The 57,671-nt window shown below is 35.6% G+C and carries 43 protein-coding genes, 1 tRNA gene and 6 pseudogenes (1 of these 50 running past the window's edge); 32 read left to right on the top strand and 18 right to left on the bottom strand.

Features of this window, described 5'->3' with window-relative positions; all coding sequences use genetic code 11:
* Positions 1–818 (top strand): annotated as a pseudogene (locus tag WHA_RS07500) (IS3 family transposase) (it extends 268 nt beyond the left edge of the window).
* A 136-nt stretch (positions 819–954) separates the two neighbouring features.
* Here the strand turns inward: WHA_RS07500 and prfB are convergent.
* Positions 955–2,059 (bottom strand): peptide chain release factor 2 gene (prfB, locus tag WHA_RS02535; protein ID WP_141456981.1). Its coding sequence is split into 2 segments (ribosomal slippage): positions 955–1,983 and positions 1,985–2,059, totalling 1,104 coding nucleotides; the frame shifts between segments, so codons are not numbered across the junction.
* A 153-nt stretch (positions 2,060–2,212) separates the two neighbouring features.
* On the opposite strand from prfB, the gene mgtE reads away from it, so the two are divergent.
* Positions 2,213–3,583, top strand: a complete 1,371-nt coding sequence (gene mgtE / locus WHA_RS02530) for a magnesium transporter (protein ID WP_015589086.1) — start codon at positions 2,213–2,215, stop codon at positions 3,581–3,583.
* A 255-nt stretch (positions 3,584–3,838) separates the two neighbouring features.
* On the opposite strand, the gene WHA_RS02525 is transcribed toward mgtE, so the two are convergent.
* Positions 3,839–5,299 (bottom strand): TrkH family potassium uptake protein, encoded by a 1,461-nt coding sequence (locus WHA_RS02525; protein ID WP_015589085.1) that lies wholly within the window; start codon positions 5,297–5,299, stop codon positions 3,839–3,841.
* A gap of 141 nt (positions 5,300–5,440) precedes the next feature.
* Between WHA_RS02525 and WHA_RS06880 the strand changes: the two genes are divergently transcribed.
* Together WHA_RS06880 and WHA_RS02520 are read left to right on the top strand one after the other, a co-directional pair.
* Positions 5,441–5,611 carry a hypothetical protein gene (locus tag WHA_RS06880; RefSeq protein WP_167482803.1) on the top strand — a complete coding sequence of 57 codons (171 nt, stop codon included), beginning with the start codon at positions 5,441–5,443 and terminating at the stop codon, positions 5,609–5,611.
* A 95-nt stretch (positions 5,612–5,706) separates the two neighbouring features.
* Positions 5,707–6,693 (top strand): hypothetical protein, encoded by a 987-nt coding sequence (locus WHA_RS02520; protein ID WP_015589084.1) that lies wholly within the window; start codon positions 5,707–5,709, stop codon positions 6,691–6,693.
* Between the two features lie 79 nt (positions 6,694–6,772).
* Here the strand turns inward: WHA_RS02520 and WHA_RS02515 are convergent, their stop codons facing one another.
* The gene (locus tag WHA_RS02515) at positions 6,773–7,789 is read right to left on the bottom strand and encodes a substrate-binding domain-containing protein (RefSeq protein WP_015589083.1); all 1,017 of its coding nucleotides are present in this window, start codon (positions 7,787–7,789) and stop codon (positions 6,773–6,775) included.
* Between the two features lie 141 nt (positions 7,790–7,930).
* On the opposite strand from WHA_RS02515, the gene dcd reads away from it, so the two are divergent.
* Complete coding sequence (gene dcd / locus WHA_RS02510; protein WP_006280485.1) at positions 7,931–8,488, top strand: dCTP deaminase; 558 nt, start codon at positions 7,931–7,933, stop codon at positions 8,486–8,488.
* 5 nt (positions 8,489–8,493) lie between these two features.
* On the opposite strand, the gene WHA_RS02505 is transcribed toward dcd, so the two are convergent.
* The gene (locus WHA_RS02505; RefSeq protein ID WP_015589082.1) at positions 8,494–9,516 is read right to left on the bottom strand and encodes a hypothetical protein; all 1,023 of its coding nucleotides are present in this window, start codon (positions 9,514–9,516) and stop codon (positions 8,494–8,496) included.
* 438 nt (positions 9,517–9,954) lie between these two features.
* On the opposite strand from WHA_RS02505, the gene WHA_RS02500 reads away from it, so the two are divergent.
* The 4 genes from WHA_RS02500 to WHA_RS02485 all read left to right on the top strand — a co-directional run bounded on the left by WHA_RS02500 (position 9,955) and on the right by WHA_RS02485 (position 17,286).
* The gene (locus WHA_RS02500) at positions 9,955–13,281 is read left to right on the top strand and encodes a glycoside hydrolase/phage tail family protein (protein WP_015589081.1); all 3,327 of its coding nucleotides are present in this window, start codon (positions 9,955–9,957) and stop codon (positions 13,279–13,281) included.
* 57 nt (positions 13,282–13,338) lie between these two features.
* The gene (locus WHA_RS02495; RefSeq protein WP_015589080.1) at positions 13,339–14,205 is read left to right on the top strand and encodes a hypothetical protein; all 867 of its coding nucleotides are present in this window, start codon (positions 13,339–13,341) and stop codon (positions 14,203–14,205) included.
* 185 nt (positions 14,206–14,390) lie between these two features.
* Entirely contained in the window at positions 14,391–15,554 is a 1,164-nt protein-coding gene (locus tag WHA_RS02490) for a multidrug effflux MFS transporter (RefSeq protein WP_015589079.1), read from the top strand.
* A gap of 133 nt (positions 15,555–15,687) precedes the next feature.
* Entirely contained in the window at positions 15,688–17,286 is a 1,599-nt protein-coding gene (locus WHA_RS02485) for an ankyrin repeat domain-containing protein (RefSeq protein ID WP_015589078.1), read from the top strand.
* A gap of 55 nt (positions 17,287–17,341) precedes the next feature.
* On the opposite strand, the gene WHA_RS06875 is transcribed toward WHA_RS02485, so the two are convergent.
* Together WHA_RS06875 and tkt are read right to left on the bottom strand one after the other, a co-directional pair.
* Positions 17,342–17,596 carry a hypothetical protein gene (locus tag WHA_RS06875; RefSeq protein ID WP_167482804.1) on the bottom strand — a complete coding sequence of 85 codons (255 nt, stop codon included), beginning with the start codon at positions 17,594–17,596 and terminating at the stop codon, positions 17,342–17,344.
* Between the two features lie 17 nt (positions 17,597–17,613).
* Positions 17,614–19,602: a transketolase gene (gene tkt / locus WHA_RS02480; protein WP_015589077.1), complete on the bottom strand. Its 1,989-nt coding sequence runs from the start codon at positions 19,600–19,602 to the stop codon at positions 17,614–17,616.
* A 113-nt stretch (positions 19,603–19,715) separates the two neighbouring features.
* On the opposite strand from tkt, the gene rpsD reads away from it, so the two are divergent.
* The 8 genes from rpsD to WHA_RS02440 all read left to right on the top strand — a co-directional run bounded on the left by rpsD (position 19,716) and on the right by WHA_RS02440 (position 24,536).
* Complete coding sequence (gene rpsD, locus WHA_RS02475; protein ID WP_010962555.1) at positions 19,716–20,330, top strand: 30S ribosomal protein S4; 615 nt, start codon at positions 19,716–19,718, stop codon at positions 20,328–20,330.
* Positions 20,331–20,339: 9 nt separating this feature from the next.
* Positions 20,340–20,426 (top strand) — tRNA-Leu (locus WHA_RS02470).
* Positions 20,427–20,456: 30 nt separating this feature from the next.
* A complete protein-coding gene (gene iscX / locus WHA_RS02465) occupies positions 20,457–20,657 on the top strand; it encodes a Fe-S cluster assembly protein IscX (RefSeq protein ID WP_007552114.1) in 201 nt (66 codons plus the stop codon).
* Positions 20,658–21,104: 447 nt separating this feature from the next.
* Complete coding sequence (locus WHA_RS02460; RefSeq protein ID WP_010082513.1) at positions 21,105–21,446, top strand: DUF721 domain-containing protein; 342 nt, start codon at positions 21,105–21,107, stop codon at positions 21,444–21,446.
* Between the two features lie 37 nt (positions 21,447–21,483).
* Entirely contained in the window at positions 21,484–21,798 is a 315-nt protein-coding gene (rpmB, locus tag WHA_RS02455; protein WP_006279619.1) for a 50S ribosomal protein L28, read from the top strand.
* On the top strand, positions 21,791–22,654 hold the full coding sequence (gene lipA / locus WHA_RS02450; RefSeq protein ID WP_015589076.1) for a lipoyl synthase: 864 nt from the start codon (positions 21,791–21,793) through the stop codon (positions 22,652–22,654). The genes rpmB and lipA overlap by 8 nt, the downstream gene beginning before the upstream one ends.
* 53 nt (positions 22,655–22,707) lie before the next feature.
* Entirely contained in the window at positions 22,708–23,424 is a 717-nt protein-coding gene (gene ubiE, locus WHA_RS02445) for a bifunctional demethylmenaquinone methyltransferase/2-methoxy-6-polyprenyl-1,4-benzoquinol methylase UbiE (RefSeq protein WP_010962557.1), read from the top strand.
* Positions 23,421–24,536, top strand: a complete 1,116-nt coding sequence (locus tag WHA_RS02440; protein WP_015589075.1) for an FtsW/RodA/SpoVE family cell cycle protein — start codon at positions 23,421–23,423, stop codon at positions 24,534–24,536. Before ubiE ends, WHA_RS02440 begins: the two co-directional genes overlap by 4 nt.
* A 194-nt stretch (positions 24,537–24,730) precedes the next feature.
* On the opposite strand, the gene WHA_RS02435 is transcribed toward WHA_RS02440, so the two are convergent.
* A complete protein-coding gene (locus WHA_RS02435) occupies positions 24,731–25,594 on the bottom strand; it encodes an Rpn family recombination-promoting nuclease/putative transposase (protein ID WP_015589074.1) in 864 nt (287 codons plus the stop codon).
* Between the two features lie 1,003 nt (positions 25,595–26,597).
* Here WHA_RS02435 and WHA_RS02430 point away from each other — a divergent pair.
* On the top strand, positions 26,598–28,307 hold the full coding sequence (locus tag WHA_RS02430) for an ABC transporter ATP-binding protein (protein WP_015589073.1): 1,710 nt from the start codon (positions 26,598–26,600) through the stop codon (positions 28,305–28,307).
* A 226-nt stretch (positions 28,308–28,533) separates the two neighbouring features.
* Entirely contained in the window at positions 28,534–30,189 is a 1,656-nt protein-coding gene (locus tag WHA_RS02425; RefSeq protein WP_015589072.1) for a cell envelope integrity protein TolA, read from the top strand.
* 330 nt (positions 30,190–30,519) lie between these two features.
* Here the strand turns inward: WHA_RS02425 and WHA_RS07235 are convergent, their stop codons facing one another.
* Complete coding sequence (locus tag WHA_RS07235; protein ID WP_007549126.1) at positions 30,520–30,645, bottom strand: hypothetical protein; 126 nt, start codon at positions 30,643–30,645, stop codon at positions 30,520–30,522.
* Between the two features lie 442 nt (positions 30,646–31,087).
* Between WHA_RS07235 and WHA_RS02415 the strand changes: the two genes are divergently transcribed.
* The 3 genes from WHA_RS02415 to argS all read left to right on the top strand — a co-directional run bounded on the left by WHA_RS02415 (position 31,088) and on the right by argS (position 33,927).
* Complete coding sequence (locus WHA_RS02415) at positions 31,088–31,681, top strand: hypothetical protein (RefSeq protein ID WP_015589071.1); 594 nt, start codon at positions 31,088–31,090, stop codon at positions 31,679–31,681.
* A gap of 86 nt (positions 31,682–31,767) precedes the next feature.
* Positions 31,768–32,127: a hypothetical protein gene (locus WHA_RS05985; RefSeq protein ID WP_015589070.1), complete on the top strand. Its 360-nt coding sequence runs from the start codon at positions 31,768–31,770 to the stop codon at positions 32,125–32,127.
* A gap of 93 nt (positions 32,128–32,220) precedes the next feature.
* Positions 32,221–33,927 carry an arginine--tRNA ligase gene (argS, locus tag WHA_RS02405; protein ID WP_015589069.1) on the top strand — a complete coding sequence of 569 codons (1,707 nt, stop codon included), beginning with the start codon at positions 32,221–32,223 and terminating at the stop codon, positions 33,925–33,927.
* A gap of 115 nt (positions 33,928–34,042) precedes the next feature.
* Here argS and WHA_RS07495 read toward each other — a convergent pair.
* Together WHA_RS07495 and WHA_RS02390 are read right to left on the bottom strand one after the other, a co-directional pair.
* Positions 34,043–35,128: pseudogene (locus tag WHA_RS07495) on the bottom strand (IS3 family transposase).
* A gap of 369 nt (positions 35,129–35,497) precedes the next feature.
* On the bottom strand, positions 35,498–36,670 hold the full coding sequence (locus WHA_RS02390; RefSeq protein ID WP_010962676.1) for an NADH-quinone oxidoreductase subunit D: 1,173 nt from the start codon (positions 36,668–36,670) through the stop codon (positions 35,498–35,500).
* A 275-nt stretch (positions 36,671–36,945) separates the two neighbouring features.
* Between WHA_RS02390 and WHA_RS02385 the strand changes: the two genes are divergently transcribed.
* The 5 genes from WHA_RS02385 (at position 36,946) to folD (ending at position 41,215) form a co-directional block, all read left to right on the top strand.
* Positions 36,946–38,124, top strand: coding sequence for an aspartate aminotransferase family protein (locus WHA_RS02385; protein WP_015589068.1), 1,179 nt, complete (start codon positions 36,946–36,948; stop codon positions 38,122–38,124).
* Between the two features lie 88 nt (positions 38,125–38,212).
* A complete protein-coding gene (locus WHA_RS02380; RefSeq protein WP_015589067.1) occupies positions 38,213–39,496 on the top strand; it encodes an HlyC/CorC family transporter in 1,284 nt (427 codons plus the stop codon).
* 13 nt (positions 39,497–39,509) lie between these two features.
* Positions 39,510–39,776 carry a DUF2312 domain-containing protein gene (locus WHA_RS02375; protein ID WP_010082293.1) on the top strand — a complete coding sequence of 89 codons (267 nt, stop codon included), beginning with the start codon at positions 39,510–39,512 and terminating at the stop codon, positions 39,774–39,776.
* Positions 39,769–40,344 (top strand): UbiX family flavin prenyltransferase, encoded by a 576-nt coding sequence (locus tag WHA_RS02370; RefSeq protein WP_006280027.1) that lies wholly within the window; start codon positions 39,769–39,771, stop codon positions 40,342–40,344. The genes WHA_RS02375 and WHA_RS02370 overlap by 8 nt, the downstream gene beginning before the upstream one ends.
* Complete coding sequence (folD, locus tag WHA_RS02365) at positions 40,328–41,215, top strand: bifunctional methylenetetrahydrofolate dehydrogenase/methenyltetrahydrofolate cyclohydrolase FolD (protein ID WP_015589066.1); 888 nt, start codon at positions 40,328–40,330, stop codon at positions 41,213–41,215. Before WHA_RS02370 ends, folD begins: the two co-directional genes overlap by 17 nt.
* 375 nt (positions 41,216–41,590) lie before the next feature.
* Here the strand turns inward: folD and WHA_RS02360 are convergent, their stop codons facing one another.
* Complete coding sequence (locus tag WHA_RS02360) at positions 41,591–41,902, bottom strand: NUDIX domain-containing protein (protein ID WP_041573519.1); 312 nt, start codon at positions 41,900–41,902, stop codon at positions 41,591–41,593.
* Positions 41,903–43,121: 1,219 nt separating this feature from the next.
* Between WHA_RS02360 and WHA_RS02355 the strand changes: the two genes are divergently transcribed.
* Positions 43,122–44,210, top strand: a complete 1,089-nt coding sequence (locus WHA_RS02355) for an IS481-like element ISWpi2 family transposase (RefSeq protein ID WP_015588908.1) — start codon at positions 43,122–43,124, stop codon at positions 44,208–44,210.
* Between the two features lie 36 nt (positions 44,211–44,246).
* Here the strand turns inward: WHA_RS02355 and WHA_RS02350 are convergent.
* The 5 genes and pseudogenes from WHA_RS02350 to WHA_RS07490 all read right to left on the bottom strand — a co-directional run.
* A pseudogene (locus WHA_RS02350) lies at positions 44,247–44,807 on the bottom strand (IS4-like element ISWosp9 family transposase); the annotation flags it as partial.
* 106 nt (positions 44,808–44,913) lie between these two features.
* Positions 44,914–45,473 (bottom strand): annotated as a pseudogene (locus WHA_RS07280) (pyrimidine dimer DNA glycosylase/endonuclease V).
* Between the two features lie 20 nt (positions 45,474–45,493).
* Complete coding sequence (locus WHA_RS02340) at positions 45,494–46,378, bottom strand: Rpn family recombination-promoting nuclease/putative transposase (protein WP_015589065.1); 885 nt, start codon at positions 46,376–46,378, stop codon at positions 45,494–45,496.
* A 263-nt stretch (positions 46,379–46,641) separates the two neighbouring features.
* A pseudogene (locus WHA_RS06340) lies at positions 46,642–46,755 on the bottom strand (BRCT domain-containing protein); the annotation flags it as partial.
* A 56-nt stretch (positions 46,756–46,811) separates the two neighbouring features.
* Positions 46,812–47,896: pseudogene (locus WHA_RS07490) on the bottom strand (IS3 family transposase).
* A 365-nt stretch (positions 47,897–48,261) separates the two neighbouring features.
* Between WHA_RS07490 and WHA_RS02330 the strand changes: the two are divergent.
* From WHA_RS02330 to WHA_RS02320, 3 genes are all read left to right on the top strand, one after another.
* Positions 48,262–48,603, top strand: coding sequence for a hypothetical protein (locus WHA_RS02330; RefSeq protein WP_041573517.1), 342 nt, complete (start codon positions 48,262–48,264; stop codon positions 48,601–48,603).
* 39 nt (positions 48,604–48,642) lie between these two features.
* Complete coding sequence (gene fsa / locus WHA_RS02325; RefSeq protein ID WP_015589064.1) at positions 48,643–49,284, top strand: fructose-6-phosphate aldolase; 642 nt, start codon at positions 48,643–48,645, stop codon at positions 49,282–49,284.
* Positions 49,285–49,620: 336 nt separating this feature from the next.
* A complete protein-coding gene (locus WHA_RS02320) occupies positions 49,621–50,550 on the top strand; it encodes an ankyrin repeat domain-containing protein (RefSeq protein ID WP_015589063.1) in 930 nt (309 codons plus the stop codon).
* Between the two features lie 3 nt (positions 50,551–50,553).
* Here WHA_RS02320 and secA read toward each other — a convergent pair whose 3' ends face one another.
* A complete protein-coding gene (secA, locus tag WHA_RS02315) occupies positions 50,554–53,214 on the bottom strand; it encodes a preprotein translocase subunit SecA (RefSeq protein ID WP_015589062.1) in 2,661 nt (886 codons plus the stop codon).
* A gap of 219 nt (positions 53,215–53,433) precedes the next feature.
* On the opposite strand from secA, the gene WHA_RS02310 reads away from it, so the two are divergent.
* Positions 53,434–55,800 (top strand): tetratricopeptide repeat protein, encoded by a 2,367-nt coding sequence (locus WHA_RS02310; protein WP_015589061.1) that lies wholly within the window; start codon positions 53,434–53,436, stop codon positions 55,798–55,800.
* Positions 55,801–55,838: 38 nt separating this feature from the next.
* Here WHA_RS02310 and odhB read toward each other — a convergent pair whose 3' ends face one another.
* Entirely contained in the window at positions 55,839–57,011 is a 1,173-nt protein-coding gene (gene odhB, locus WHA_RS02305; RefSeq protein WP_015589060.1) for a 2-oxoglutarate dehydrogenase complex dihydrolipoyllysine-residue succinyltransferase, read from the bottom strand.
* Positions 57,012–57,671: the final 660 nt, after the last annotated feature.

Raw genomic sequence — 57,671 nt, 5'->3', positions numbered from 1 at the left:
CCAGTCAAAAAGAGTAAAATATTTTTTTATATAGTAACTGCTATAAAGTACAGGAATTATGTAGGATTTTCTGCTAGTGGCTACTATAAGTGGACCACAAGAAAAATAAGCAGTAGAGAATCAGCAAATAAAGAGTTATTAGCAGATATTCAAAAAATATATCAAGCTTCTAAATGTAGATATGGAGCTCCTAAAATTCATGCTGAATTGAAGGCTTTGGGTAAAAGTTGCAATTTGAAAACGGTGCAAAGTATTATGCAGAAAAATGACATCAGGGCTATACTGAGAAGAAAGTTTAAAATTAAAAAACAACAAACAGATAATAGAGCTGTAGCCCCCAATATACTAGATCAAAACTTTATTGTTGATCAACCAAATAAAGTATGGGATTACTTACATCAAAACCAAGTAGGGATGGCTATATTTGGCAGCAATAATTCTCACGTATGGTAGTTAATGAGTAGTGCAATAAATAAACAATTGGTTATGAACTCTTTATTAATGGCCATTAATAGGCGTAAACCTGTTAAAAATCTACTGCTGCACAGTGACCAAGGTTCACAATATACTGCGCAAGGGTATCAATATCTCTTAGCTGTAAAGAATATAGATGAGTAATAAAGGCTGTTGTTACGACAATTCTGTTGCAGAAAGCTTCTTTAGCTCATTGAAAAGAGAAATACTTATTGATACTTCACAACACTCTGCTCAACAAACTAGAACTGCAATATTTGAATACATAGAAATTTTTTATAACAAACAACGTCACTATTAACTATTGCATTCCAGAACAATTTGATGCATCATTCTTTTTGTAAAAAACATTCCACACTTTCTCTCCACTTTTTCTGGGTAAGGTCACTTTTCCACTGATCATATTTAATCGCCATAACTTTACTCCTACTTTAACAATATTTTAATTATCATATATTATGGCAAGAAAGTCAACCCTACCTAATTTTGCTTAGTAAGCACACTAACTATGAAACAATCTATATTACCATCAAAAACAGAATTTATATTGCCCACTTCATGTCCGGTTCTTAAATCCTTCACCATTTGATATGGATGCATAACGTACGATCTGATCTGATTACCCCAGCCTATATCGCATTTTTTACCATATTCTTCAGCCATTTTCTGTTCTTTTTTTTCCAGTTCAATTTGGTATAAACGTCCTTTAAGTAATTTCAATGCCTCATCTTTATTTCTGTGTTGAGAACGACCATTTTGGCATTGAACTACAACACCAGTTGGAATATGCGTAATGCGTACCGCACTTTCAGTTTTGTTCACATGCTGACCGCCTGCTCCAGAAGCTCGGTAGGTGTCGATCTTTAGATCCTTTTCATCCACAGCAATATCAATTGAATCTTCTATCACTGGAGTTACTCCTACACTTGCAAAACTGGTATGACGTTTACCATTTGCATCAAACGGCGATATTCTAACCAGCCTGTGAATTCCACTTTCACTTTTTGCCCACCCATAAGCTTTTTCTCCAACGATTTTTATCATTGCAGACTTTATACCAACTGACTCTCCTTCTAATTTTTCTACAACTTCAACTTTAAAGTTGTGATAAATTTCTGCCCACCTTATATACATGCGCATCAGCATTTCAGCCCAATCATTGCTCTCGGTTCCGCCAGCTCCTGAGTGGATTTCTAAAAAGCAGTTATTATTATCTGCTTCACCAGTAAATAAGGACTCTGTTTCTTTATACTTGATTAATTTCTCTAGCTTAGCTAATTCATTTTCAACTTCAGAGAAAAATTCTTCATCATTTTCATCAATAGCAGACTTCATTAAGCTGATGGCATCGTTGTAATCGCTTTCCAGCTTTAAAAACGACTCTACGTCATTCTTAATTTTAGAACGTTCTTTTAAAACTTCTTGTGCTTTTTGGTTATCTTGCCATAGGTCATCATTCGACGCTTGGGAGTCAAGCTCTTCAAGGCGCAACTTTAATTTTTCTATGTCAAAGACACCTCCTGATAAGAGAAATACTTTTATTTAAGCTTTGAAAGTGTTCAAGAATTTCTGGATAAGTTTTCATTATACTTTAGATTTTAATATATTTACTATCAATAACAATAACAGTAAACAAAATAGAAATTTAACCATATGATAGTTAATTTAAATAATTTCATTATACTTTAATGTTTAAGGAAATCAAGCGCGTATATTTATTAAAAAATAAGGTAAAGTAATGAATATTAAAATAAGTTCTCATTATGGTTTAGACAAAAAGGCTATTGATGACTTAATAGAGTCACTTGATAACGAGGAGCTAGAGAATGTTTGTAGTATTGTAAAAACGATAGATAGCGTTCAGTTAGCTTATTTTTTATCTACTTCAATCAGTGATCACAGGGAGAAATTAGTTAATATCCTCGATCAACATTTGTTAAGTGATGCCCTAGTGCATGTAGTGCCAGATTTACAAATAGAGATCATAGAAACATTGGGAATAGAAAATACAGCAAAGTTACTAATGCTCCTTGATGTAGAAGATATAGTAACCATAGTGAAAGATTTAGATAGAAAGTCTGTAGAAAATATACTTTACTATTTGCCCAGCAAAACTCAGAAATCGGTAGAGGAGTTGCTATCATATCCAGAAGAAAGTGCAGGAAGGTTAATACATAAAGATATGGTTATAGCTCCATATTATTGGACAATAAATCAACTGACAGAATTTGTGTGCAACTATAAAAAAATACCAGAAAAATTTCACCAGATATTCATTATCAACTCAAAATTAGAGCCTATAGGCAGTGTTAATTTAAATAAGGTAATATCTCACTCAGGAGACACAATAATAAAAGAGATAATGGATCATGACATAAAAATCATTAAAACTGGAGTAGACCAAGAGGAAGTAGCAAGAATATTTAAAGATTACTCTCTATTATCGGCTCCGGTAGTAAATAAGAATGGTAAAATTATTGGTGTGATCTTAATTGAAGATGTGATAAAAGTTGTTCAACAAGAAACAGAAGAGGATGTACTCAAAATAAGCGGTGTATCTTCTAAAGCCGATATAAATGCCCCTATACATAAAACTATAATTAAAAGGCTACCTTGGTTACTGTTTAACCTCTTAGCTGCAACAATGTGTTCCATAGTAGTTGGCTTTTTCGATGATGTAATAAAAAGTTTTATAGTGCTGCCAATAATCATGCCGATAATTGCATCAATGAGCGGAAATGCAGGATCCCAAACAGTAACGCTAACCATCCGGGCAATCGCAACAAAATATCTAACTGAGCAAAATGCAAAAAGAATACTGATGAAAGAATTTTTAATAGGTCTTATAAACGGGGTGATCTTATCTACTATTTCATTAGTAGTGTTAGCAATAAGGTTTCACAACTTCAAAGTGGAGATGATTTTTGTGGTCTCCATGATTATGATGTCAATTATTGCAACGTTCATCGGAACTTTCATTCCTATAATGCTTCATCGCTTAAAGTCTGACCCTGCCGTTTCTTCTTCAATCCTAACATCGGCAACAACTGATATTCTCTCAGCTTTTATATTTCTTGGTTTAGCTACGATCTTTTTATTAAATAGCTAATACTATCTATAGCTATACCGCCGCGAACCGTCATGCCGCGATTCATTCGCGGTATCTCTTAGCATAGATCCCGCTAACAAGTAGCGGGATGACGAGAAAGGGGCTACTTGGATGACATTCTTCCTGGTGTGCCCAAATCACAATGTTCGTACATCTGTGGATTTATTCGCGGTATAGATATCGCTAACGAGTAGCGGAATGACGGTTTTTCAAATTGTCGTAAGTCAGTTTAGCTATAATATCAAGTTTCACCAACTATTTCTCTCTATTAAATAAGAATAAATTACCTATACAAAAATAGATTGGCAATATTTCAAGTCTGCCAAGCAGCATTAAAAACGATAGAAATAATTTTACTTCATTACTGAAAGAGGAATAATTACCCGAAGGACCTATTAAATTACTAAATCCCGGGCCAGAGTTTGTAAGCGTTGCAGAGACTGAACTGATGCTAGTTATAAAGTCTGCATTGCTTAAGTAAGACATCACTATTGATGAAATGGTAAACGTTAACATGAAAATTGCAAAAAATATAAAGACAGAGTGAACTTCATCATTCTCCAGAATTTTTCCATTGAATTTTACTCCATTGTCTGCATCAGGGTTTAATAAAAGGTAAAAGTAATTTCTTATAGACCTTAAAAGAACAATCAAGCGGAAGATTTTGACACCACCACTTGAAGAACCGCTACATCCACCAACAAAGGTTAGAAAAAAAGCTAAGACTGAAATGAAACTCCAATCTATATGATTACAGATTGCATAACCAGTTGACGTAATCAAGGAAGTGATGGTAAATGTGCTGCATCTAAATGATAATGACACTCCTAAATCAACATTTTTATACAACCAAAAACAAGCAAATAAAGATGAGATAGTAGCTATCTTAACAAAGTAAGAGACCTGTTCATCATAGCAAATGTCTAACCGTCTTATAATTTTTAAATAGCTAAGAAAAGGCAGAGAACCCAAAATCATAAAAACGATCGTTATGGCTTCTAGTATGGGATTATTATAGTGCCCTATAGAATCATTATAGTTAGCAAATCCACCAGTTGATACAGCAGACATTCCGTGACATATTGCATCAAATAGTGGCATACCAGCTAGATAATAGGAAAATATGCATAACAAAATTAAGCCATAATATATTGCCGTAACATGAATCACTACGCTTCGCGTGTTCGGCAACTTCCTTTTGGTAGCATCTGAATATTCAGAATAAAGTAAATTATTTAGGCTGAGAACCTTAAACATAGGAAAAACTGCAATTCCTAAAGTGATTACACCAAAACCCCCCATGCCGTGTAGCATTGCTCTCCACAGCAGTATTCCTGGAGATTGTTTTTCAATATCATTAAATATAGTTGCCCCTGTGGTTGTGATGCCAGATATCGTTTCAAACAATGCATCAACATAGCTCAGATTATCAAAATAGAAAGGAATAGCTGCAAACAGAGACAAGGCAATCCAGGTGCAACTAGTAATCGCAAAAATTGCTGGCATTCCATGCAATCTACTTAATTTACCGAGTAAAATAAAAATTGCGCCAGATGTGCAGGTAATTATGAATCCAGCGAAAAAATTTTTCCATTCGTAGCTGAGATACTTATTGGTAATAGCAGGAATAAGCATTGCTAAGCTAAATAGCAATAGGAATATTCCCACAATAAATGCAATTGAACGTAAAGTTTGTAAACGTTGATGATTTTTCATAGAGTTACTTCCTCGCTATACAAAGCCATAAAAGCTACTCTAACGTCAAGCATTTTGTTGGCCTTTATTAACAGTTATTAACAATATACTTGATTTACTTGTAAATATGTATGATAATTAAATTTTTATTAGAGGTAAGATATGGTTGAATTAACTGATGCACAAGAAGAAATTCTAGGTTCATTAAGACAGGCAGTCAGGAATGACAATTTTCAAGAAGTCCAGAACGTACTCAACAATAAGGAACATAATGATATACAAGCAGTTTTGAGCCACGAGGGGACTCTGACTAGTGACAAAGGTACCATTTAAATGATGTTATTGGCTGTACTAAAACTAGCGTTAACACTAAAGTAGGGATCATTGAACTAATTTGGAAGGAAGCTGATCAAAAAACTCGTGATTTTTTGTGTGATTACAAGGTAACAAAATCTTTTGAAGATCAACCATATTTTACGGATACAATAGATGATCTTAAACGCTTTCAAGGAAAATTTGACCCTCATAGCACAGAATATTTTGCTCTTGTACAAGTTGTTCAAAAAATAGAAGATCACAAGTGGGTAATGGATCTTGATTCCAACTTACAAGAAGCAATAGAAAACCTTGATATTGATCAAGTTAAAGCAGCATTAGAGAATTGTGGTGAAGATGTAGAAAGGGTTTTAGAGCGAGAGGTATATTGGAGTAGTGGAAGAGTAGATGCCCTTTTAGTTTATCCTCTGAAAGTTGAATATAGTGAAGAATTGAACCAAGAAGATGTGGAAAAGATAAAAGAAAGCTTTAAATTAATGTTTGATGCTGCTTCTCCAGGGCTCCTTGGGTTCGAGCCCAATGGAAATAACTATGTAATGGATAAACTTACATGTGCACAAAAACGTTTTGCTAAAATACCTGGAGTAGGTGAGCAATGCTTTCAAGATTTGATTCAAGAATTTGAGGAAAAACTTAGTAAAAATGAACTAGATAATGCCAAGATTAATGATCAGATAGCATGGGATAAAGAGTATGCGACTCGATTTTCACAAGAAATCAATCAGGATCCGTCTGAGAATGATGATCTTAACTTTATAGATGACACTGATCTAGATCAAAACACCGTAAACTCTGCACCAACTGCAGACAACAAAACCCCAGAAAAAAACGATACAAACTTCTGGAGTGAACACAAAGGGAAGATCGCTCTGGGCGTTGTTGAACTATGCGTAGTTGGTGCTATTGCAGCCTATGTGCTGGCATATCCTGTAGTTGCATTAGTTTTAGAAGTTTTAGCAGTTTCAGCATTGGCTGTACTAGCTTATATTGGAGGAGTTTGTGAGAAATCAGAAAGCCCAAATACGAAAAGCTCGGACCCGGTTGTTTCTGGGGTGTTGCAACAACGCAGAACTGTCTAATTAGTAATCCATTGTCATCCCAGCGCGCCGCGCTGGGTCTGACTACGCTAGAACAAAGAATATAAAAGAAACGTTGCCGTCACGTTATATCATAAACCTTTGCTGAAGCTTTCTTTATATCTTCACTTGAAAGTGGAATTAGACCAAGCCTAGATAGGTACCCATCTTCAATGCCGATCGAATCTATAATTTCTTTTATGAATTCTCTTAATCCATCAACAGTATCCAGGTGTTCTTTCTTTATATAAAGGTATAGAGGTCTTGCTAATATATATTTTCCCGATGATATATTTTCGTAAGTTGGCTCAATTCCTGCAATTGTGCTCCCTTGTATTTTATCTTGATTCCTCATTAAAAAGCTAAAACTAAATATCCCTAAAGCGTTCTTGTTACTTTTCAATTTTTGTATTATTATGTTTTCATTAATTCCAACTTCTATATACCTTCCGTCATCCCTTATATTACCACATGCTTTCTTTCTTTCTTCCTGATCTTTATAATTCTCTTTGAAAATTCTCGAGTTCATGCATGAATATTGATCAAGCATAATAGAATTAACCAAAGTTTCGTATGTGCCTGTATTTTGATGTGGACCATAAATTTCAATTTCTGTTTTTGGTAAGGCTTGATTTACATCAGACCAAAACTTCTTATTATTTTTTACTAATTTATCATTTTCTTGAGAATATGCAGATAAAGTTTCAAATAAGTCCTTCTTTGTGAAATCAAATCTATGGCTTTGATTTGAATTTGCAATGACAATTCCATCATAGCCAATGATGATCTCTATCACTTCATTAATTTTATTTCTTTTACATAGTTCTCTTTCTACTTCCTTCATAGGGCGAGATGAAGTGGTGATGTCTGGCGTGTCTTCCCCTATTCCTGAGCAAAACATTTTGAACCCTGATCCACTTCCTATTGATTCCACAACTGGAGTCTTAAAAGGGAATACACGATTGAACTCCTCGGCTATAAACGAGATAAAAGGAAAAACAGTTGAAGATCCAACAATTCTGATGTATTTCCTGGCATCAGCATTTGACGGCGGCGTGAATAATACGAATACAAAAATCAGGAGAAAGTTTCTAAGCATTATTTTTAGTTAAGAACATAAATCTAATTATTGTAACAAAACATCAAACTGAAAAGCTTTAATTGCATGACAAAAGCTACAGTTTACATTTAAATTTTATTTTATATTATTGTAAGTATTACACAACTTTAAGGAACAGTTATGGCAGTTATGCCAGATAAATGGATAAGAGAAAAAGCTGAAAACTTTGGAATGATAGAGCCTTTTGTGAATCACAAAAGCAGCAAAGGTGTTATATCTTTCGGACTATCATCTTACGGTTACGATGCAAGAGTGGATAATAAATTTAAAATTTTTACTAACGTTAATTCAGCCATCGTGGACCCTAAAAATTTTTCTGAGAATAGTTTTATAGATAAAGAAACAGACGTATGCATAATTCCACCAAATAGCTTTGTGCTTGCAAGTACAGTGGAATATTTTCGTATACCAAGGAATGTACTGGTCATTTGTGTTGGTAAATCAACTTACGCAAGATGTGGAATTATAGTAAACGTTACTCCCTTAGAACCTGGATGGGAAGGTCATGTCACACTCGAATTCTCAAACACCACTCCACTTCCTGCAAAAATTTACGCTAATGAAGGCGCATGCCAATTCGTATTTTTAAGCGGCGAAAGTGAATGCGAGAAATCATATGATGATATGAAAGGAAAATACATGAATCAGCATGGTATCACTTTGCCGTTAGTTAAGTGATTACTTTAGGTAAAGCGTGATATTGTTTTATTGTACTGAAGATTACTAAAATGAGTTTTAACTAATTTGTCGCATTCTTTATCACCTAAAACTGCACGTGCAGAGTGGTTTTTAAATGACTCTACATAGCTTGAAAAGAAATTTGTAGAAGGATTACTTAAAGCTTCTGCAACTTCTTTTTTTTCTTTATCATTGGAAAGCTGATTAAATAGTTCTTCTCCCTTTTTTTGCAGCTCATTTTCAAATTCCTGCTTTATAGTATTCTTATCTGCTTTTTGCAAGAAGGAAAACTCTTCAAAAGTGTACAAGGAAGAGACAATACTGTTAAATGTGCCAGTAAAACATGCACTTGAACCACGACCACCACGCACTCCGTATTCTGTTTGCGATTCTACTAAATATTTAACTAGTTGATATTTTCTCTGTGATATGCGGGTATTAATAGCTATATTATTTGCTCTAGTTTGATCGTTGCAAGCCTTCCAAACTAAATTTAAAACTTGCTTCAATGTTAACCCGCTTCCACTATGTGTACCAGGGTTATTTTTTATACGCTTCAAGCACTCAAGTGCATGTTTTTTCTCATCTTCTGTAAGTTGATCTTTATCTGCAGCTTTTTGTGTGCCATTTGCTATGCACTCTAACTGATCAATAAATCCTTCTATTTCCTCTATAAACTTATCATCAATATCAGGCTCACCGTAGTTTTCTTTTAGCTTTTGAACGTTAATATTAATTGCATCATTTACATCAGTATCATGCGTTGTTTGTGGAATACGTGCTGCCTCCATAAATGCTTCAGCTCTTTGCTCTAACCATTCTGGTGCTTTGCCTCCTGCAAAAAGATATAGCTTACTCAATACATTGGCGATTGAGAGAAACACCAGGAAAGAAATAACAAATATTATCAAAAGTACTACAGATAAACCTATGATTAGCCACCTTACAGGAGCTAGCAGAATTTCTTTTGCTTTTTTTAATTTTGACGGTCTTTGTATGTTGTCTGGTGTATTTACTACTGCTGGCATAATTAGTTTAAGTTAATATCAATATTATTAATATACTATATTTTTTCTTATTTTGTCAACTCAAATTTCTACTTCCGCACTTTCTTATTGTTGCTTACAATGATTATAGCTACACCATGTGCTTTTCTTAATTACAAACTTCAACTATTCATTGTAAATTATTGAATTTGCTACTATTTAGTAGCAAATTGTCATCCAAGTGGCTGTAAAACGACAAATTCGTCATTCCGCTGCTTGTTAGCGGCTAAGAGATACCGCGAATGAATCGCGGTATGACGGTTAAGTACCCTGCTACGTGTTAGCAGGATCTAGAGATACCGTGACGGTATGACGGTTCGCGGCGGCATAACGATAAGCTCGTCATCCCGCTGCTTGTTAGCGGCGCGGCGGCATGACGTAGAGCCTACATTAACTATAGAAACAAAAAGGAGGATTACCATGTCTACAATAATTTTATCATCAATTTTTGGTCAAGCAGGCAGCATTTTTGGGCCAATTGGCCGGATTATCGGCTCAGAACTTGGTGCTCTTCTTGGTGCACAGCTAGATGGGGCAATGTTCGGCCTTGAAGCCGAGCAAAAAGTAACGCATGGGGCAAGGCTAAAAAATCTGCAAGTTCAAACCTCAACCTACGGCAGAACGATCCCAATTATCTATGGCACTGCTCGTGTTGCAGGGAATATTATTTGGGCACAGCCAATAAAAGAAGAGGCGATAACCACCAAAAGTAAAATTGGAAGAGGTATGAACGTTACATATAATTACTATGCAACGCTTGCAATTGCGATCTGCAAGGGGAAAGTAGAAAAATTAAACAGAATCTGGGCAGATACAACATCACTTAGCTTTGATGAAATAGATTATACTTTTTACAGCGGCAGAGAAGACCAAAATCCTGATCCATTTATGTCATCAATTGAAGGAGAGGGGAATGTGCCGGCTTATAGGGGAATATCTTACATAGTCATCAAGAATTTTCCTTTAGCAGACTATAATAATCATGTTCCGGTATTTACGTTTGAAGTGCAAACTGCAGTAAAGTCAAATGAATTTTCAGTAGCAAAAAATATTCGGAATATCAATATCATACCAGGTTCAGGTGAGTTTGTATATGATACAAAAATACAGAAGAAAATCGCGCAAGAGAAAATAAGCAGCAACCAATATATCCCATATGGGCTGGCGCAAAGGGTAAATCACAACAACCACACTAAAAAGAGCGATGCAATGCTTTCTTTGGATCAATTAAAAGAAGATTTGCCAAATGTTGAGTTGGTGTCGGTGGTAGTCAATTGGTTTGTGAATAATCTGAACATTAAAGATTGTAAAATATACCCTGCAGTTGAATTTCAAGATGATTCCGCGATATTACCTGATGATTGGCAAGTAGGGGGTGTAACCAGAGATAATGCTCAGCTAATTTCAAAAGATGCGAGTGGAAACCCAAGGTATGGTGGCACAGTTAGTGATGCAGCGTTAACTAGATATATAGAAGAGCTGCACAGCAGAGGTTATAAGGTGATGCTCTATCCAATGCCCTTACTTGATACAAAGAACAAAGAGTGGCGAGGAAGATTGAGTGGGGCTCCTGAAGATATAAGTGATTTTTTTAAGAATCAGTACAACAAATTTATAGAGCATTATGCAAGCATTGCCAAACAAACTAAAGTGGAAGGGTTTATCATTGGTTCTGAATTTGCGCAACTTACCAAAATCAGGGATGAACAAGGGAATTACCCTGCCGTTATAGAGCTGGTCAAGCTTGCAAAGCGAATAAAACTTAATCTTGGAAAAGAAGTAACAGTTACCTACGCTGCAGATTGGAGCGAATACCATTCATATGATGGTTGGTATAATATGGATGAACTGTGGTCTTCAGAGTACATCGACGTTGTTGGCATAGATGCTTATTTTCCACTGACTGATGGTCCAGAGCCTCCTTTTGGCTATTCTGCGGAAGATGTAATGGGTGGTTGGAGCAGTGGAGTGGGGTATGATTATTTCTATGATTACTCAAAGAGTGAGTCTGAAAAAGTAAAGTATAACGACAGCAGGTATGCGTGGAAAAATATAGAGAAATGGTGGAGTGAAACTCACATAAACCCCGGTGGTAGTAAAACAAAATGGCAACCAAAAATGAAAAAAATATGGTTTACTGAATATGGATTTCCCAGTATGAACGGCTGCACTAATGAGCCAAATGTGTTTGTTGACAAAGGCAGCATAGAGAGCAAATATCCACGATATTCAAACGGAGAGGTGAGCTTTCTTTCGCAAAAAATTGCAATTGAAGGAACGCTAAAAAAGTGGCAAAGTTCAGAAATGGTAGAAAAAATGTTTCTCTGGGCATGGGATGCAAGGCCATTTCCTTATTTCCCCAATTTGTGTGATATGTGGACTGACTGCCATAATTGGCAGACAGGACATTGGATTCAGGGAAAGCTTTCACAGCTTAATATTTCCGATGTTTTATCGGATCTGTTACAAAAAACAGGTTTAAAAAGCGATCAGTTCGATGCAAGCAACGTCAAAGGGTTATTGTCTGGGTATGTGATAAACGACCAGCAATCGGTACGTTCAATTATTAAAATGCTGCAAAGTTGCTATTTTTTTGATGTGGTTGAACAGGACTCTAAACTGAAATTTGTCCAAAAGGCCAGGGGAGTTACGACTGGAATACCAATTGGTGAAATGGTTTTCAGTAACAATTCAAAACTTGCTAATATCAGTCAATTAGATTTAAACAATAAAGTTAACGTCGTTTATTTTAATCGCAATTTTGGCTATCCAATTGATGTTAAATATGCTGAGTTGCCAAAGCAAGGCGCTGCTATAACAGTTGAAATACCGCTCATTATGGAGGAGGGAGAGGCGCAAAATATAGCTGAGGTTTTACTTTATTCTTCGTGGCAAGAGAGAAATATATACAATTTCAAGCTGCCGATAAAATATGCGTGGCTTGTGCCAAGTGATGTAATAACGATTTTAGACGGTGAGAAAAAGCATACGGTGAGAATTATAAAAACAAAATTCGAAAGCATGTCCATTCAAGTAATTGGCGTTGGTTATGATCACTCTATATATAAGCTTTCTTTTCCTTCAACAAGGTCACTTATGCTGAAGGAATACCCTCCCTCTCACATTAGCAAAACCATCGTAGAAATGATAGATTTACCGGATATTAAAGGTAATAGTGCAAGCTTTACTTTAATTAGTGAGGAAAAGAATTGGAAGGGAGCAACACTCTTTATTTCGTACAACGATAAGGATTATAAGCCTATTGCAAGCACAAACAAGCAGTCTACTTACGGATATGTAATGGAATCTACCGACGAGGGGCTTATAGTAGTGCTACGTTTTGGTATATTGAGTTCTTCATATAACCATTATTTAAGTGATGGTGTCATCCCAGCGCTTGACTATATTTCTCCTGGATCCCAGTGTCTGGGCACTGGGATGACGGAAGAGGGTTTTACAAGCACTAACGTTAGTACTATAAATGTAAGCAATTTAGCACTGGTTGGAAAAGAGGTGATAAAGTTCCAGAGTGCTGAACTAATAGATAAAAATAAATATAAGCTTAGCAACCTAATTAGAGGGCAAGAAGGCACCAAAGAGTATCAGCACACCACAGGTGAAAAATTTGTTCTACTTGATGATTCAATAATATCTTTTGAAGTGCAACCAGGAAAACGACTTTTCCTTAAAGCAGTGACTTATGGTGATTCATTGGATAATACGGAAGCGAAGGTCTTGAGTAATTGAAATTTAATAAAGTAAGTGCTAAAATTAATATACAGGTATTAATGGTAGAGATATAACATGTCAAAGGAAATGGTCAATGCGTTGAAAGCTGAAGTGAAGAAGCTCAAATATGCTGATTTCAAAGCTAACACTTGGGACGAAGTAATTTCTGGTGAGGGAACATATAAGGATCTTAATAGAACACACGGCCTTGCTATTAACGGACAAAAAATAACTAACGAATTTATTAACAATCTGTATTCAAACCATAAAAATCTAATTCTACGGGATGAAAACGGAAAAGGGAATTATCGTCCATTTCTCAGACAAATTTTTACAGAAATGTTTAAACACGTTGGTGCAACAATTCCCAATAACTCTATTATTGAGGAGTTAATAAATAACTATTATCAGGGCGGATATACTCATTTTCTTCCTAATGATATGAATCAAGCTCTTGGATCTTTTCATTTGTCAACGCAAGGCAACTGTATGACAAGAGAGTATATTATGGATTGTCGTGAACCCAATTGTATAAAGCTTAGTTTTAGCATGAAATATACAAAAATGCTTAACTATGATGATTGTACATATATCGAAACACCAGGTTTTTGCAGTTCAGCGGAGTTTAAGCTGAAATGTAAGGATGAAAATGTGACGTATGAAGACGGTAAGGTATTGCTTACCATTCCTAAAGAGTTAGAGGACTATAAAGCTGGTGATGACGGTTTGTTTGATAAGCTTACTTATATTATAAATAAGCTTATTGAGTATTTCAAAAAACTTTGTGAGAAATTGGGCTTTGAGTTTGATACAAGAATAGAGTACGATCCTGAGCGTAATATAAAAATAGAGCATAATCTTGGTGAACCACTAAAGGTAGTAAGTGAGGCAAATGCATCTTCTGTTGAAGACTTAAAGCTTAAAGTGAATAATCAAAGATAAGGTATTGAAATTCAGGCTTTTCATGATTTTAGCTTAAGATTTCAGTGTCCGCTACTCGAATGACATCGTTTACTATGTAACATTGTACTTATACTAATGAAAAAAATACATTATAATTAAGTATATTTAATCCAGTAAATCATTAAGTGAAAACAGCTCTTCCGCAAAATATCATCTCTCTTATTATGATATTGTCTGTAGCAATTGTCGATATGGCAACTGACCTATACTCAGTTGCACTACCAAGCATTGCCAATTATTTTAAAGTAGAAGGCAGTGTAGTGCAGCTTACAATTAGCTTGAATCTAGTTGGATTTGCAGTATCTGGCTTAATTTATGGTCCATTATCGGACCATTATGGTAGGCGTCCAATGATGCTGATTGGTATGACAATTTTTACTTTGGCAAGTGTCATGTGTTATATAGCCGACAGTATTGCGCTCTTGATACTAATTCGCTTCATACAAGGAACAGGGGCTGGTGTTGCAGGTGTTGTTGGGTATGCAGCAATAAGGGATATGTACTCGGGTAGTGAATACTCGAGAGTCATTTCAAAATTAAATATGGTTGTGGCACTCTCACCTGGAATAGCTCCAGTGGTGGGCAGTTATATAATTTCACATGGGTATAGTTGGAAATTTTTGTTTTTTATTATATCACTTGCAGCAATTGCTATACTTATTTTTATCTACTTTAAGTTACAAGAAACACTCACTGTAAATAAAAATGAAACCAGTATAACTAACATAACTACTAATATCTGCAAGCAATATATATCAATATTTAGAAATTATCGTTTCCTTGGGTTTTCAGCCATTCATGGATTAACTTTCATGTGGCTTTGGGCATACATTGCTAACTACCCTTTCATATTTGAATCGATGGGCATTGAAGTACAGTATTTTGGCTACCTCATATCGATCATAGTCATATTTTACATAATTGGAACTTTAATTAATAGAAGGTATGTACCAAAAGTAGGGGTTAGCAAAATGCTAATAATAGGTTTGGTGTTACCGATAATATCCGATAGTTTATTGGTATATTTTTATTTCGCGGACAAGTTAAATATATTAATTCTTCAAACTGTTTGGATTCCAGCCAATATCGGACTTGCATTAATAATAAGCAATAACGTAACTTCTGCTTTAGGAACGATCAAAGGTATAGGGCTTGGTAGTGCAGTTCTCTCATTCTGCAATATGATGTTTGGGGCTATTGGAATATATATAGTAGGAAAATTTTTTCGCTATGGTATTTTACCAAATTTACTATTAACAATAGCATGCTCTACAATTGCAATTCTTATGTACAGCCAGCTCAAATGTACTGAAAAACACAGGGAATAACCATTATTTGCGTGATCCAGAGCTCATGGGTTATTAATCACTTTATCATGATAATATAATTTTACAGGGGGTGAGAGCTCATAGATTATTAACGGCTTTATCATAACAATATAGTTTTACAAAGAGGTGTAGGATGAGTAGTTCACAAAGTAGAGATAATTTTTTTAAGGCTGTTGAAAGAGGTGATATTGATGCAGTAACCCGTCTAATAAGTGAAGGAGCAGATGTTAAGGTAGAAAATGATAAAGGAGAGACTCCTTTACATATTGCTGCTGTATGGGGCCATAAAGATGTAGTAGAAGCCCTATTGGATAAAGGGGCAAATGTTAATGCAGTAGATAAAGATGGAAAGACTCCTTTCAAATTAGCTGCTAACGAAGAAATACAAACTCTATTAGAAAACACAGCTAAATTACTTGAGGCTGCTAGAAAAGGTAATATTGAGGAAGTAACCCGTCTAATAAGTGAAGGAGCAAAGGTTAATGTAAAAGATCAAGATAACAAGACTCCTCTACATTGGGCTGCTGAAAAGGGCCATAAAGAGGTAGTAGACGCCCTACTGAAAGTAAATGGAATCAATGTTAATGCAACAGATTGGTCGCAAAAGACTCCTTTACATTTGGCTGCTGTAGAGAGCCATAAAGAGGTAGTAGAAGCCCTACTGCAAGTAAATGGGATCAATGTTAATGCAACAGATTGGTCGCAAGAAACTCCTTTACATTTAGCTGCTGTAAAGAACCATAAAGAGGTAGTAGAAGCCCTATTGGGAAAAGATGGAATCAATGTTAATTTACCAAATAACAAGAAAGATACTCCTTTACATTCTGTTCTTAAAAAGGACAACATAGATATAAATGTATTGAACGCTCTACTGGGAGCAGAAGGAATCAACGTTAATGCACAAGATAAATATGGCAAAACTCCTTTACATTTGGTTCTTAAAAAGGGCAATATAGACATAAATGTATTGAACGCTCTACTGGGAGCAAAAGAAATCGATGTTAATGCACAAGATGGAGATAGGGCTCCTTTACATTGGGCTGCTGTATGGGGCCATAAAGAGGTAGTAGAAGCCCTACTGCAAGTAAAAGGAATCGATGTTAATGCAAAAGATCAAGGTGGAAAGACTCCTTTACACTTTGCTGCTGAAAGTGGTTATCAGCAGGTGGTGCAAGCTCTATTGGATAAAGGGGCAGATGTTAATATAAAAGATAAAAATGAAAAAACTCCCTTAAATTTAGCCACTGATAAAGAAATACAAGCTCTATTAAGGAATGCAAAAAACCCTGGCGACGGTTCTAAGCCATCGACGGACAATGAAGAAAATTCAGAGGAAGATGCTGGTACACGAGAGAAAGAAAAACAAGAAGGTGATGCTCAATCAGGATCAGACATTACAAAGCAAGAAGCTGATAAAACTGTAAATTCGGAGAGTGGAACACCACAAACACAACAGGGGACCACCAGTGCAGGACAAGGAACTGATGTACAAGACAACGGTGTAAATTATGTTGCTTCCACAGAACCTGCACAAACAGAAGAACAGCCGAGCTCTTTTTTTGGTAGTTTGTTTAGTATACTTATGAAGCCTTTTTCATTAGTTGCATCATTTTTTGGTGGGTTTTTTTCATGGTTGTTTGGGTCTGATGAGCCAACACAATCATCATCTGAATTTGATCAACCAGTTGTATTAGAATCACCAAGTAGTTCAGAAGGCAATGACATAATATAGCCAGAGGTTTACTAGATTCCAGCGTCACGCGCTGGAATGACATGGTGGTATGTATTCAAGTAGCTGACACTGGTTCCTTTATGACGGCAGTGCCCAGAGGTGTCATCCCAGTGCCCAGACACTGGGATCCAGGAAACTTAATTGCAAGTAATGCATTGGGTTTGGTGAGTATGGGTTTTGCGTTATAGAATGAAGCACTTTTGGTGAATTTGTAAAGAAAACTAGATGCCAGTGTCAAGTGCTGGAATGACATCATCTTGGATGGAAATAACGTCACGCGCTGGAATGACAAAGAAGAGTGGGCTTTCATATGGTTATGCAAGAAGTCTACTGAATGTAAACCAGTTTCTCACACACACATTTTACCACATGATCAGCGTTGATATTAAAATGCTCATAAAGTGTTTTATAAGGTGCTGATTCTCCGAAGCTTTTCATGCCAATAAATATACCGTTTGAACCTATGTATTTATGCCAACCCATTTCACTTCCGGCTTCAATTGCAACTTTAATGCTGTCATTATTTAATATTGCCGCTTTATATTCATCGCTTTGCTCGTCAAAAAGCCTCCAGCATGGCATAGAAACAATCCTTGTACCTATACCCTTTTCCTGCAATTTCTCCCTTGTTTCAACTGCAATTTCAACCTCGGACCCCGTAGCAAATATCGTCACTTTTAATTCTTTTGAACATTCACACAAAATATATGCACCAAACTTCGATAAATTAGCAGATTGATCGATATCAGAGTAGAACTTGCGCATGTAACTTACGTTTTGCCTTGAGAGCGCAAACAGTGCTGGAGATTCTTTCTTTTCGAGTGCAATGCTAACACACTCCAGAGTTTCAACTGCATCGGCTGGCCTAAAAACATATAGATTTGGTATAGCACGCAAAGAGGCTAAATGCTCTATTGGCTGATGAGTTGGGCCATCTTCTCCCACTCCAATTGAGTCGTGAGTCATGACATACATAACCTGTTGCTTCATCAGAGCTGAAAGACGTATAGCAGGACGACAATAGTCGGAAAATACCAAAAAAGTGCCGCCATAAGGAAGAATCGCGCCGTGAAGTGCCATACCATTCATACATGCTGCCATAGCGTGCTCTCTCACTCCATAGTGGACATAAGAGCCACTATAATTATTGCTATTTATTACCTGCATGTGCTTATATTTAGTGCAATTTGACCCGGTAAGATCAGCAGAACCGCCGATTAATTCCGGCATATGTTGTGTTAAAAGTTCCATTACCCTACCAAAAGAAGATCGAGTAGCTTCGTTTGGCATTAGCTCACATATTTGTTTCTTCAGGTCAGCTAAAACACCAGCGATATTATCCGGCAAACGCTTATCAAGTCTTCTTTTTAGTTCTTCATTTTTTTCTCTGGATTCCAGTGTCACGCACTGGAATGACAATGAATTGTAATTTTGTTTTGCTCTCTCAACAGTTTTCTTCCAGGCATTTTTCACATCTTCTGGTACATGGAATGGTTCATAATTCCAGTTTAATTTCTCTCTCATCTGTTTGATGTCTTCCTCCGAAAAAGCACCACTGTGAGCAGAGGATGTGCCAGCACGGCTTGAAAATTTTCCGATAATGGTTTTGCAGCAGATCATTGTAGGTTTATCAGACTTTTTTGCTTGCTCTATTGCAAAGGATATGGCATCAAAATCATGGCCATCAATTTTGTCAACATTCCATCCATACGCTAAGAAGCGTTTCTCTACATCGTCAGAACAGGAAAGGCAAGTAGCGCCATCTATAGAAATATCATTATCATCAAAAAGAGCTATAAGCTTATTCAATTTAAGATGCCCAGCAAGTGATGCTGCTTCATGGCTTATTCCTTCCATAAGACAGCCATCCCCTAGCATCACGTAAGTGTAGTGATTGATTCTAAACTGCTTTTCAAGTATCGATTCAGCAAGTGCCATGCCAACAGCAGCGGCAAACCCCTGCCCTAAAGGGCCTGTTGTTGCCTCTACTCCGGAAGTCAAGCCAAACTCTGGATGACCTGGGGTCTTGGATCCCATTTGCCTGAAGTTCTTTAGCTCATCTATGCTAATATAACCTGTCAAATATAATATTGAATATAGTAACATTGACCCATGACCGTTTGATAAAACAAAGCGATCTCTATTGAACCATTTAGAATCATCAGGATTATGATTCAGATATTTAGCAAACAAAACAGTTGCAACATCTGCCATGCCAAGTGGCATACCTGGGTGTCCAGAGTTTGCTTTTTGTACTGCATCAATTGATAAAAAACGGATGGCGTTTGCCATAGATTCCAAATGTGAATGATTCATGTGTTAATAGAAAAACTTAAAAATGAAGTATAAAAGATTATATCAGCAAAAACAAGTTGACACTGAGTGCTAAAATCCTTAATAATCTAAAGTTAAATCGTGAGAGTTTTTATATGACAACTGTTATCACTAGAAAGTATAGGATTAGCCGTAGACTTGGTGTAAATTTATGGGGTAGAGCTAAAGACCCAGTAAACAAAAGGAAATACCCTCCAGGTCAACATGGTATTCTTGGATTCAAGAAGTTATCCGACTTTGGTAAGCAGTTTGCTGCGCATAAGAAATTTAAGTTTTACTATGCGATTTCAAGTAAGCAGCTCAGACGTACATTTTTAGATGCTTATAACAGAAAGGGTTATACGGCTGATAATTTTATCGGTATCTTAGAATCGAGATTAAGTTCTGTTTTATACCACTCTGGTCTTGTTCCAACAATTTACTCAGCAAAGCAGCTCATATCTCACAAGCACGTTACAGTTAATGATAAGGTGGTTAACATATCGAGTTATCGAGTGAAGCCAGGTGATATAATAAAAATAAGAGAAAGGGCAGCAAAAATCCCTGTAGTAGTAGAGGCTGAACAAAAACAAGAGCGCAAGGCTCCGGATTATTTAGAAGCAGATAGTAAAGAGCATTCAGTGAAGTATTTGAGGTCACCTCAATATTCTGAGGTTCCTTATTCAGCAGACATGGAAGTCAATTTAGTAGTAGAGTTTTACTCTAGATAGATAAAAAAAGCCCGTGTGGCGGAATCGGTAGACGCAGCGGACTTAAAATCCGTGGGTTTTGCGACCTTGGGAGTTCAAGTCTCCCCATGGGCACCAATTTAACTTAGCAGATAAATACAAAAAAGTATGAAATGGCTTGATATAGAAGATATTGTGGAAGCTCTGGAGGAAAAATTTCCAAATGAGAATATAATTAGTATCAGATTCACTGAGCTTAAAAAAAAGGTCTTGAGTTTAGAGGAATTTGATGATGATGAAAAACGCTGTAACGAGAAAATACTCGAAGCCATTCAGGCAGCTTGGATTGAGGAAAGATTAACCGCATAGCAATAAACCATACGCAAACGTGATTTCTATTACAATTTGCATATGGATTATGCTATTTTTTGGATCTAGCCTGGCAAGTTAATAATAATTTAACTAATTACAATTAAAACAGCTATAAGGTTAATTATGAGGCAAAGATGACAGCACAAAATTTGGTAAATGGAACGATCTTGACAAGTGCTACGTTGAGATAAGTTTTGCATAAAAATACTGCTTTTACGGTGTGAGGCTAGAGGTTTGTAAAGCAGTTAGAAGGTTGTCATCTAAGTAGCGTGACCAGAGCTAGATTCCGCGAACACGCCGCGGAATGACGACTATGCAATATGCGTTGCGGAGTGACGATTATGGTCATACCGTCACGGTATCTCACAAACATGTAGCAGTAATGACAAAATCTCAAGTTATATGTATACTTTTATATTATCTACCTACTAAAAAAACAGAAAAATGCTCAAACGTAGCGGTCCAAAAAAATTAAAGTCTATAATAGAAAACTATGCATTAAAATGCATGAAAAATAAAATTAGCAAAAATGAAATACGTCTTATTTTAAACTGGCGAAATATAGTAGGGAAAGAAATAGCAGAGTGTACAAAACCGAAAAAGATCTCATATGCACAGAATATAAATTCGGGTGTGTTGCATCTGGTAGTAACAAATGGCAGCAAAGCATTGGAAATTCAGCATATGATTTCTCTTATAATAGAAAAAATTACGATATTTTTTGGCTATAAAGCAGTATATGGTATAAAAATTAAGCAAGAGAGTATTGACTATTTGACTATATAAGGTAATCTAAGTACATAGAATAATTTGGTATATTGAAGTGAGTAGAGTTTGTGAATTAACAAATAGAAAAAAATCTTTTGGTAATAAGGTATCACATTCAAATCGTAAAACAAAGCGTACCTTTCTTTTAAATTTACATAAGGTTACGTTGACAAGTGATATATTGAATAAAAAGTTTAGATTTCGTGTGGCAACAAGAACTTTGAGAACTATAGATTACAAAGGTGATTTAGATGCTTTTTTGCTCAACACAAGAACGATTAAACTAAGTGAGAAAGCGCAGAAGATAAAAAGAAGGTTGAAAAAAGTTTTAGTAAAGCAAGAGGTAGAGTTAGCAGTTTCAGATGCATAGCAAACCTCAATGGCTCAGAGCAAAAGCTCCGACCGGTGAAGTGTTCAATGAGACCTTAAACATCGTTAAACTGCATAACTTGCATACAGTGTGCGAAGAGGCTGCATGTCCAAACATTGGTGAATGTTGGAATAAACGTCATGCTACTGTGATGATTCTTGGTTCTGTTTGCACTCGTGCTTGTGCATTTTGCAACGTTGCAACTGGCATTCCTGATAAACTAGATCCTCATGAACCAGAAAATTTAGCAAAAGCAATAAAAAAGTTAAACTTAAAGCATGTTGTTATTACTTCCGTTGATCGTGATGATTTACCAGATGGTGGCGCAAATCAGTTTATACAGTGCATAGAAGAAATTAGAAAGATAACTTCAGAAACAACAATAGAGATTTTAACTCCTGATTTTTTAAATAAGAAAGGAGCATTTGAAGCAATCGCTGTTGCATCACCTGATGTCTATAACCACAATATTGAAACAGTGCCGAGATTGTATGCAAAAATAAGACCACGAGCTCGCTATTTTCATTCACTATATTTACTGAAGATGGTAAAGCAGATTAATTCTAAAGTTTTCACAAAGTCAGGGCTTATGGTTGGTCTTGGAGAAACAAAAGAGGAAATACTTCAGGTTATGGACGATTTGCGCAGTGCTGAGGTTGATTTTATTACAATTGGTCAATATCTACAACCAACTCCAAAACATGCAAAACTTGATAGGTATGTTACCCCAGAGGAATTTGAGCATTATAAATATATCGCTTACTCCAAAGGGTTCCTAGTGGTTGCATCAAGCCCACTAACTCGGTCATCATACCACGCTGAAGAAGATTTTAACAGGCTCAAGGCCTGTCGTTGACATTTGTGTTAATTCAAATTAATTTTTACTAATTATAAAGGAGTTTTTACGTAATGTCTACTATAAAAATCGAGAAGAAATCACAATTAGTTAAAGAGGTATTCGATTCCGTGGCAAGTCGCTACGACACCATGAATGATATAATGAGCCTCGGAATGCACAGATTATGGAAAGATAAGATGGTAAATAGTGTGCATTTTACAAAAAACTCTAAGGTTTTAGATGTTGCTGGAGGAACTGGAGATATAGCAATAAGAGTAGTAAGAAAAGAGCCAAGTGCTAAGGTTACAGTATGCGATATAAATCAAAACATGCTAAACAGAGGACGTGATAAAGCTATAAATTCAAACCAAATTAATTTTGATTGGGTATGTGCAAGTGCAGAAAGTTTACCATTTGAAGACTCCGAATTTGATTATTGCACAATAGCTTTTGGCATTCGAAACGTTTCTGACCGCAAGAAGGCTTTAAATGAGGCGCACAGGGTATTAAAACCACATGGAAAATTTATCTGCTTAGAATTTGCCCCTATGCACTATCAAAATGAGATATTTACCAAACTTTATGACTTATATTCATTTAAAGTAATTCCTAAAATTGGCAGCATAGTTGCTAAAGACAAGAGTTCTTATGAATATTTAGTGAGGAGCATTAGAGAGTTTCCAACTCAGGCTGATTTTAAAATGGAAATTGAAGAGGTAGGCTTTAAGAATGTTGAGTTTCATAATATGAGCTATGGAATAGTGGCATTACACATTGGAACAAAATGAATATTAAACTCTGGTATAGAACGCTGGATTACTATCTCATCCTTCCAGTGTTTTTTTTGCTCACTATAAGCTTCATTCTTGTTTATTCAGCAAGCCCTGTAATTGCGCAGCGTCTTTCTTTACCACAAGATTATTTTATACGGCGTCACACAATTTATATAGTCCTGTCACTAATTACCTTGGTGACATTTTCTTTTCTCAACACAAGAACTATACTTAACCTCTCGTTCGCAGGTTTCATTTTATTTACTATTCTAGTAGCAATTGCGATAATACTTGGTATAGAGGTAAAAGGTGCGAAACGATGGTTACATATTGTCAAAATTTCAGTTCAACCATCTGAGTTTGTAAGGCCATTTTTTTCTGTTGTTATAGCTAGTATCTTGGCCAGCGAAATGAAGTTTAAAATACACATATCAATCATAATATTTCTGTTAGTTTTTGTGTTGTTACTTTTGCAACCTGATTTCAGTATGTCTATGCTTTTAACATATTCTTTTATTGGTCAAATGTTTATTGCATGTATACCATTTTTATACTTTCTATGCATAATAGGAATGGCCACAACTGGAACTACAATAGCTTACTTATGCCTCCCACATATAAAGCAAAGGATTTACAATTTTGTCTTTTTTACGCAGCGCGATAACTTTCAAGTCACAAAATCATTAGAAGCATTCAAAAGAGGTCAATTAACTGGGGTTGGACCTGGTGAAGGTAGCGTAAAAGCCTCTCTTCCTGATTGTCATACAGATTTTGTGTTTTCTGTTTTAGCAGAAGAATTTGGTTTGATTACGTGCTTAGCCACATTGATGTTATTTGGCATCATTTCCGCCCGTTTGCTTTACGTTGCATATAGGGAAAATGAATTATTTAATCTGTTAGTGATTCTCGGTATCTCAATGCAATTCATCACACAATTCATAATAAACATAGGGGTAACATTGAGTGTTTTTCCAACCACCGGCATAACCCTGCCGTTACTTAGCTATGGTGGTTCTTCTCTTTTATCTTCGAGCATCGCACTTGGCATAATGCTGTCTTTTAGTAGAAATCAAGCTATTGCATTAAAGTTTCGTGAGCGTATTATGCTTGGAAGGTATATGGACTAAACTTGTACCGCTCACAACTATTATTGGTATCCCTCCAAAATGGGTATCTGTTCAGATGAGTGGCAAGAGATATTATGAAATCTGAAAGAGTTATGTGGAAATTTTTCAGAAAATATTCCACTGACATGCTGAACAACAAATACATCACTATGTCGTTTATCGCAAAAACTTATATTTTTCGTAACCATTCACACTTAATTCTGCAATTCTTTGATCTCACTCATAGAAAGACCAGTAGTTTGAGCTATAATATTAAAAGAAACACCTGCTTTAAGTAGATTCTTTGCGACTTCAATTTCCCTCTCTTTTCTACCTTCCTCTTTAGCAAGATCAAGTCTGTATTCAAGAATGGCTTCTTCTTTGCGCAGATCCATTATTCTTTCTTCATAAGCTATTAGATCTTTTTCATTCCAGTGAAACTTATCTAATTCATCATATGCTAGCTTTATTATTGGTGATTTTTCCGCAATTTTTCTGAGATCTTCGTCCGTTGTTTCATCTGCATATTTGAAAAAAAATAGCCAACGGTCTACTACACTTTCTAGTTGTTCTTCTCTACTCTTAGGAAATTTTGGCAGCTCTATGAAGATAAATTGAAAATCTTTTAAGTCATGCTCATTGGTTTTCTCATCTCTTATGGTATGGCTAGATATATAGTCAAGCTTATCAGGGAATAAGGTACAATTTGAAATCGCGATAAAGAAAATCTTCTTTAAATCAACGTATTTACCAGATTTATCAGCTTGTCTTGAGTAAGCCTTAGCAGCATAAAGTTGTGCACGTTTTTCAAAGCCTTTATCACGAGTGAGCTGCATCTCAATTATATACCTGTTCCCACTAGAATCCCTGCAAAGAACATCAACAATGCTTTGTTTATCAGAAGCAATTTCAGGGTCCATAATGGTGCTTAAGAATTCTACTTCTTGTATAGTGTTGACTTCAGTACATCCTAAAATATCGTTCAAAAAATGAATAAGAATATTCTTATTTCTCTCAGTACCAAATATTTTTTTAAATGTTAGGTCCAATTTTGGATCGAGAAATTTAGAAAGAGCCATAGTAAAAATACTGAGAAAAGATTAATAATTATACACTATTATTAACAACTATTCAACCATATTTTTAAGTATAGCTATACCGCTGCGGCGCTAACACGTAGCGGGATGACGAGCTTATCGTCATACCACCGCAAACCGTCATACCGCGATTCATTCACGGTATTTCTAGATCCCGCTAACACGTAGCGGAATGACGAATTACTATCTACACTGTCATACCGCGATTCATTCGCGGTATCTCAGCCGCTAACAAGAGATCCCGCTAACACGTAGCGGGATGACGAGCTTATCGTCACGCCGCCACGAACCGTCATACCGCCGCGGTATCTCTTAACATAGATCCCTTACTTAACCGTCATACCTTAACATAGATCCCGCTAACACGTAGCGGGATGACGATTGTCGTTTAGCTATAAATATTAAGGAATTTACCAAACGAAAAAAAGGCAAAAGAAACCCTAGTCATTGTCTATTTTCAGTATTGGCGTTTTTTAAGTCTTAAACACTGCAATTTAGCTGCTTTTAATTGCAACTAACCTACGCTGCAAATGTTTAAGAAATTTACTAAGCAGAAAAAAAGACAAAGAATCCCCGAGTTAGCTAGTCTTTTACTATCTCTGTCGAGTATTGGCATTTTTTGATGCCTTGTAACGCTTTGTAAGCGCGTTCAGCTTATTTAGATAAAAATCTAGATGTAGATGAAGTTTTGTAAAGACATACAGTATCTATATACTGCAAAAAATTGAACATAAGACGCCGATACATTAAGTAATCCTTACCTTTTAATCTGCAGATTGGCGAAAGCAAATACAATAGCTTCAGTTTCATGATAAGGGAGCTGGCGGAGTTTGTCAAGCAAGTTTTTTGTTTCTGCGAGCTACTACCCTTTCTTGGTGGACTAAAATCACAACAGCTGCAGAACCTAAATTGCTTCATACTACACCTTTTCCCTTTCCCCTGAAACTAGAATCTATATACTTAACTTTAGAAACTTTAAAATAAGATGCGATCTAATATTAGGCAGTTATTTTACTATATAAAGCCTAATCTATCTTATTTCATCATAGCTTTTATTGCAGTTTTATTTTCAGCCTTAATGATCCTCCTCTTTGGCAGAGGCTTAAGCAATATAATTGATTCTGGCACAGAGCACGATTTTACTACCAAACTATTAGTTGCAATACTTATAGTTTTAGCCATTTCTCTCACTGCATTTACTCGGTTATATTTCATTGGCATTGGCAGCGAGAAAGTTATCGCAAGAATCAGATATGACTTATATAGCAGTATCACTAACTTGCAACCAAGTTTCTTTGAGAACACAGGCGTACAAGATGTTATTTCAGCGTTAGTTACTGATACCTCTGTGCTGCAATCAATAATAAACAGCAGCTTACTAACCATATTACGAAATTTTGTGATTCTGATTGGTAGTGTTGCTATGTTATTGTATACAAATATACAACTAACTGCGTATGCAGCCGCAATAATACCTATACTACTCATTATCATGACCTCACTTGGAAAAAAAGTGCGTAGCTATGCACGCTTTGCCCAGGATAAATTAAGTGAGCTTGCGTCATTTAGTGAGGAAAATTTTAGATCTATAGTGACTATCAAATCGTTTGTACTCGAGGAAAACGAAAAAATCCGTTTTAAGGAACATTTAAACTCAGTATCAAAATCATACGTAAAATTAGTACTCTTGCGTGCTATTTTAGTAACTCTAGTTATCACGTGTGTGATAGGTTCACTAGTTGTTTTGCTCTTTTTTGGTATTAAAGAAGTCTTAAGCAATAATATAACTATTGGAAAACTCTCCTCATTTGTGTTTTATTCAGCGCTCGCAGCAGGAGCTATAAATAATTTGAGCGATAATATCAGTGATTTACAACGAGGTCTTGGAATAGTAGAGCGTTTATTTGAATTTAAAAATATGAAAAGCTCTATAGCAGATCCCGATGATCCTATAAAAATTTGTAGTGTTCAAAAGGGAATTTCGTTTAATGGCGTAACATTTTTTTATGAATCTCAGTCTGATAAGCCAGCGTTAAATAACGTATCATTTTCTATAGAGGCAGGTCAAGCAGTATCAATTGTTGGACCATCTGGCAGTGGTAAAAGCACCATTTTAAAGCTTCTGCTCCGTTTTCATGATCCAAACAAAGGTAGCATTACTATCGATGGGCACAATATTAAGTCAATTGCGCTAAATGACCTCAGATCGTTGTTTGGCTTAGTGCCACAAGATCACATGATATTTTCTTGCTCAATAATGGAAAATATACTATATGGCAAACCAGGTGCCGAATATGAGGAAGTGAAGCAAGCAGCCATCAGCGCTTATGCGATGGAATTTATTGATAAGCTGCCTGATAAATTTGATACATTTGTAGGAAAAAGAGGATTAAAACTTTCTGAAGGACAAAAACAACGTATTGTAATAGCAAGGGCCATACTCAACAATCCTCAGGTTTTAATACTGGATGAAGCAACCTCTGCCCTTGATTACAAAAGTGAGAACCTCGTGCAAAAAGCCTTGAGCAAGTTAATGCAAAACAGAACAACAATCGTAATTACACACAGGCTATCAACCGCACTCAAGACTGACAAGATTATAGTAATTAATCATGGAAAAGTAGAAGAAGTAGGAACTCATGACTCTCTAATAAGTAAAGACGGGCTGTATGCAAAACTGGCGAAGATACAGTAGGCATGAAATATTGTGTAAATTAAAAGAGAATTTAAGCTATATCGTTGTTGATTTAATGAGTATGCTAGATTTAAAATTAAAATTATTAATTTTTTAATTTTGTTATTTTATAATGGTTCCATAGTTATCCGGAAATTTCGTGACCTGTGGTTTCTTTCATTCACGTTATATTCATAGCTTGTTCTATCTTAATCTAATTCCAATTTTAACTGTATAGGAGGTCTCTATGTTAAAACATAACTATAGTGATAAAATCAATAATCGCTATTCATATACTAACAAATTTTCTTATAGTGATGAGGGTGTAGATGAGACGATCAAGGATAAAATCACAACTGAAGATCAGGTAGTAACTGATGATAAGGTAGTAACTGAGGATCAGGTTACGGGTCTAAGAGATCAGATCGAAAAAGAGAAAAAGGATGATGAATTTACCAGAGAAACACTTGAAGAGTGCAAAGACAGGGCTAAGAAGGCAGAAGATGGTGCTAAAAAGGCAGTAAAACGTGCAGAAGATGATGCTAAAAAGGCAATAAAACAAGCACATGGTGAAGCTAAAGAAGCAAAAGAACAGTTTGCGAAATGTGAAAAAGATGCTGAGAGGATAAAAGAAGACGCTGGAAAGGCAATCAATCAGGCAAAGAATGATGCTAAAGCAGAAGCTGCGGAAGCAGTAAAACAAGCACATGGTGAAGCTAAAGAAGCAAAAGAGCAGTTTGCGAAATGTGAAAAAGATGCTGAGAGGATAAAAGATGATGCTAAACAGGCAATAGAACGTGCAAAAGATGATGCTAAAGCAAAAGCCGATTTAGCAATAAAACAAGCTCAAGATGAGATTGAAAAAGTGAAAGCAGAAGCTAAACAGGCAAAAGCAGACGCTGGAAAAGCAAAAGAGGAGGCTGAAGGGATAAAAGAAGCATTTGTACAGTGTGAAAAGAAAGTTGAGAAAGCCAAAGAAGAAGTTGTAAAGTGTAAAATTGGAATGGCAAAGGCAGAGGTTGAGTGGTATAAAAAAGAAGCTGAAGAATGCAAAAAAGAGAAAGGAATTGGTACAGGCAAACCTGATACTGGTGAAAAAGGAGATGAAACTGGTACAAACAAACCTGATACTGATGAGAAAGAAGATGAAACTGGAAAAGCAAGTGTCATTACATCTCAAGAAATAACCTTAGATTGTTCCCAAGCTGAAAATTGTGGAGCATATGCTTCTTGGTATACAGCTTATAATAAGATAGGTCATCAAGGTTTTAATACATCTGATTTACTAAAGGAATTGTATCCTGAGATGTATAGTAATCCTAAAATTGCGACATATATAGAAAAGGGAATAGAGGGTTATTACGGTGTAGTAAATTTTAAATTTGCCTTTACAGAGCTTTTTGATTCAGCACACTATTTTAGTAATATGTCATGTAAAAAATGTATGGATAATCCACAAGAGATAGCCTGTCAAGACGATGAAATTAAGAGTTTCTGTTACCCTGCCGGTTATCATAATAATAAAGAATACAACAAAAGCTTTTTTATGAGAGAATCATGTCCTGATCTCATTAGAGAGTCCGATCGAACAATTGTTGCGAAAGCAAAACAAATTGCACCATTGATACTTGTTAACACATTAGGACAAATGATAGATAAAGAGGGCAATAACACTCAGATATTGTATAGTTCATTAAAGCCTTATCTAAAGGCTAATGGCAAAATAAAGGACTGTGGAGTTGACAAAAAGTGTGAAGATTTTGCTAAAATTATGAAGAAAGTTGCATGGGACAGTGATAAGGAAGTACTATTAAAAACTGTTTTTGATAGTACGGAAAAAACAAATCCTTACTATTATGATAATGAGGATAGTCTTGTTTCTGTTGATACTAATTTTATATAAGACTGAATGCTTTCTGGGCTTTTCAGCCCAGATGGCATTTTTGCAGAAAAATAGAGTGAGTAACCAGGATCGAACTGGCGACATTCAGCACTACAAACTAACGCTCTGCCAACTGAGCTACGGTTGCCAATAGGAACTCACAACTCTCTAATAAGTGAAGACGGGATGTATGCAAAACTGGCGAAGATACAGTGGAGTTGAAAAAAAATTTAAATCATACCGTTAGTTGATATGCTAGATTTATAATTTAAATTATTAAATTTTTAATTATTTTAATTTATAATAATCTCATAGTATTTTTTAAAGGATCATTATGGTTTATAATTATAGTCATTTACCAAAACTACCATGTACGGCTTTTAATTCGCCAGCATCAGTTTCACCAACACCAGTATCGAACTGTGCACAAGCTTGTGCACCTGCATACGCACCTTGTGCTACTAATTCGTGCCACAATCATTTTGACTCATATCATAATTATTATGACACATGTCATAATCCTTGTGATGAATTTGGGTTTCTTTGTTAGAAGATTGTTTTTAAACAACTCATAAACGCACGTCTAGCTATACGTGCTTCCAAGAGCACATGGGTGTTATTCAACCCATGTGTTTCATGTTTTGCTTGAGAAGATAAGCAATTGTTATTCACAGTAACCATATATTACAATTTATTTCAGCAACACGACTAATTTGACTACTGACAGCTTCTTCTTGGAATCTTATCATTATTCTACCATAGTAAAACTTTTAACTCTAATATCTGCTACATTAAAGTCGTATTTTGAAATGTACTGTAGGTTAAGGACTTTGTATATGCTAATTTTAGCCTTAAAATTATTAAATCATTAACTTTTTTATCCTATAATAATCTAATAGTTGCTTTTTAAAGGATTTTTATGACTTACAATTTTTCTTCGTATCCACGTATGGATTCATGTACTCCTGTGCGCACAGCTTGCATAACTGACCCACGGTACCATCATAACTTTGACCCACGTTGCCATAACCGCTTTGACTCGTGGCATGATGGACTCGAATTAAATATACAGCTTCCCGAATTCGATTTAAATATACCACCTTGTCCTGCTTGTCCTGATACTGTTTGTCCCCCTGCTCCTGCTTGCCCCCCTGCTCCTGCTTGTTCTGCTTGTCCCCCTTGTCCACAAGTTAAGCCTGAACCTGAATCTAAAACAATCGTTGATTTTTCAAAGCTTGCAATAACGGTCAACCCAATAACTGATGATATTCTTGATATTGAGACCAGAGAGCCAACAGGCTACAAGTTTAAAGAATGTGCAAAAACTATTCAGAATGCTAAAAACAACCTTCAGGTTATAGATGGTAAACTTGTGGGCAGTTGTGAAAACAATTCTGAATGTGATAAATGTGTAGAAGTAATAAACTCTTCTATATTAGATGCAAAAAGTGCTGAAGCCTTTTTTTCTACCCACAATATGTCAGTGTTAGAAGGCACTGTTCATATTATATAAAAGTAATACAGTGTGTACATTGTTAGTACACACTTCCATCTTATGGTTAATTTTTTAATAATTTTATTTACTAATGGAGATATTTTATGCCAACGAATACTTTTTCTTGTCCGAATCAAAAAAATGCAAATCATGTACGTATATTGCCACTTGATACGTGCTATGTCAGTGATATGTTGAAAATTAATTTGTTCACAAAGTTGGATGATTGTAAAGTCAATAAGGGTAAGTTGATTTATGATAAATGTGGTAAAGATCTTAAGTGTAAGATTGATGATAAGACTAAGAATGAACTGAAAGAAAATATTAAGAATGAACTAAAGAAAGAGAAAGAGCCTGATGATGTTAAAGAACCTGATGATGTTGAAGAGCCTGATGCTGGTAATGATGGTTACAGCGAAGGTATGGCTTTCTCTTACCATGGTTACGGCAACGACTTAATATAAACTCTGATCCAGGAAGATAAAATAGTTAAGATAAACCTTCAACTAGTCCCACTTATTCACTATACTGCTATAGATTTTATAGCAATATAGTGAATGAACATTTTTAAGCAGATTTCCTCTCTAATCTTTAGTAAATTGAATGAGTTGAAACAAAGGGGTGTTATAAGCACAAGTGCAGCAAACTTTATCATAGAGCCTCCAAGCAATAGAGTCCATGGAGACATTTACACAAATGTTGCTATGGTGCTTGCAAAGCATGAAAAGAAGAATCCCATTGAAATTGCAGAGGTTTTAGCCAAAGAATTTGAACTTTTTGATGAAGTTGCAAAAGTGGAAATAGCAGGCTCTGGTTTCATCAACATGCACTTAAAAATAGAAGTGTGGCATGGAATTTTAAAACAAATAAATGAGCTAAAAACAGAGTTTGGCACCCTAGATATAGGGAACAATCAGGCCATCAATGTTGAATTTGTATCTGCAAATCCAACTGGTCCACTGCATATTGGTCATGCAAGAGGGGCAGTATTTGGTGACGTTCTGGCAAATTTATTGAAAAAAGTTGGTTATAAAGTTACTAAGGAATACTATATTAATGATGCTGGAGCACAGATAGATACGCTAATTCGGTCAGTGTATTTGCGATATAAAGAAGCTCTGGGAGAAAAAATTAGTGTTGAAAAAGGTTTATACCCAGGTGAATATTTAAAACCGATAGGGGAGGGGCTGGCCAAAAAATATGGCGCAGAGCTTCTAGAAAAGCAAGATAATCAAGTGATTAGAGACTATACTTTAAGTTCTATCTTAGAAATTATAAAGGAAGACATGAACTTACTTGGAGTAAATCATGATGTTTTTACTTCAGAGTATGAGCTACAAAAAAGTGGCAAAATTGAAGAGAGTATAAAGATATTGTCTGACAAGGGTCTAGTGTATGAAGGGTACCTGGAGAAACCAAAAGGCAAAGAAAGCGAAAATTGGACTTCCAGAAAAGAGATGCTATTTCGCTCTACAAAATTTGGTGATGACGTTGACCGTGCATTGAAGAAAGAGGACGGCAGTTGGACTTATTTTGCCTCGGATATCGCTTACCATTTTGATAAGATATCGCGTGGTTTTAACAATATGATCGTAGAGCTTGGTAGTGACCACGGCGGTTATGTCAAAAGACTCAAAGCAGTCGTCTCTGCGCTCAGTGATGATCAAGCAAAAATAGAGGTAAAACTGCATAATATTGTGAATTTTTTCGAGAACGGCAAACCTGTTAAGATGTCCAAAAGATCAGGAAATTTCCTCACAGCAAGGGATGTAGTGGAAGAAGTTGGCAGGGACATAACTCGTTTTATAATGCTAACACGCAAGAATGATATGGTCTTGGACTTTGATTTTGCTAAAGTTAAAGAACAGTCAAAAGACAACCCTATTTTTTACGTGCAATATGCGCATGCTCGTGCTCATTCGTTAATGCGTAATGCTCCAAAAGAGCTCCCAACAGCAGATCCTTCACTTTTAAGGACAGGTGGAGAGCTCTTCCTCATAAAAACCTTAGCAAAGTGGCCAGATGTGGTAGAAATTGCAGCAAGGCTTTGTGAGCCACACAGAATTACTTTCTACTTACTTGAAGTTGCAGAAGCGTTTCACGTTTTATGGGGGTATGGCAAGAGTGATTTAAACATGCGTTTCATACTGGAAGACAACTTAAACCTCACCGCTGCAAGAATGTTTCTCGTGCAAGCCTTAGCGCACGTCATCGCTTCTGGACTTTCTATCTTCAATATAGAGCCTTTGGAAGAGATGAGTTGATTTTTTTATGCAAGATTGTTTTTTCAACGAATAGAGAAGTTGACAAAATTAAGTAAAAATGTTATAGTTTATTGACCTTACCCAGAAAAAGTGGAGAGAAAGTTTGGAATGTTTTTTACAAAAAGAATGATGCATCAAATTGTTCTGGAATGCAATAGTTAATAGTGACGTTGTTTGTTATAAAAAATTTCTATATATTCAAATATAGCAGTTTTGATATGCTGTTTAGAGTGCCGAGAGGTGTCTATTGGTAACTCCCTTTTTAGAGAACTGAAGAAGCTTTCCACAACAGAATTGTCGTAACAACAACCTTTATGACTCATCTATGTTTTTTATGGATAAGAGATATTGATAACCTTGCAAAGTATATTGTGAACCTTGATCACTATGTAATAGTAGATTTTTGGCAGGTTTACGCTTGTTAACGTCCATTAATAAAGAGTCCATAACCAATTGTTTATTTATTGAACTGCTCATTAACTACCATGCGTGAATATAGATCGATTATTGTTGCCAAATATAGCCATCCTTCTTTGGTTTTTATATAAGTAATCCCATACTTTATTTGGTTGATCGACAATAAAGTTTTGGTCTAATATATTGGGAGCTACTGTCCGTTTGTTGTTTCTTAATTTTAAATTTTCTTCTCAATATAGCCTGAATACCATTTTTCTGCATAATACTTTGCACTGTTTTTAAGTTGCAACTTTTACCCAAAGCCTTTAATTCAGCATGAATTTTAGGAGCTCCATATCTACATTTAGAAGCTTGATATATTTTTTGAATATCTGCTAATAACTCTTTATTTGCTGATTCTCTACTGCTTATTTTTCTTGTGGTCCACTTATAGTAGCCACTAGCAGAAAATCCTACATAATTCCTGTACTTTATAGCAGTTACTATATAAAAAAATATTTTACTCTTTTTGACTGGCCAGGGCTTTTTTTAAAATGTCTCTTTCTCTTGTTACTTTTGCTAACTCTTTCTGTAAATCAAATCTCTCTTTGTCATAAGGTGCTACATCTGGAAATGCATTTGCCGCTGACTTTTTTTCGTTATATTTCTTCATCCATTTTCCTAATACACTATCCCTTATTCCTAGATCTCTTGCTACTTTTGCAACTGGTTGACCTACCTTTCTTTGTTCATTTGCCAGCTTAACAGCTTCCAATTTGAATTCTGCCGTATATTCTCTTGCCATTTCTAATCCTCCAAAATTTTATTTTACCCGAAAAAACTCCTTTCTTTCTCTCCACTTTTTCTGGGTAAGATCAGTTTAGCTATAGGCAGCAATTTTCTGTATTTATTTTAAATTGAAGGAAGCTCAAATGAAAGATCATGTTTTGCTAAAAATCACAGAATGCAGTCTAACAGTGAACGGTTACGCTTTTAATCGAAAATGTTGTATAGTACACAATCAATTTTTCTGGATCCAAGTAGTCAAGGCACTGCCTTTGTGTTTGAGGCAAAATCGGCTATAACACTTAACATACTGCCTTTGCAAACAAATGTTCGTACAGTTATGTGTCAGCTACTTGCATGACGCCATTGCCTGAACGGGTACCAATGATTACCTATCAATCTCACCAAAAACTATATCGAGTGAGCCAATAATTGCTGCAACGTCAGCAAGCATGTGTCCTTTTGCCATAAAGTCTAAGGCTTGTAAATGCGCAAAGCCAGGTGCTCTTATTCGGCACCTATAAGGTCTATTGGTACCATCTGAAACTATATACACTCCAAACTCACCTTTTGGTGCCTCAACAACTGCGTAAGCCTCACCTTCTGGTACGTGATATCCTTCTGAATAGAGCTTAAAATGGTGAATCAGAGCTTCCATAGATTTTTTCATCTCTGCTCTTGACGGTGGAGAAATTTTTCTATCTTCAGTTTTTATTTGCCCTTCAGGCATTTTCTCTATGCACTGCTTCACCAAACTGATAGATTGCCTAATCTCTGCCATTCTAACTAGATAACGGTCATAACAGTCGCCATTTTGGCCGATCGGTATATCAAAATCTAGTTGATCATATATCTCATATGGCTGGCTTTTTCGCAAATCCCAAGCAAGCCCAGCAGCGCGCAACATTGGGCCACTAAAGCCCCAATCAAGTGCCTGTTTAATTGATATTTCACTAATTCCTACAGTGCGTTGCTTCCATATCCTATTTTCTGTTAAAAGTTCATCAACATCGTCTATATATTTTGGAAATTGCTCTATAAACTTTGCAATATCCTCAATCAAATCTTCTGGAACATCTGCTGCAATTCCACCTGGCCTGATGTAAGCTGCGTGAAACCTTGCACCTGAAGCTCTTTCGTAAAATTCCAGTATTTTTTCTCTTTCTTCAAAGAGCCATAAAAGAGGGGTCATTGCTCCAACATCAAGTGCTTGAGAAGAAACGTTCAGTAAATGATTTAGTATTCTCGTCAGTTCACAAAACAAGACACGTAAATACTTTGCCCTAATTGGCACTTCACATTGCAACAATTTCTCCACACAAAGTGAATATGCATGCTCTTGTGACATTGGTGATACGTAATCAAGGCGATCAAAATAAGGCAAAGCTTGAAGATACGTTTTATGTTCTATTAATTTTTCAGTACCGCGGTGCAGAAGCCCAATATGGGGATCTGCCCTCTCGATCACTTCACCATCCATCTCTAAAACAAGACGCAACACTCCATGTGCAGCTGGGTGCTGAGGTCCAAAATTTAACATCATTGTCTTTAGATCGGGCATGTCCAGTAGTTTAAGATATTAAAATTGTATAGGCTAAAGTGCGCTCAAAGTCAATAAACTTCTTGCATAGGCTACAACTATCATTCAATAGAAACAAAAACTTTTACAATGGCTAATAAGTGTTGGTAAAACCAAGTCACTTTAGCTATAGAATGACAAAAAAGGTTTGCATTAGCCAAATTTTTAGTTGAAGTAGCATAAGAGGTTAAAGGAAAAGCTTTGTGTTAATGGATTCATTTCAGGTATAGTATAGATAACACCACAATACTTATAAAATGGATCATGTTGTTAATGCGTATAATAGACTTGACACTCCTATAGTTAGGGGAGAAGGGGTATATCTTTTTGATAGAGGTGGTAAAAAATATTTAGATTTTGCTGCAGGTATTTCTACAACTTCTTTAGGGCATTGTCATCCATACATTACAGATAAGCTGAAAGAGCAATTGAGCTCACTATGGCACTGCTCTAACATTTTTACTATTCCCGAGCAAGAAAGGCTTGCCGAGCGTTTAACAACTCTTACTTTTGCAGATAAAGTTTTTTTCTGCTCAAGTGGGCTTGAAGCAACAGAAGCTGCAATTAAGTTTATTCGTCGTTATTTTTACTTGAAAGGGCAAGCAAAACGTAATCGTATTATTACAATTGAAGGAGGGTTTCATGGCCGCAGTATTGCTGCAATTTCTGCTGGAGGCAGTGAAAAATCACGCGAAGGTTTTGCTCCGCTTCTTTCTGGTTTTGATAAAGTGCCAAGAAATGACATTAAAGCTTTGGAGAAAAAAATCAGCGATGAGACAGCTGCTGTGTTTTTAGAGCCCATACAAAGTGAAGGTGGAGTATATCCACTAGACGTAGAATATCTTCAAAAAGTAAGGGAAATAACAAAAGCTCAAGGAATAATTTTGTGCTTTGATGAAGTGCAGTGCGGATATGGACGCATCGGTTCTTTATTTCATTATCAAAATGTCGGCATTGAACCTGATATGCTAACCTGTGCGAAGGCTATGGGTAACGGTTTTCCTGTAGCTGCATGTTTAGTGAAAGATTATATAGCAGAAGCAATTACTCCAGGAACTCATGGATCAACCTATGGTGGCAATCCACTTGCCATGACTGTTGGTAATGCAGTGCTCGATATAATGCTAAAAGAAGGCTTTTTTGATCATGTTAAAAGAATTAGTAAATATTTAAAAGAAAAGCTGTTGCTTTTAGCTAAAGAATTTCCTGAGATGATTTTAGAAGTTCGTGGAGAAGGGTTACTAATGGGAATAGAACTAGCAACTCTTGTAGCTGATAAAATTATTAGTCGATCTCTTGATAAAGGTTTAATAATAACTAGGGTTTTAAACAACAAAGTAGTAAGGGTAACCCCACCACTTATCATTGAGGATGAGCATGTGAACGCAGCGTGTAATATGCTTTATGATTTGTTTTTTAAGATTAAAGGTATATAAAATTCGGCAATATAAATTCAGGCTTGCAAATGCCTCTCATAACATGTAAAATTAATTTTATTTTTTATCACAATAACATCGTACTTTAATGGATTGGTTATTGGTCTTAGTATCATCAGCAATTTTTGTTTTGTTAGTTTTATCGTTTTTGTTCTCAGGAGCAGAAATAGGCTTAACCTCAATTAGCCGTTCTCGAGTTAATAAGCTAAAGCTAGACGGTAACAAAAAAGCCAGGGTAATAGATCGCTTATTAAATAGGAAAGAATTGACAATAGGAACGGTATTGCTCGGCAATACAATTATTAATATTACTTGCTCTGCTTTATTTACAGCAATATTTATCAATCTTTTTGGAAATGAGGGCATTCTCCTATCAACAATTATAATGACATTTTGTATTTTATTGTTCTGCGAAGTTCTACCAAAAACTTATGCTATTCAAAATCCTGAAAAATTTGCATCATTTTCTGCTTATTTTGTATTGTTTTTTGTAAAGATTTTTTCTCCATTGACACTAGGTATTCAATTTATTGTTAACCTCATCCTAAAATTATGTGGGCTGCATAAAGATAAGGAAGTGATATCTGCAGCGGATGCAATGCGTAATATGATTACTCTTCACCGCAGTGAAGGAACTATGTTGCAACAGGATTTAGATATGCTAAGCAGCATACTTGATTTGGCTGAGACAGAGATATCACAAATTATGACCCATAGAAGAAACCTATTTTCTCTTGATATAGATCGGAATAAAGAAGAGTTAATAAGAGAGATTTTAACCAGCAGTCACAGTAGAGTACCTTTATGGCAGAAGGAACCAGATAACATTGTAGGTGTAATTCACGTGAAAGCTCTAATAAATGCTTTGCGTGAAAAGAATAATAAAGCGGAAGGAGTTGACATTACCCAAGTTATGTCAAGGCCTTGGTTCATACCAGAAAGTACACCGCTCAGCGTGCAACTTCACAACTTCCGTAAGAACAGGAAACACCTTGCATTTGTTATTGATGAGTATGGAGCACTGCAGGGAATTGTAACTCTTGAGGATATACTGGAAGAAATAGTTGGAGAAATTTCGGATGAACATGATTTGATTACGGAGAATTTTATAAAGAAAATATCTGATAATATGTATCACATAGAAGGAAAATCTACTATTAGGGACATTAACAGGCAGTTATACTGGAATCTCCCTGATGAAGAAGCTACAACTCTAGCAGGTATGATTGTGAATGAAATAGAGCGCATTCCTGACGAAGGCGAGGAGTTTTCCATGTATGGTTTTCGCTTTAAGATTTTAAAAAAAGATAAAAATATTATTACTGTTGTTGAAGTGCAAGTAAAAACTGGTAATATTAGTGGCAGCAATTAATTAGTGGAGTTTCATGGAAGATACAGTAAAAATCACGGCTGAAGAGTTGAAGGGTTACATAGAGAGAATCGAAAAACTTGAACAAGAAAAGAGGGATGTGCAAGATCACATTCGTGATGTATATGCAAAAGCCGCAGATGAAGGTTGGGATATAAAAGTGATGAAACAAATTATTAGGCTGAGGAAGATGGATGATGATGACAGAGAGGAACAAGAAATATTGCTTGATACCTATAAACGTGCATTGGGAATGAGCTACGAAGAAGAGTTAAGTGAATAGCAGAATTGTAATTGGAATAAGTGGAGCATCTGGTTCTATTTACGGTGTGCGTATTTTAGAAGCGTTGAAAGACGTCGATTATGAAACTCATTTAGTGATAAGTCGTGCTGGGAAAATAACTTTAGCTCACGAGATTAAAGAAAAACTTGAAGATATTACATCACTTGCAGATTTTTACTATTCTGAAGAAAAGATTGGAGAAAAAATAGCAAGCGGCTCATTTAAAACCTCAGGGATGATTGTAGCACCATGCTCTATGAAGACAATGTCTGAAATCGCATCAGGTGTTACTTCCAATCTATTGACAAGGGCTGCAGATGTAACGCTAAAAGAAAGAAGAAAGTTAGTTCTTATGGTGCGAGAGTCACCACTGCATCTTGGGCATTTACAAAATATGTTAAAATTAACGGAGATGGGAGCAATTATTGCTCCACCAGTACCAGCTTTTTATATTAAACCAAAATCGTTGGATGATATTATTAATCATTCTGTTGGCAAAGTATTGGATTTATTTGATATCAAATTACCCGACTTTAAGGAGTGGCAAGGAAGTGACAATTATTATTGATGGTAAAAAAATAGCAAACGACCTATGTGAGAGGCTATCACAAAAAATTGATATTTTAAAGAGAGAGTATAACATTTTTCCTTGCCTGAAAGTAATTCTCGTGGGCAGCAATCCAGCAAGTCAGGTTTATGTTCGCAACAAACAGAAAAAAGCAGAATCAATAGGCATAAGTTCTGAGACCATTGTTTTGCCTGATAATATTTCAGAAGATGAATTAATTGAAAAAATCAATGAATTAAATGAAGATCCATCTGTGCATGGCATTTTAGTGCAATTGCCTTTACCAAATCATATTAGTGCAAGCAGAGTAATTAACACAGTAAGTGTTGAAAAAGATGTAGATGGCTTTCATGATGAAAACGTTGGCAAATTAGTTAAAGGTGAAAAAAACTGCCTTATACCTTGCACTCCTAAAGGTTCTTTGCATTTAATTAAGTCAATTGAAGAGAACCTTTCCGGTAAAAACGCAGTGGTAATTGGTAGGTCAAATATCGTGGGCAAGCCAATGTTTTACCTGCTATTGCAAGAAAACTGCACTGTCACCATCTTGCATTCACAAAGCAAAGATTTAGCTGAATATTGCTCTAAAGCGGATATAGTAGTTGCAGCAGTCGGAAAGCCAAATTTTGTTCAAGCAGACTGGATAAAGAAAGGTGCAATAGTGATCGATGTTGGCATAAATAGCGTTAACGTAGGAGAACAAAGTAAGCTCGTAGGTGATGTTGACTTCGGGGGAATGAAAGAAAAAGTCAAAGCTATTACCCCAGTACCCGGGGGCGTTGGCCCAATGACCATTGCATTTCTAATGATGAACACTGTTATTGCTGCTTGCTTGCAGAAGGGAGTTGATGCTTCTAATTTCATTAGTTGAGGTATGAAGAGGAAGCTGTATGAAGATAGAATGTACCACATCTCACAATTAATAAAAAATTGAGATTTTTGAAATTCCTCGGTAGTCAAATTTATTAAATATTTAGGATCATCATCTATTCTTTTTTCTCTACAAGTATAGCTAAAGTGGCTTAGGTTTACCTACAATTTGAAAAACAACAAATTCGTCATTCCGCTACTCGTTAGCGGAATCTATGCTGAGATACCGCGGCGGTATGACGTAGGGAAACCTTTCTTGGGTTAGCTATAGTTAGTGGAATTGCAAAGTTTCTAGGCATAAAAAGCTTTGAACCTAATATATGAGCCAAACTTGATTTTCCAACCGTAGATACACCTGTAATAAAAATAATAGTCTTCATTTTATGAATTTACTTGCTATATGAACTATCGGAGAAATTTTTTTATAGTTTATAGTATCTATACTTTGCCATATACAACCATCAGAATCTTTTCCATCAGATTCTCGCTTTATTTCTCCTATGATTTCAATTTTGTATAAAACTGCTATATGTTTTAGACATTTATTTACATTGTCTTCATTATAATGATATAGGCTAGTAACTGTTTGGATTTGGTCGTATTGTTTCACTAAACAACCTGTTTCTTCTCTAATTTCTCTTACAAGTGCCTCTTCAAGCGTTTCAGCAATTTCTACCTGGTAAATCAAACAACCCTTTATAAGGACCTCGACTTTTTTTCACCAAAACTATACTTTTAGGTTTTAAAATTAAACCGTATACGCCTAAGTGAGAGTGATAAATAATATCATCTTTCATTAAATCAAAAATATTAGAGTTAATATAATAATTTAAAAAATCAATTATACAAAATAATGTATTATAAATACAATTACTCAATATAAAAATTCCACTTAACAAATTTATAAAAGTATAGCTTCTACGTCATACCGTCACGGTATCTCTTAGCATAGATCCTGCTAACAAGTAGCGGGATACTTAACCGTCATACCGCCGCGGTATCTCTTAGCCGCTAACACGTAGCGGTATGACGATTGTCGTTTAACTATAAATATTTAAGAAATTTACCAAATGAAAAAAAAGGCAAAAGAAACCCCGTAGTGCGAGTTTTGACTCTCTAATACTTTAAATTGGCGCTATAATAATGTGCTGACGCTTAGTTTAAGCGCGATTTGGCTGAATGTAGAAAAATTTTAAAAGACATGCAGCCGCTATAATGTTATGTAATCCGCCAAAAGATACCCTGAGTTTTTTACTGAATTTTGTCATTGAGCCTGCAGGTCAAAAACAAGTTTTGAGTCATAAATACCCTTAATGCCATGACGTGTATAATAATGTTACAAAAAATAATATCATAGAATTCAATAGGATAATCCCTAGAGAATTACTCATCTACAAAAAGCCAAATCGTGTTAATGCTGTTTAGATGTAAAAGATAAGCTAAATCTTTACAGGGAATTTAAAACAGTAGAATACCTTTGATTGAAAAAAAGAACCAAACTAGGCAACTTAACCGGTTTGCTATTTCAACTACTACAACTAAATCAATAAATCTTAATAGGGGGAAAAACATCATGAGTGCGCCAAGAAGTGCGTAAAGTTCAGTTGGTGAAAATCCAACCCAGGCAAAGCCTAGCCAGCAACCTGGAACGAACCATTATGCTGCGTAAGGTGACGAGCGTAGTAAAGCTAGTGGAAGGTGTAAAAGACAAGATTTGATCTGACAGACAAGAATTAACTGACAGAAGAATTGAGGTAGTCAAAACTAATATCAGGCTCTTGTGTAATGCTACTAATATTTTTCTGAAAAGCAATATATTTGCTATCAAGAAAAGTGTATTAAATAAGACTTGACCTGACACTTTAAAAAAGTAAGTTAAAAATAATAAAAATAAAGGAGTGTTAGATATGAGTACAATACAGACAAAAATATTAAAACCAAAGCTAGGATTATTAGAACTAGCAAAACAACTAGGAAATGTGTCTCAAGCATGCAAAGTGATGGGATACTCAAGAGATACATTTTATCGCTTTAAGGAGTTATATGAAAATGGAGGAGAGGAAGCATTACATGAAATAAGTAAGAAAAAACCGCTATTAGCAAACAGAGTTTCCGACGATATAGAAAGAGCAGTGATTGGTATAGCAACAGAATTTCCAGCATATGGGCAAGAAAGAGCTGCAAATGAACTGAGAAAAAGAGGTATAATAATTTCCCAGGGAGGAGTAAGGTCTGTATGGCTAAGAAATGACCTTGAAACTCTCAAAAAGAGACTTAAAGCACTAGAGACAAAAGTAGCTCAAGACGGAATCATTTTAACTGAAGAACAACTTGCAGCTTTAGAAAAAGTGAAAGAACAAAGGGAAGCTCATGGTGAAATTGAGACGCAACATCCAGGTTATTTGGGTTCTCAAGATACCTATTATGTGGGCAATATCAAAGGTATAGGGCGCATTTATCAGCAAACTTTTGTTGATACTTATTCCAGAGTTGCAATGGTTAAACTTTACACGGACAGAACAGCTATTACAGCTGCAGATCTTCTCAACGATAGAGTTATTCCATTTTTTGATGAGCAGAAAATTCCATTATTACGCATTTTAACTGATAGGGGTACGGAGTACTGTGGCAAGCCCGAAAATCACGCTTATCAGCTTTATTTGGGCATAGAAAACATCGATCATTCTAGAACTAAAGCCAACTCTCCACAGACTAATGGCATATGTAAAAGGTTTCATAGAACCATGCAAGATGAGTGTTACAATATCATCTTTAGAAAGAAAATCTACAGTTCTTTGGAAGATCTACAGATTGATGTTGATCATTGGTTGCGTTCTTATAATGAGACAAGACCTCACTCGGGTAAATATTGCTATGGCAAAACGCCTATGCAAACTTTTCTTGATAGCAAATATATTGCTTTTCAGAAAAATATTAGTAGCATTACACAAGAGCCTGATATTAGTTTTGACTACCTCAATTCTTCTGTCAGTTAATTCTTGTCTGTCAGATCAAATCTTGTCTTTTACAGCTGATAAACCGTTCAGATAATCCCTATAACCTTGATCCGACCTTATTCCTTCCATAAAATTTAACTTATCTAGCGCTTGATTCAGGTAATCAAAGACTAACTGTAGCTTTATTCCTGATTTGGTATTATTCTCACAATCTCTATAGCTACTGCCATATCCTTTGTACATATCTTCCATGCTACTGGGCAGGCTAATGTAGCTGCTATCCAATAATTTAACGCTTCCAAATTGCTGTAAAATTTTGCAATCAATCTGTAGACTTTTTTTAAATAAACACAAAGCTTCGTTATACATTTTTTTCATGAACTCAACTGCTTCTTCACTAAACCTAAAATCTAAACCCTGTTTTGTAATTTCTATCGAGTCTTCATTTAGCAATTGGCACATTGTTTCTATGCTGCAATCATCAACTCCTATGTTACCAAAAACCATAGCTTTTATGAATGATGAGCCATTAAGTTTTCTCTTTCTTTTTATAAAACCTACTGCAATTGATATTTCGTCTGCTTTTTCATTAAAGAATTCATTGAGGTCTTTTGATAAGCAAGCTATTCTGTCCATTGTAAGTTCTCTCATTCATATATCCAAGAGAATTTATACCTTATTATTTTCCTTCACTCTATCAACTTTACTTACACTTTTCCTTAACTTGACGCGTATGGTTTATTTAACACTCCCGAATTTTTTGCAACTTCAATTTTACCTTTTTATATCCAATTTGGATGCATTCTCTACCTATGAGCTGTATGCCTGTAGCATTAAATTTTCCGTTGTCCAATCTTCTGCTCTTTTCCCACTTAGCAAATCTCATCTTTTCCTGTAAATAGTACTTTCTATAGGCTTTTATGGAACTACCACATTTATAGCGATCAGACAGTGCTTGTATAAAAGTTGAAAAATTAGCAAATCCTTATTACTATCACACCAATCTACTATTTCTTCGGATTTATGCGTTCTTTTGTATCGCCAAGTGTACTCTTTACATAATTCTCTTCCGAACCAATAAAAGTTCCCTTCTGATTGCCTAGCCCACAAAGAACAAGGATGATTGTTGTGAGTCAGTTTATATGGGACTTCTATATTCTGATTTATGATACTGACAAAAGGATTTGGATGCTGTTGAAAAAACATTACTCAATAATTGAGCAGTTTCTAATGGCATTTTTACTATATACATAACATTTGCGCCGCAATTGCTGGGTTTTCATCTAGTACAAAGATGTTCATCTAGACATCCAAAGATAAAATTAGCTTAAGTTTTTGATTTCGTCAGCTGTAAGACCAGTAGTTTGGGCTATAATATCAATAGAAACTCCTGCTTTAAGTAGGTTTTTTGCGACCTCAATTTTCTCTGCTTTTCTGCCTTTTTCATGTCCGATTTGGATGCCTTCGTCTCTAGCATCATCAAGTTTTTGAGCGAGGATGCCTTCTTCTTTCCGCAGATCCATTATCCTTTCTTCGTACGCTATCAGATCTTTCTCATTCCAGCGAAACTTGTCTAACTCATCGTATGCTAGCTTTATTATTGGCGATTTTTCTGCAATATCTTTTAGGTCTTCATCTGTAGTATCTTCTGCGTACTTGAAAAAAAAGCACCAGCGCTCTATTGTACTTTCTAGCTGCTCTACTTTGTTTTTTGCGAATTTAGGCAACTCAATAAATATAAAATAGAAATCTTTTAGATCATGCTCATTAGTGTCTTCATCTCGAATAGTATGCTTTGATTTGTACTCAGATTTATTAGGAAACAGTACACAATCTGCTATAGCAATGAAGATAATTTCCTTAAGGTTATGATACTGGTCACCTTTATCAGCTTGCCTTGAGTAAGCTTTAGCAGCATATAGCTGAGCACGTTTCTCAAAGCCCCTATCACGAGCGAGTTGCATCTCGATTACATATCTGAACCCACTAGAATCCTTGCAAAGGACTTCAACGATGCTTTGTTTATCAGAGGCGACTTCAGGATCCATGTAGGTGCTAAGAAACTCAACTTCTTGTATAGTATCTATCCCGGTAAATCCTAAGATATCATTGAGGAAGTGAATAAGAATGTTCTTATTTTTTTCGGTACCAAAGACCTTTTTGAAGGTTAAGTCTAATTTTGGATTGAGAAACTTAGAAAGAGCCATAGCGAGAGTACCTAAAAAGCATTAATAATTATACACAATTCTGAAGAAATATTCAACTTCTTTATTTTTAGTTTATTTTTTAAGTTTTGAATGTGTTGATGAAAAAAATGTCTTCCATAAATGATCTGAGAATAGCATTTCATACTCTAGACTCCTTTTGTACTCTTTTATCAACCATTCTGTAAAGTATCTTAAAAGGCCAGCAAATGGATGTCATGAATTTAGCAACTGTAATGGCCATCAAAGATACCCTTCAATAGCGTTTATTTTTCTCTCATATTAAATTCCTCCTCGGTTAAAATTTTAATACCCAGCTTTTTAGCCTTTTCGAGCTTTGACCCAGGTTTTTCGCCGACAACCAAGAAGTCCGTTTTAGGCGATACACTTGAATGACCTTACCCAGAAAAAGTGGAGAGAAAGTTTGGAATGTTTTTTACAAAAAGAATGATGCATCAAATTGTTCTGGAATGCAATAGTTAATAGTGACGTTGTTTGTTATAAAAAATTTCTATATATTCAAATATAGCAGTTTTGATATGCTGTTTAGAGTGCCGAGAGGTGTCTATTGGTAACTCCCTTTTTAGAGAACTGAAGAAGCTTTCCACAACAGAATTGTCGTAACAACAACCTTTATGACTCATCTATGTTTTTATGGATAAGAGATATTGATAACCTTGCGAAGTATATTGTGAACCTTGATCACTATGTAATAGTAGATTTTTGGCAGGTTTACGCTTGTTAACGTCCATTAATAAAGAGTCCATAACCAATTGTTTATTTATTGAACTGCTCATTAACTACCATGCGTGAATATAGATCGATTATTGTTGCCAAATATAGCCATCCTTCTTTGGTTTTTATATAAGTAATCCCATACTTTATTTGGTTGATCGACAATAAAGTTTTGGTCTAATATATTGGGAGCTACTGTCCGTTTGTTGTTTCTTAATTTTAAATTTTCTTCTCAATATAGCCTGAATACCATTTTTCTGCATAATACTTTGCACTGTTTTTAAGTTGCAACTTTTACCCAAAGCCTTTAATTCAGCATGAATTTTAGGAGCTCCATATCTACATTTAGAAGCTTGATATATTTTTTGAATATCTGCTAATAACTCTTTATTTGCTGATTCTCTACTGCTTATTTTCCTTGTAGTCCACTTATAGTAGCCACTAGCAGAAAATCCTACATAATTCCTGTACTTTATAGCAGTTACTATATAAAAAAATATTTTACTCTTTTTGACTGGCCAGGGCTTTTTTTAAAATGTCTCTTTCTCTTGTTACTTTTGCTAACTCTTTCTGTAAATCAAATCTCTCTTTGTCATAAGGTGCTACATCTGGAAATGCATTTGCCGCTGACTTTTTTTCGTTATATTTCTTCATCCATTTTCCTAATACACTATCCCTTATTCCTAGATCTCTTGCTACTTTTGCAACTGGTTGACCTACCTTTCTTTGTTCATTTGCCAGCTTAACAGCTTCCAATTTGAATTCTGCCGTATATTCTCTTACCATTTCTAATCCTCCAAAATTTTATTTTACCCGAAAAAACTCCTTTCTTTCTCTCCACTTTTTCTGGGTAAGGTCAAAGGCGGGCCCAGTAATGCTAGAAGTCAAACCAAAAAAAAGCAACAGCCGGCGAACTCACTCTATTTATAGTACAGATGAAGAGAATTGGATTTATATACCAGTGCCGAAAATAGTTGACAAAGATTGTGTATACTTATTACAATTGTTTGGGTACCAGAAGTTTTTACGGCAACAAAGTATGCACTAACTATAAGTAAGGAAGACTTTAAGCAGGCAATAAAAAAAAATGAAGGAACGTTTAAAAGAGATTAAAGGAGAGAAGAAAAAGGTAAAAGGGAATACGGCAGAAAATGAATCTTATTACAAATAGCATAAAGGGCTTTTATTCTAGTGTTAAATCGGACCTAGATTGGCAAGCCAAACGTAGTCTTATTAGGACATTAGTAAAAGAAGTCAACATTGATCTTGATAAAGTAGATGTAGTATTTAAGATCAAAGAACTTGAAAACCCCGCCCAGAATGGACAAAATCAAAAGATGGTACATTGTCTAAGGGGTCTGGGCACTGGGATGACATCTTTTTTCTTGGTACAAATTACTCTTATGTCTCAATATTTGTACAGTTGTGTTATCGGCTGTTTGATGTTTACAACGCAGGAAGTTCATACGGTTGTAAGTCAAGCGGTAGGATGACAAGATTTTGCAAGGGTATTTTTTTTATAGGAGATTAACATGGAAATTTTTCTTGATAGCGTTGATTTAAATGAAATTAAAGGACTAAAGGAGTTCATTGACGGCATAACAACTAATCCTTCTTTAATAGCAAAGTCCGGGCGTAAAGATAAATACGAGGATTTAGTGCGTGAAATATGCTCTATTATAAAAGGGCCTGTTAGTGTTGAAGTTGTTGCAGATAGCCATGAAGAGATGATCACAGAAGGTCTGAATTTAGCAAAAATTGCTGATAATGTTGTGATCAAATTACCTCTTACACATGAAGGATTAATTTCTTGTAAAAAGTTATGGACAGAGCATAAAATACCTGTTAACATCACATTATGTTTTTCTCCTGGACAAGCACTGCTTGCCGCTAAGGTCGGTGCTTGTTTTATTTCCCCCTTTGTTGGTCGCCTTGATGATATAAGCTATGATGGCTTATCGCTAATAGAAGATATATGTACTATATATTCTAATTACGGTTTTGATACTAAAGTTCTTGTTGCATCAGTGAGAAGCCCAGCGCATGTAATAGAAGCTGCAAGGTTTGGTGCTGATTCAATTACTGTGCCAGCAAAAGTACTTAGACAATTAATTAATCACCCACTTACTGACCAAGGGCTAGCAATATTTGAAAAAGACTGGGGTGTAAAATAATAAACGGTTACAAATGAACATAAAAATTGGCGTATCCGTTCAGGCAATGGCGTCAACTTAAGAGCCTTCATTAGCAAACTCTCCTAAAGACATGATGGCGTTTGCTACCTTATTGCGGCTGCCCTGGTCGAATCTTAACTTTATAGCTAACCCAAGAAAGGTTTCCGTACATCATACCGCCGAGGCGCTAACGAGTAGCGGAATGACGAATTTGTTGTTTTTCAAATTGTAGGTAAACCTAAAGCTATAGAAAAAAAGAAGAACCAGTTTCTTAGTTTTTCATTGACATAATCCACTCCATATGCCATAATAAAATTTTATATCTTGGAGAAGGAAATGACATTAAGGTTAATAGTACAAGAAGTCAACAGTAGTCCAGATCTGAGTAAGGAAAATTTAATTGATAGAATTAAAGATAAGCTGCAGCAGGAAAATCAACTTATATATGATGAGTGGAAAAAAAACGAATTTGATATAAATTACACGTTTATAGTGCTCAAGTGCAATTTATTACTTATAGCAGCTGAAAATGGCTATGAAAAAGTAGTAAGATACTTAACAAAAAACGGAGCTAATGTTAATGTACAAGATGAATGGGAAAAAACCTCCTTACATTATTCTGCTCAGCATGGGCATGCACAAGTAGTAGAAGTTTTGCTAGAAGAAGGAGCAGACGTTAATGCACAAAATGAAGATAAAGGGACTCCTTTGCATTATGCTGCTTATAGTGGTCATATAGAAGTAGTAAAACATCTTATAAAAAAAGAGGCAGATGTTAATGTAGTGGACAGATATGGAAGAAGTCCTTTACATTATGCTGCTGAGAATGGATACACACAAGTAGTAGAAGTTTTGCTAGAAGAGGGAGCAGACGTTAATGCACAAGATAAAGACGGAAGAACTCCTTTATATTATGCTGTTTATTACACTCATGGTGAACATCCAAGACTAAATTATCAACATCCAAAAGTAGCGAAACTTCTGCTAAATTATGGTGCAGATCCATCATTTATTCATAGACCTAAAGCTATAACAGCAGGAATTACTGTAGGTATATTAGCTGCCATTGTGGCTCCATTAGCACTCATTTATGCTACTGCATTACCTGCACTAGCAATAGTTGTAATTACTGTGGCATCTGCACTGATCGTTGGTGGAATTTCCTATGGGGTTGCATATAAGTCATCAGAGCATTCATTAAACAGTAAGCTAAGTGAGGTTAGCTGCAGTAATGTTGATGGAAATAAACAAACTGTACAACCATAATTATTAATTCACCACAGTAACCGCGCCGTGGCAGTGTTTGTACTTCTTTCCAGAATTACAAGGGCACTTGTCGTTTCTTGAGACTTTGGGAAGTCTGCTATTTCTAGCAGAATGTAACCTATTGCCTATCTCTTGGTTATCTGCCAACTTAAAGTGCGCTAGGCGGTGAATGGTGAGTTCCTTCCATTTTTCAAGCATTGACTCAAACATCAAGAAAGCTTCGCGTTTAAATTCATTCAGTGGATCTTTCTGCCCCATGGCACGTAGGCTTATGCTTTGTCTTAGGCTCTCTAGAACTGAAAGGTGTTCCCTCCATAAATGATCAAGTGTCATTATCATCATTTGCTTCACGATCGTATTCCACAAATCTGTAGTGTGCTGACTGTTGAAATATTTTTCTTTCTCAGTAAAAAATTCTTGTATCTTATCATTTATATAATCCAAAACTTCTTGTTTGTTTAAAAACTTTGCTAAATCTTCTTTATCAAGCGTTATTCCATACCTTGTATGGAATTCTTTGACTATATCTTCAATATAATCCTCATAATAGCCACTTTGGACTATACCTTCTATTACGCTCTCATTTACTTCGCTATATACTTCAAGTAAATCATTAATTTCGTTGCCTAAGATATTGTTTCTCTGCTTAAAAATAACTTTACGTTGGTTGTTGATTACGTCATCAAACTTAAGTAGAGATTTCCGCACGTCATAGTTTCTAGCTTCAACTTTCTTTTGTGCTTTCTCGAGTGCCTTATTGATCCATGGATGATGAATAGCTTCGTTATTCTTTAGCCCTACTTTTTGTAAAAAACTTCTCATTCTATCAGAGCCAAATATTCTCATTAGGTCATCTTCGAGCGATAAAAAGAACTTAGAAAGTCCAGGATCCCCCTGACGACCAGAACGGCCGCGTAATTGATCATCTATTCTCCTGCTTTCATGTCTTTCGGTTCCAACCACACATAAACCACCAGCTTTTATAGCAATTTCCTTATCTTTTTTTACTCTTTCAACTATTTCTTGGTATTTTTTTTCTCTTTCATCAGCATTTTTTATCTTCTTTAGCTCCACCTTTGCAATCATTTCAGCATTTCCACCAAGCTGAATATCAGTTCCACGTCCTGCCATGTTAGTTGCTATGGTGACACTGCCTGGCACTCCAGCTTGTGCTATTATGTACGCCTCTTGTTCATGATAACGAGCGTTTAATACGGAATGCTTAAGAGAATGGCTTTGCAAAAGCGCAGAAAGCTTCTCAGAGTTTTCGATGCTTACCGTGCCGACAAGGACCGGTTGAAGGCGTTTATGGCATTCTTCTATGAACTTTAACACAGCATTAAATTTTTCTTTTCCTGTGCCATAAATTTCATCATCAATATCAACTCTTTTTACAGATACATTGGTTGGAATTTTTACTACATTTAATCTGTATATATCACTAAACTCTTCTGCCTCTGTTGCTGCTGTTCCAGTCATTCCGGAAAGTTTATTGTACATACGAAAGTAATTCTGAAATGTGACCGATGCTAAAGTTTGGTTTTCATGCTGAATTTCAAGATTCTCCTTCGCTTCAAGTGCCTGATGAAGACCATCGGAATATCTCCTGCCCTCCATCATACGCCCAGTAAATTCATCAATAATCACTACCTTGCCATCCTTTACTATATAATCTTTATCAGCAGTAAACAGCTTATGTGCACGTAATGCTTGGTCTATATAATGAGTCATTATCATGCTGTCAGTATCATAGAGCGAGGAATTTTCAGGAATGAGATTGCATGACCTTAGTAGTTCCTCCACTCGTGAAATACCATCTTCAGTCAAGAATACCGTTCTACCTTTTTCATCTACTTCATAATCGGAGTCAACTAATTTGGTTACTATTTTATTGATATGCTTATATATCTGATTGTTTTCCTCAACCGGGCCAGAAATAATAAGCGGAGTGCGAGCTTCATCAATGAGTATTGAGTCCACTTCATCAACTATTCCGTAGTGAAAGCCTCTCTGAACCATGTCTTCTTGAGAAAATTTCATATTGTCTCGCAGGTAATCAAAGGCAAGCTCGTTATTTGTGGAATACACGATATCTGCACTGTAAGCCTCTTTCCTCTCTTCGTCTGTCAAGTTATTCGTAATAAACGCAACAGAAACCCCAAGAGAATTATATAATTTGCTCATCCACTCTGTGTCTCGTTTTGCAAGATAATCGTTAACAGTTACGACGTGCACGCCTTTCCCTTCTAAAGAATTAAGGTATGCAGCTAAAGTTGCAACGAGTGTCTTTCCCTCTCCTGTTTTCATTTCTGATATCATGCCATTGTGGAGCACCATTCCACCAATCAGTTGAACATCAAAGTGCCTCATGTTAAGAAATCTTCGAGAGGCTTCACGCACAACTGCAAATGCAGGTACGAGAAGATCATTTAACGTTTTCCCATTTTTCAATTCTCGATTGAATTCTTCAGTTTTACCAGCAAGCTCCTCATCAGATAAGCTCTGCATTTCTGTTTCTAATGCATTTATTTGCTGAACAATTTTCCTAAAGGATTTTATTATCTTCTTATTTGTTGACCCAAATATCTTTCTTATAAAAAAGAATGACAACGTAAAAATGAAAAATATAAGAATGGCTGTCAAAATTAGCGGAGAATCTAGCATAAACTTAAGTAAAGTCTTATTTAATATGAGATTATATTACTAAATGCAGCCTACAGCAATTACATATTAGATTTGGGGAGTCTTTATGCTTAAGACAGCAAACAAAATTGACCCTGTTCGGCACTGTTATTACAATGTTAAAGAATCTGTTGCATTATCTTAGGCACTTGGTGACTTTAATTTTTTATAGAAAGAAGTTATTCGTAGGTTTAGTAGGGTATGAATGTAGAAAACAAACAGTCTGAAGTACTTAGTAATCGTACATTTAAGAAGAGAGATGGCACATCAACAGGTGATCATGGTCGCAAGTATGAAGTAAAATTATTAATGCTGTATCTACTTCATGGGTTAAGTAGTAAAATTGACTTTTGGTTAGCATCAAACATAGAAGGTTTTGGAGCCTTTGATGATATTTTTTTTGAGTATAAAGATCAGAAGAACAAATCGAGAATTATCTTGGTTCAAGCTAAGCACTGCAATACACATCGCTCTTCGAAGAATATTACTTTTGAAGATTTGTTTATTGATGGAAATGATAGAAAGCAACAGAAAGAAGATTTCGGGTTAAACAAATATTTTGAATCTCATCCTGAGATTAAGCAAAACCCTGAGTGTAAGAACAGTGATATTACGCTTGTCATTCATACTAATGTCAATGTGAACCTAAAAAAAGGTACAGAGAAGCAAGGAAGCGTAGAAACATTAGAGAAGTATCTGGAAGAGTCAAAGTTAACAAATGATAACACTTTAAATATTTATGAAGGTCAAAAAGGAACGTGCTACAAAATAAAAAATCATACTGAACTGAAAAAATACTTCAGTTGTGGTAGTGACGATGAAATAGAAGATTTTTTACTTAGAATAAGGTTTGTAGTTGATCAACCTAATCATTCAAAATTAGATGATATTATTAAGAAAGAAATAGGGAATATATACAAAATATCAGGGGAAGAAGATATTGATACAGTTTTTGTCCGTGTATATGATAAGGTAGGGAAATGGTGGGCACAACAGGGTAGCAAAGTTTCTTATCTAACAAGAAAAGACGATTATTTTAGGGAAGTTATAGAACATCTTTATAGTCTCAAACCTAGAGAAGATCTATTTGAACGGTGGAACATTCCACCTAAAATAGCTAGTGGAAATTTCATTGAACGAGAATATCTCAATGAAGAAATAGTAAATCATCTAAAGACAAAAAATGAGCCAGTTATATTAACTGCTTTGTACGGGTTAGGTGGAGTAGGTAAAACACAGTCAGTGCTAGATTTTATTCAAAAACATGGGAAAGAATACAAGGCAATATGTTGGTTTAATGCAAAAGATGAAGATCAACTACTCAGTGAATATGTTAATTTAGGAAGAAAATTAAATATTATTCACGATGAAGACAACATTTCTATTGCACAGCGAGCTTATTATGTGAAAAACTGGCTAGAAGATTCTAAACGTGAAGGCTGGTTGTTGATTTATGATAATGTATCAAATTATGAAGTCATTTCTAAGCTCAGACCTACAAAAGGCGGCAAAATAATAGTTACGTCTCGTAATACTGAATGGCCACAAGGGAGTATAGGTGTAGACGTTTTTACTTCCCCAGAATCAGAATTATATGTTAAGAAAATTCTAGGCCAGGTTTCAGAAAGCGATAGGCCAAATATAGGTATATTGGCAGAAAAGTTAGGTAGATTACCTTTGGCATTAGCTCAGGCTTGCGCTTACATCAAAGAAAACAAAATGACTATCTCACGTTACTTAGAAATTTATGCAGAAAGGAAGCTTTATTTATTATCTCATAAAACACTACCTAAGGATTCTAACCATGAGCCTGTGTTTATTACTTGGGATATTACAATGGACGCAATTCGTAATGAGTCTAAACTAGCAAGCAAGTTGTTAGTAGCTTGTGCATATTTAGACAATGATATTCCTAAAGATTTGTTAAGAATATTTCCTGAGATTGTAGAGAACAATTCTGAAGAAAAACCTTTTGAAGAAGTATTAGGTATATTATTGAGATATTCGATGCTAGTGTCCAATGAGCAGAGTAGTAGTGTTTCTATTCACTGTTTAGTACAAGATGTAATTAGGCTAAAGTCAAAGGAAAGTGGAAAAATTAAAAAAGATATAAAAACCGTTTTTCAATTATTAAAAGAAAGCTTCCCTGACGACAGTGATAAATTAGAAGATTATGCTAAGAAGCGACAATTATTGCCGCACTTAGAAGCGTTTTTATCACATATAGATAATTGGCTAGCAAAAAATCCTTCAGAAAAACAAACAATAGAAAAGGATTATCTTGTGTATTTGTTAATATGGATGAACGATGGATACCATGACTTGGGTAATCCCAGAAGACAAAAGGAGCTGCTTGAACAGGCTTTATCTATCTTTAAGAAATATTATGGGCCTTATAATTTTCAAGTTGCTATAGCGCTGGCAAATCTAGGTATCGCTTATGGGGATCTGGGTAATCATAGGAGACAAAAGGAGTTACTTAAACAGGCTTTACCTATTCTTGAGAAACATTATGGCCCTGATCATCCGGAAGTTGCTAAACTGCTGGCAGAACTAGATGACATTTAGGTTTTTAGCAATACTGGATTAACAACAATTCATTTGAGCTACACTTCCAAAACTAATCTATTTGGATCTTCTATATAATTTTTTATTTTAACGAGGAAAGTAACTGCTCCTTTGCCGTCAACTATTCTGTGATCGTAAGAGAGGGCAATGTACATCATAGGTCTAATCTCAATTGAGTTGCCCATGGCAACTGGCCTGTTTTGTATTGAATGCATTCCAAGTATTCCAGATTGCGGAGGGTTTATTATCGGAGTAGAAAGGAGCGAACCATATACTCCGCCATTTGAAATGGTAAATGTTGCACCTTCCATTTCTGATACTTGTAATTTACCTTCTCGTGCTTTTTTGCCAAGAGCAACTAAAGTCAACTCAATTTCTGCAAATGACATCTGATCGGCACCCCGAATAACTGGTACAACAAGACCTTTATCGGTGCCAACAGCAACACCTACGTCATAGTAATGTTTATATATGATTTCATCGCCTGAGATTTCAGCGTTAATTTCAGCAATTTCTTTCAATGCTTGCACCGCTGCCTTTATAAAAAACGACATAAAACCAAGTTTTATTCCATATTTTTTTTCAAAGGCGTCCTTATATTTTGCTCTTAGATCCATGACATTCTTCATGTCAATTTCATTGAACGTGGTCAGTATTGCAGCAGTATTTTGCGATGCTTTCAAACGAGCGGCAATTACTTGTCTTATTTTGCTCATTTTTACTCGTTCCTCTCTTTGCTCTCCACTTACTACACTTTTTGGCAATTCATATTGTTTTATTGCAGGTTGTTCAGCTTTGTTCATATGGCCTATCACATCTGCTTTTGTTATTCTGCCTCCCATGCCAGTTCCTTTGACGCTTTCTGCACTGATTGCATTTTCTTCCATAATTTTACGAGCTGATGGAGCATCTTTTTTAGCAGCACTTTCGCTTTTATCTTCTTTTCTCGCTTCCTCTTTTACTTCTCCCACGGAAAGCTTCGCTAACAATTGATCAGGGCTTATTACATCATCTTCCTTTACAAGAAATTCAGTTATTTGCCCCGAAGCTTCTGCAGTTAATTCGAGTGCTGTTTTGTCAGTTTCAATTTCAAAGATCAAGTCATCTACTTTTACTGCTTCTCCAATACCCTTCTTTATTTTTACTATACCTTCTGTAACTGATTCACCACCAAGAGTTTTTGGTGCTCTGATTTCTATAATTTTGCTCATAAAACAACTTCCGTATAAAACTTTCTATAGATTTATACATGAAAAGAGACATGTAATAAACTAATAAATTCATTGAGGCTCTTATCATTTAGAAGTGGACCACAACTCCCAAATGTCATTCCAGCGCAGCCATAAAAATTCCTTGACAAACTCCGCCAGCCCCCTTATCATGAAACTGAAGCTATTTATTTATCTTCTCTGTACAGATTAAATGACAAAAAAACTCACGTATCTGGCGTTTCATGTTTAATTTTTTGCACTATGTGCACTCTATGTCTTTATCAAATTTCTGGGTTTTTACCTACACAAGCTGAAATATGCTTATAAAGCATTTAAAACATAAAAAAATGCCAACTTAAAAAATGGATAGTGAATAACTAGCTACCCTAGGGTTTCTTTTGCCTTTTTTTCTGTTTAGTAAATTTCTTAATGTTTATAATTTAGATTAGTTGCGGTTTAAAAGCAGCTGAATCGCGGTTATTAAGTGTTTAGAATAAAAAAACGCCATACTTGAAAGTATAATGTAAGTAATTAGCCAACCACGGGGCTTCTTTTGCCTTTTTTTTCGTTTGGTAAATTTCTTAATATTTATGGCTAAACGACAATCGTCATCCCGCTACTTGTTAGCGGGATCTAGAGATACCGCGAATGAATCGCGGT

Source organism: Wolbachia endosymbiont of Drosophila simulans wHa, from assembly GCF_000376605.1.
In the GTDB taxonomy this organism is placed as follows: Bacteria; Pseudomonadota; Alphaproteobacteria; order Rickettsiales; family Anaplasmataceae; genus Wolbachia; species Wolbachia pipientis.
This window is presented reverse-complemented; position numbering and strand designations above follow the sequence as displayed.

Bases quoted from the DNA above. Each gene is read 5' to 3' on its own strand.
- dcd (WP_006280485.1), top strand. From the start codon at position 7,931: ATGGCAGTTATGCCAGATAAATGGATAAGAGAAAAAGCTGAAAACTTT.
- mgtE (WP_015589086.1), top strand. From the start codon at position 2,213: ATGAATATTAAAATAAGTTCTCATTATGGTTTAGACAAAAAGGCTATT.
- WHA_RS02340 (WP_015589065.1), bottom strand. From the start codon at position 46,378: ATGGCTCTTTCTAAGTTTCTCAATCCAAAATTAGACTTAACCTTCAAA.
- WHA_RS02375 (WP_010082293.1), top strand. From the start codon at position 39,510: ATGGAAGATACAGTAAAAATCACGGCTGAAGAGTTGAAGGGTTACATA.
- WHA_RS02495 (WP_015589080.1), top strand. From the start codon at position 13,339: ATGTCAAAGGAAATGGTCAATGCGTTGAAAGCTGAAGTGAAGAAGCTC.
- WHA_RS02310 (WP_015589061.1), top strand. From the start codon at position 53,434: ATGAATGTAGAAAACAAACAGTCTGAAGTACTTAGTAATCGTACATTT.
- WHA_RS06880 (WP_167482803.1), top strand. From the start codon at position 5,441: ATGGTTGAATTAACTGATGCACAAGAAGAAATTCTAGGTTCATTAAGA.
- argS (WP_015589069.1), top strand. From the start codon at position 32,221: ATGAACATTTTTAAGCAGATTTCCTCTCTAATCTTTAGTAAATTGAAT.
- WHA_RS02515 (WP_015589083.1), bottom strand. From the start codon at position 7,789: ATGCTTAGAAACTTTCTCCTGATTTTTGTATTCGTATTATTCACGCCG.
- WHA_RS02505 (WP_015589082.1), bottom strand. From the start codon at position 9,516: ATGCCAGCAGTAGTAAATACACCAGACAACATACAAAGACCGTCAAAA.
- WHA_RS02485 (WP_015589078.1), top strand. From the start codon at position 15,688: ATGAGTAGTTCACAAAGTAGAGATAATTTTTTTAAGGCTGTTGAAAGA.
- WHA_RS05985 (WP_015589070.1), top strand. From the start codon at position 31,768: ATGCCAACGAATACTTTTTCTTGTCCGAATCAAAAAAATGCAAATCAT.
- ubiE (WP_010962557.1), top strand. From the start codon at position 22,708: ATGTCTACTATAAAAATCGAGAAGAAATCACAATTAGTTAAAGAGGTA.
- WHA_RS06875 (WP_167482804.1), bottom strand. From the start codon at position 17,596: ATGAAAGCCCACTCTTCTTTGTCATTCCAGCGCGTGACGTTATTTCCA.
- WHA_RS02490 (WP_015589079.1), top strand. From the start codon at position 14,391: ATGATATTGTCTGTAGCAATTGTCGATATGGCAACTGACCTATACTCA.
- WHA_RS02415 (WP_015589071.1), top strand. From the start codon at position 31,088: ATGACTTACAATTTTTCTTCGTATCCACGTATGGATTCATGTACTCCT.
- WHA_RS02500 (WP_015589081.1), top strand. From the start codon at position 9,955: ATGTCTACAATAATTTTATCATCAATTTTTGGTCAAGCAGGCAGCATT.
- WHA_RS02385 (WP_015589068.1), top strand. From the start codon at position 36,946: ATGGATCATGTTGTTAATGCGTATAATAGACTTGACACTCCTATAGTT.
- odhB (WP_015589060.1), bottom strand. From the start codon at position 57,011: ATGAGCAAAATTATAGAAATCAGAGCACCAAAAACTCTTGGTGGTGAA.
- WHA_RS02440 (WP_015589075.1), top strand. From the start codon at position 23,421: ATGAATATTAAACTCTGGTATAGAACGCTGGATTACTATCTCATCCTT.
- fsa (WP_015589064.1), top strand. From the start codon at position 48,643: ATGGAAATTTTTCTTGATAGCGTTGATTTAAATGAAATTAAAGGACTA.
- WHA_RS02460 (WP_010082513.1), top strand. From the start codon at position 21,105: ATGCTCAAACGTAGCGGTCCAAAAAAATTAAAGTCTATAATAGAAAAC.
- WHA_RS02355 (WP_015588908.1), top strand. From the start codon at position 43,122: ATGAGTACAATACAGACAAAAATATTAAAACCAAAGCTAGGATTATTA.
- WHA_RS02430 (WP_015589073.1), top strand. From the start codon at position 26,598: ATGCGATCTAATATTAGGCAGTTATTTTACTATATAAAGCCTAATCTA.
- WHA_RS02390 (WP_010962676.1), bottom strand. From the start codon at position 36,670: ATGCCCGATCTAAAGACAATGATGTTAAATTTTGGACCTCAGCACCCA.
- lipA (WP_015589076.1), top strand. From the start codon at position 21,791: ATGCATAGCAAACCTCAATGGCTCAGAGCAAAAGCTCCGACCGGTGAA.
- rpsD (WP_010962555.1), top strand. From the start codon at position 19,716: ATGACAACTGTTATCACTAGAAAGTATAGGATTAGCCGTAGACTTGGT.
- WHA_RS02320 (WP_015589063.1), top strand. From the start codon at position 49,621: ATGACATTAAGGTTAATAGTACAAGAAGTCAACAGTAGTCCAGATCTG.
- WHA_RS02380 (WP_015589067.1), top strand. From the start codon at position 38,213: ATGGATTGGTTATTGGTCTTAGTATCATCAGCAATTTTTGTTTTGTTA.
- WHA_RS02525 (WP_015589085.1), bottom strand. From the start codon at position 5,299: ATGAAAAATCATCAACGTTTACAAACTTTACGTTCAATTGCATTTATT.
- WHA_RS02425 (WP_015589072.1), top strand. From the start codon at position 28,534: ATGTTAAAACATAACTATAGTGATAAAATCAATAATCGCTATTCATAT.
- WHA_RS02435 (WP_015589074.1), bottom strand. From the start codon at position 25,594: ATGGCTCTTTCTAAATTTCTCGATCCAAAATTGGACCTAACATTTAAA.
- iscX (WP_007552114.1), top strand. From the start codon at position 20,457: ATGAAATGGCTTGATATAGAAGATATTGTGGAAGCTCTGGAGGAAAAA.
- WHA_RS02330 (WP_041573517.1), top strand. From the start codon at position 48,262: ATGAATCTTATTACAAATAGCATAAAGGGCTTTTATTCTAGTGTTAAA.
- tkt (WP_015589077.1), bottom strand. From the start codon at position 19,602: ATGAATCATTCACATTTGGAATCTATGGCAAACGCCATCCGTTTTTTA.
- secA (WP_015589062.1), bottom strand. From the start codon at position 53,214: ATGCTAGATTCTCCGCTAATTTTGACAGCCATTCTTATATTTTTCATT.